This is a genomic window from Bradyrhizobium sp. GCM10028915 (assembly GCF_042666195.1).
GTDB lineage: Bacteria > Pseudomonadota > Alphaproteobacteria > Rhizobiales > Xanthobacteraceae > Bradyrhizobium > Bradyrhizobium canariense_D.
This window is the reverse complement of record NZ_JBHTFN010000008.1, coordinates 205,432-261,037: the sequence shown is the minus strand read 5'-3', so window position 1 is coordinate 261,037 and position 55,606 is coordinate 205,432. Positions and strand designations below refer to the sequence as shown.

57 protein-coding genes and 1 tRNA gene (1 of these 58 cut by a window edge) are annotated in these 55,606 nt (G+C 63.0%); 52 read left to right on the top strand and 6 right to left on the bottom strand.

From position 1 onward, the window contains the following. Positions 1–29, top strand: partial view of a hypothetical protein gene (locus tag ACFQX9_RS07200; RefSeq protein WP_377787424.1) — the 3' end only. The gene continues 283 nt to the left of window position 1, outside the view; 29 of the gene's 312 nt are visible here — the last part of the coding sequence; the start codon falls outside the window, past its left edge; it ends in the stop codon at positions 27–29. A gap of 515 nt (positions 30–544) precedes the next feature. Here ACFQX9_RS07200 and ACFQX9_RS07195 read toward each other — a convergent pair. Next, complete coding sequence (locus ACFQX9_RS07195; RefSeq protein WP_018456438.1) at positions 545–1,330, bottom strand: SDR family NAD(P)-dependent oxidoreductase; 786 nt, start codon at positions 1,328–1,330, stop codon at positions 545–547. Between the two features lie 134 nt (positions 1,331–1,464). On the opposite strand from ACFQX9_RS07195, the gene ACFQX9_RS07190 reads away from it, so the two are divergent. From ACFQX9_RS07190 to ACFQX9_RS07180, 3 genes are all read left to right on the top strand, one after another. Continuing rightward, on the top strand, positions 1,465–2,163 hold the full coding sequence (locus ACFQX9_RS07190; protein WP_018456439.1) for a histidine phosphatase family protein: 699 nt from the start codon (positions 1,465–1,467) through the stop codon (positions 2,161–2,163). A 67-nt stretch (positions 2,164–2,230) separates the two neighbouring features. After that, positions 2,231–2,998 carry an SDR family NAD(P)-dependent oxidoreductase gene (locus tag ACFQX9_RS07185; protein ID WP_377787419.1) on the top strand — a complete coding sequence of 256 codons (768 nt, stop codon included), beginning with the start codon at positions 2,231–2,233 and terminating at the stop codon, positions 2,996–2,998. 143 nt (positions 2,999–3,141) lie between these two features. After that, a complete protein-coding gene (locus ACFQX9_RS07180; RefSeq protein ID WP_377787416.1) occupies positions 3,142–4,515 on the top strand; it encodes an IS30 family transposase in 1,374 nt (457 codons plus the stop codon). A gap of 110 nt (positions 4,516–4,625) precedes the next feature. Here ACFQX9_RS07180 and ACFQX9_RS07175 read toward each other — a convergent pair whose 3' ends face one another. After that, on the bottom strand, positions 4,626–5,876 hold the full coding sequence (locus ACFQX9_RS07175; RefSeq protein ID WP_377787413.1) for a serine hydrolase domain-containing protein: 1,251 nt from the start codon (positions 5,874–5,876) through the stop codon (positions 4,626–4,628). Positions 5,877–6,038: 162 nt separating this feature from the next. Here ACFQX9_RS07175 and ACFQX9_RS07170 point away from each other — a divergent pair. The 12 genes from ACFQX9_RS07170 to ACFQX9_RS07115 all read left to right on the top strand — a co-directional run bounded on the left by ACFQX9_RS07170 (position 6,039) and on the right by ACFQX9_RS07115 (position 24,647). Continuing rightward, positions 6,039–6,114, top strand: a tRNA-Trp gene (locus ACFQX9_RS07170). A 634-nt stretch (positions 6,115–6,748) separates the two neighbouring features. Then, positions 6,749–6,940, top strand: a complete 192-nt coding sequence (gene secE, locus ACFQX9_RS07165; protein WP_007602984.1) for a preprotein translocase subunit SecE — start codon at positions 6,749–6,751, stop codon at positions 6,938–6,940. After that, positions 6,940–7,494 (top strand): transcription termination/antitermination protein NusG, encoded by a 555-nt coding sequence (gene nusG, locus ACFQX9_RS07160; protein ID WP_007602985.1) that lies wholly within the window; start codon positions 6,940–6,942, stop codon positions 7,492–7,494. The genes secE and nusG overlap by 1 nt, the downstream gene beginning before the upstream one ends. Before the next feature lie 130 nt (positions 7,495–7,624). Beyond that, on the top strand, positions 7,625–8,053 hold the full coding sequence (rplK, locus tag ACFQX9_RS07155) for a 50S ribosomal protein L11 (protein ID WP_018456444.1): 429 nt from the start codon (positions 7,625–7,627) through the stop codon (positions 8,051–8,053). A 6-nt stretch (positions 8,054–8,059) separates the two neighbouring features. Next, positions 8,060–8,752: a 50S ribosomal protein L1 gene (gene rplA, locus ACFQX9_RS07150; protein ID WP_007602988.1), complete on the top strand. Its 693-nt coding sequence runs from the start codon at positions 8,060–8,062 to the stop codon at positions 8,750–8,752. A 90-nt stretch (positions 8,753–8,842) separates the two neighbouring features. Continuing rightward, positions 8,843–9,790 carry a 2-hydroxyacid dehydrogenase gene (locus tag ACFQX9_RS07145; protein WP_085351281.1) on the top strand — a complete coding sequence of 316 codons (948 nt, stop codon included), beginning with the start codon at positions 8,843–8,845 and terminating at the stop codon, positions 9,788–9,790. 577 nt (positions 9,791–10,367) lie between these two features. Next, positions 10,368–10,886, top strand: coding sequence for a 50S ribosomal protein L10 (rplJ, locus tag ACFQX9_RS07140; RefSeq protein ID WP_026233178.1), 519 nt, complete (start codon positions 10,368–10,370; stop codon positions 10,884–10,886). Positions 10,887–10,940: 54 nt separating this feature from the next. Next, positions 10,941–11,318 carry a 50S ribosomal protein L7/L12 gene (gene rplL / locus ACFQX9_RS07135; protein ID WP_007602994.1) on the top strand — a complete coding sequence of 126 codons (378 nt, stop codon included), beginning with the start codon at positions 10,941–10,943 and terminating at the stop codon, positions 11,316–11,318. A 482-nt stretch (positions 11,319–11,800) separates the two neighbouring features. Then, positions 11,801–15,916, top strand: a complete 4,116-nt coding sequence (rpoB, locus tag ACFQX9_RS07130) for a DNA-directed RNA polymerase subunit beta (RefSeq protein ID WP_377787407.1) — start codon at positions 11,801–11,803, stop codon at positions 15,914–15,916. A 128-nt stretch (positions 15,917–16,044) separates the two neighbouring features. Next, complete coding sequence (gene rpoC, locus ACFQX9_RS07125; protein WP_026233179.1) at positions 16,045–20,241, top strand: DNA-directed RNA polymerase subunit beta'; 4,197 nt, start codon at positions 16,045–16,047, stop codon at positions 20,239–20,241. Between the two features lie 191 nt (positions 20,242–20,432). Then, a complete protein-coding gene (locus tag ACFQX9_RS07120) occupies positions 20,433–22,493 on the top strand; it encodes an FAD-dependent oxidoreductase (RefSeq protein ID WP_377787403.1) in 2,061 nt (686 codons plus the stop codon). Positions 22,494–22,625: 132 nt separating this feature from the next. Next, entirely contained in the window at positions 22,626–24,647 is a 2,022-nt protein-coding gene (locus tag ACFQX9_RS07115) for an ABC transporter ATP-binding protein (protein WP_377787400.1), read from the top strand. Here the strand turns inward: ACFQX9_RS07115 and ACFQX9_RS07110 are convergent. Continuing rightward, complete coding sequence (locus ACFQX9_RS07110; protein WP_085351283.1) at positions 24,575–25,813, bottom strand: NAD(P)/FAD-dependent oxidoreductase; 1,239 nt, start codon at positions 25,811–25,813, stop codon at positions 24,575–24,577. The genes ACFQX9_RS07115 and ACFQX9_RS07110 overlap by 73 nt on opposite strands. A 641-nt stretch (positions 25,814–26,454) precedes the next feature. Between ACFQX9_RS07110 and rpsL the strand changes: the two genes are divergently transcribed. The 33 genes from rpsL (at position 26,455) to ACFQX9_RS06945 (ending at position 46,993) form a co-directional block, all read left to right on the top strand. Further along, positions 26,455–26,826, top strand: coding sequence for a 30S ribosomal protein S12 (rpsL, locus tag ACFQX9_RS07105; protein ID WP_007603006.1), 372 nt, complete (start codon positions 26,455–26,457; stop codon positions 26,824–26,826). A 15-nt stretch (positions 26,827–26,841) separates the two neighbouring features. Beyond that, a complete protein-coding gene (gene rpsG / locus ACFQX9_RS07100) occupies positions 26,842–27,312 on the top strand; it encodes a 30S ribosomal protein S7 (protein ID WP_007603009.1) in 471 nt (156 codons plus the stop codon). A gap of 30 nt (positions 27,313–27,342) precedes the next feature. Beyond that, on the top strand, positions 27,343–29,415 hold the full coding sequence (fusA, locus tag ACFQX9_RS07095) for an elongation factor G (protein WP_026233180.1): 2,073 nt from the start codon (positions 27,343–27,345) through the stop codon (positions 29,413–29,415). A 40-nt stretch (positions 29,416–29,455) separates the two neighbouring features. Next, on the top strand, positions 29,456–30,646 hold the full coding sequence (tuf, locus tag ACFQX9_RS07090; protein WP_018456453.1) for an elongation factor Tu: 1,191 nt from the start codon (positions 29,456–29,458) through the stop codon (positions 30,644–30,646). A gap of 82 nt (positions 30,647–30,728) precedes the next feature. Further along, positions 30,729–31,037, top strand: a complete 309-nt coding sequence (gene rpsJ, locus ACFQX9_RS07085; protein ID WP_002712302.1) for a 30S ribosomal protein S10 — start codon at positions 30,729–30,731, stop codon at positions 31,035–31,037. A gap of 53 nt (positions 31,038–31,090) precedes the next feature. Then, the gene (rplC, locus tag ACFQX9_RS07080) at positions 31,091–31,804 is read left to right on the top strand and encodes a 50S ribosomal protein L3 (protein ID WP_007603016.1); all 714 of its coding nucleotides are present in this window, start codon (positions 31,091–31,093) and stop codon (positions 31,802–31,804) included. Between the two features lies 1 nt (position 31,805). Continuing rightward, entirely contained in the window at positions 31,806–32,426 is a 621-nt protein-coding gene (gene rplD, locus ACFQX9_RS07075) for a 50S ribosomal protein L4 (protein WP_007603018.1), read from the top strand. Continuing rightward, the gene (locus ACFQX9_RS07070; protein ID WP_007603019.1) at positions 32,423–32,725 is read left to right on the top strand and encodes a 50S ribosomal protein L23; all 303 of its coding nucleotides are present in this window, start codon (positions 32,423–32,425) and stop codon (positions 32,723–32,725) included. The genes rplD and ACFQX9_RS07070 overlap by 4 nt, the downstream gene beginning before the upstream one ends. Before the next feature lie 12 nt (positions 32,726–32,737). Then, positions 32,738–33,571 (top strand): 50S ribosomal protein L2, encoded by an 834-nt coding sequence (gene rplB, locus ACFQX9_RS07065; protein WP_007611609.1) that lies wholly within the window; start codon positions 32,738–32,740, stop codon positions 33,569–33,571. Positions 33,572–33,583: 12 nt separating this feature from the next. Then, entirely contained in the window at positions 33,584–33,862 is a 279-nt protein-coding gene (gene rpsS / locus ACFQX9_RS07060) for a 30S ribosomal protein S19 (RefSeq protein ID WP_007603021.1), read from the top strand. Between the two features lie 10 nt (positions 33,863–33,872). Beyond that, positions 33,873–34,259 (top strand): 50S ribosomal protein L22, encoded by a 387-nt coding sequence (gene rplV, locus ACFQX9_RS07055; RefSeq protein ID WP_007603022.1) that lies wholly within the window; start codon positions 33,873–33,875, stop codon positions 34,257–34,259. An 18-nt stretch (positions 34,260–34,277) separates the two neighbouring features. Beyond that, positions 34,278–35,003: a 30S ribosomal protein S3 gene (gene rpsC / locus ACFQX9_RS07050; protein WP_007603023.1), complete on the top strand. Its 726-nt coding sequence runs from the start codon at positions 34,278–34,280 to the stop codon at positions 35,001–35,003. 32 nt (positions 35,004–35,035) lie between these two features. After that, a complete protein-coding gene (rplP, locus tag ACFQX9_RS07045) occupies positions 35,036–35,449 on the top strand; it encodes a 50S ribosomal protein L16 (RefSeq protein ID WP_007603024.1) in 414 nt (137 codons plus the stop codon). Positions 35,450–35,454: 5 nt separating this feature from the next. Continuing rightward, positions 35,455–35,661 carry a 50S ribosomal protein L29 gene (rpmC, locus tag ACFQX9_RS07040; RefSeq protein ID WP_007603026.1) on the top strand — a complete coding sequence of 69 codons (207 nt, stop codon included), beginning with the start codon at positions 35,455–35,457 and terminating at the stop codon, positions 35,659–35,661. 13 nt (positions 35,662–35,674) lie between these two features. Further along, positions 35,675–35,923, top strand: a complete 249-nt coding sequence (gene rpsQ / locus ACFQX9_RS07035; protein WP_007603028.1) for a 30S ribosomal protein S17 — start codon at positions 35,675–35,677, stop codon at positions 35,921–35,923. Between the two features lie 83 nt (positions 35,924–36,006). Next, on the top strand, positions 36,007–36,375 hold the full coding sequence (rplN, locus tag ACFQX9_RS07030; protein ID WP_007603030.1) for a 50S ribosomal protein L14: 369 nt from the start codon (positions 36,007–36,009) through the stop codon (positions 36,373–36,375). Beyond that, the gene (gene rplX, locus ACFQX9_RS07025) at positions 36,375–36,689 is read left to right on the top strand and encodes a 50S ribosomal protein L24 (RefSeq protein WP_007603031.1); all 315 of its coding nucleotides are present in this window, start codon (positions 36,375–36,377) and stop codon (positions 36,687–36,689) included. The genes rplN and rplX overlap by 1 nt, the downstream gene beginning before the upstream one ends. After that, complete coding sequence (gene rplE, locus ACFQX9_RS07020; RefSeq protein ID WP_007603032.1) at positions 36,682–37,239, top strand: 50S ribosomal protein L5; 558 nt, start codon at positions 36,682–36,684, stop codon at positions 37,237–37,239. Before rplX ends, rplE begins: the two co-directional genes overlap by 8 nt. A gap of 46 nt (positions 37,240–37,285) precedes the next feature. Next, complete coding sequence (rpsN, locus tag ACFQX9_RS07015) at positions 37,286–37,591, top strand: 30S ribosomal protein S14 (RefSeq protein ID WP_007611604.1); 306 nt, start codon at positions 37,286–37,288, stop codon at positions 37,589–37,591. Positions 37,592–37,605: 14 nt separating this feature from the next. Then, the gene (rpsH, locus tag ACFQX9_RS07010; protein ID WP_007603034.1) at positions 37,606–38,004 is read left to right on the top strand and encodes a 30S ribosomal protein S8; all 399 of its coding nucleotides are present in this window, start codon (positions 37,606–37,608) and stop codon (positions 38,002–38,004) included. Between the two features lie 16 nt (positions 38,005–38,020). Next, entirely contained in the window at positions 38,021–38,554 is a 534-nt protein-coding gene (gene rplF / locus ACFQX9_RS07005; protein ID WP_007603035.1) for a 50S ribosomal protein L6, read from the top strand. Between the two features lie 11 nt (positions 38,555–38,565). Continuing rightward, the gene (rplR, locus tag ACFQX9_RS07000; RefSeq protein WP_007603036.1) at positions 38,566–38,928 is read left to right on the top strand and encodes a 50S ribosomal protein L18; all 363 of its coding nucleotides are present in this window, start codon (positions 38,566–38,568) and stop codon (positions 38,926–38,928) included. Between the two features lie 47 nt (positions 38,929–38,975). After that, positions 38,976–39,563, top strand: a complete 588-nt coding sequence (gene rpsE / locus ACFQX9_RS06995; RefSeq protein WP_007603037.1) for a 30S ribosomal protein S5 — start codon at positions 38,976–38,978, stop codon at positions 39,561–39,563. Positions 39,564–39,588: 25 nt separating this feature from the next. Further along, positions 39,589–39,795, top strand: a complete 207-nt coding sequence (gene rpmD, locus ACFQX9_RS06990; RefSeq protein WP_018456457.1) for a 50S ribosomal protein L30 — start codon at positions 39,589–39,591, stop codon at positions 39,793–39,795. Positions 39,796–39,867: 72 nt separating this feature from the next. Further along, complete coding sequence (gene rplO / locus ACFQX9_RS06985; RefSeq protein ID WP_027518586.1) at positions 39,868–40,353, top strand: 50S ribosomal protein L15; 486 nt, start codon at positions 39,868–39,870, stop codon at positions 40,351–40,353. A 152-nt stretch (positions 40,354–40,505) separates the two neighbouring features. Then, positions 40,506–41,837: a preprotein translocase subunit SecY gene (gene secY, locus ACFQX9_RS06980; RefSeq protein WP_007611601.1), complete on the top strand. Its 1,332-nt coding sequence runs from the start codon at positions 40,506–40,508 to the stop codon at positions 41,835–41,837. Positions 41,838–42,101: 264 nt separating this feature from the next. Continuing rightward, positions 42,102–42,995 carry an adenylate kinase gene (locus tag ACFQX9_RS06975; protein WP_204511513.1) on the top strand — a complete coding sequence of 298 codons (894 nt, stop codon included), beginning with the start codon at positions 42,102–42,104 and terminating at the stop codon, positions 42,993–42,995. Between the two features lie 186 nt (positions 42,996–43,181). After that, on the top strand, positions 43,182–43,550 hold the full coding sequence (gene rpsM / locus ACFQX9_RS06970; protein ID WP_018456460.1) for a 30S ribosomal protein S13: 369 nt from the start codon (positions 43,182–43,184) through the stop codon (positions 43,548–43,550). A gap of 122 nt (positions 43,551–43,672) precedes the next feature. Next, positions 43,673–44,062, top strand: a complete 390-nt coding sequence (gene rpsK, locus ACFQX9_RS06965) for a 30S ribosomal protein S11 (protein ID WP_007603045.1) — start codon at positions 43,673–43,675, stop codon at positions 44,060–44,062. A gap of 111 nt (positions 44,063–44,173) precedes the next feature. Further along, positions 44,174–45,205 carry a DNA-directed RNA polymerase subunit alpha gene (locus tag ACFQX9_RS06960; protein ID WP_007603046.1) on the top strand — a complete coding sequence of 344 codons (1,032 nt, stop codon included), beginning with the start codon at positions 44,174–44,176 and terminating at the stop codon, positions 45,203–45,205. A 120-nt stretch (positions 45,206–45,325) separates the two neighbouring features. Further along, on the top strand, positions 45,326–45,742 hold the full coding sequence (gene rplQ, locus ACFQX9_RS06955) for a 50S ribosomal protein L17 (protein ID WP_018456461.1): 417 nt from the start codon (positions 45,326–45,328) through the stop codon (positions 45,740–45,742). Between the two features lie 159 nt (positions 45,743–45,901). After that, complete coding sequence (locus ACFQX9_RS06950; RefSeq protein ID WP_204511512.1) at positions 45,902–46,690, top strand: SDR family NAD(P)-dependent oxidoreductase; 789 nt, start codon at positions 45,902–45,904, stop codon at positions 46,688–46,690. 9 nt (positions 46,691–46,699) lie between these two features. After that, positions 46,700–46,993, top strand: a complete 294-nt coding sequence (locus ACFQX9_RS06945) for a DUF1330 domain-containing protein (protein WP_204511511.1) — start codon at positions 46,700–46,702, stop codon at positions 46,991–46,993. A gap of 31 nt (positions 46,994–47,024) precedes the next feature. On the opposite strand, the gene ACFQX9_RS06940 is transcribed toward ACFQX9_RS06945, so the two are convergent. Then, positions 47,025–48,038, bottom strand: coding sequence for a zinc-binding alcohol dehydrogenase family protein (locus ACFQX9_RS06940; RefSeq protein ID WP_204511510.1), 1,014 nt, complete (start codon positions 48,036–48,038; stop codon positions 47,025–47,027). Positions 48,039–48,119: 81 nt separating this feature from the next. After that, positions 48,120–49,733, bottom strand: a complete 1,614-nt coding sequence (locus ACFQX9_RS06935; RefSeq protein ID WP_247377506.1) for an OprO/OprP family phosphate-selective porin — start codon at positions 49,731–49,733, stop codon at positions 48,120–48,122. 310 nt (positions 49,734–50,043) lie between these two features. Here ACFQX9_RS06935 and ACFQX9_RS06930 point away from each other — a divergent pair, with 310 nt between their 5' ends. The 3 genes from ACFQX9_RS06930 to ACFQX9_RS06920 are packed head-to-tail and all read left to right on the top strand — an operon-like array spanning position 50,044 to position 54,049. Next, positions 50,044–51,450, top strand: a complete 1,407-nt coding sequence (locus ACFQX9_RS06930; RefSeq protein ID WP_247370508.1) for a DegQ family serine endoprotease — start codon at positions 50,044–50,046, stop codon at positions 51,448–51,450. Then, positions 51,447–52,778 (top strand): replication-associated recombination protein A, encoded by a 1,332-nt coding sequence (locus ACFQX9_RS06925; protein ID WP_247370509.1) that lies wholly within the window; start codon positions 51,447–51,449, stop codon positions 52,776–52,778. Before ACFQX9_RS06930 ends, ACFQX9_RS06925 begins: the two co-directional genes overlap by 4 nt. 56 nt (positions 52,779–52,834) lie before the next feature. After that, the gene (locus tag ACFQX9_RS06920) at positions 52,835–54,049 is read left to right on the top strand and encodes an RluA family pseudouridine synthase (RefSeq protein ID WP_204511506.1); all 1,215 of its coding nucleotides are present in this window, start codon (positions 52,835–52,837) and stop codon (positions 54,047–54,049) included. Positions 54,050–54,145: 96 nt separating this feature from the next. Here ACFQX9_RS06920 and ACFQX9_RS06915 read toward each other — a convergent pair whose 3' ends face one another. After that, positions 54,146–55,468, bottom strand: coding sequence for a hypothetical protein (locus tag ACFQX9_RS06915; protein ID WP_377787373.1), 1,323 nt, complete (start codon positions 55,466–55,468; stop codon positions 54,146–54,148). Positions 55,469–55,606 lie beyond the last annotated feature (138 nt).

The window sequence follows — 55,606 nt, the reverse complement described above, 5'->3', positions numbered from 1 at the left end:
CGCCCGGTGTGCGTCAAGTCTTGTGGTGATGTGGCGGCCCGACCGGGTTCGCGCATCAGCCATCCATGAGGCGACGGGGGCAATAGTGCATCGCTCCCCGGGGAGAGCACGGCATAAGCCGTAAAACCGCTGCGCAGGGAAGGCCGGACGTTTTGGCTTCACCTGTATGCCGCTGTGCAGATTTTTTACTGCAACTTCGCACAGTGGACCGCGGGTGCCAGCCGGCGCCCGGTCTTCCCTGCGCCCTCTTTCATTCGAGGGTGAGCGACCAAGCAAAGCTCGGGCGAACAAGCCGCGAGAGGGCGAAGGTGTGTCTGCGAACGGGAATGCGAATGGAAGCGCGACGCTGCCAGCCACAGACTCCGTCATTGCGAGCACAGCGAAGCAATCCAGGCTGACGCCGCGGAAAGACTCTGGATTGCTTCGCTGTGCTCGCAATGACGATGCTGAAGCAGTTGCGCGCCAAAACTTCTGTCTCGTGCCCCGGACGCAGCGCAGCAGCGTGAGAAAGCTGCAGCGCGTCCGGGACGCGAGAGTGCGTGAACTAAACCGGCTTCCCCGTATACGGCATCGACGCCGTCAGTCCGCCGTCCACCGGGAAGGCCTGGCCATTGACGTACGACGCCTCGTCGCTGGCCAAGAACAGTCCCATCGCGGCGAGCTCGTGCGGCTGGCCGGGGCGCTTGAGCGGATTGAGCTGGCCGATCTTGTCGGCGGTGCCGCGCTCCTTGGCGCGGTCGAAGATCGGCTTGGTCATGCCGGTCTCGATCAGGCCCGGGCACACCGCGTTGATGCGCACACCGGTACCGGTGAGCGAATAGGCGGTGGTCTGCACCAGGGAGATGACGCCGGCCTTGCTCGCGGCATAGGGATGTCCGCTGGCGCCGGCCTTGAGGCCCGCGACGGACGCGGTGAGCACGATCGCGCCGGACTGCTGCTTCACCATGTGCGGCATCGCATGCTTCACCGCGAGAAACGGCCCGATCAGGTTGATGCGCAAGACTTCCTGCCATTGCTCGACGGTCTGCTCGCCGAGCGGAACGAGTCCGCCGGAGACGCCGGCATTGGCCCAGATCACGTCGAGCCGGCCGTGCGTCTTCACCGCCTTGTCGATCACGGCCATGACGTCCTTTTCGGAGCCCGCATCCGCCATCATGGCTTCCGCGACACCGCCGGCCTTCTTCACCTCGTCGACCGTCTCCTTCACCGCCTCGCTGCGATCGACCGCGATCAGCTTGGCGCCTTCCCTGGTGAACAGCAGCGCGGCCGCGCGGCCGATGCCGCTGCCGGCACCGGTGATGATGACGGATTTGCCTTGCAGACGGCCCATGCGGTTTCTCCCTTTGGTTCGCGCGCGACGCTTGCCGCGCGACGGAATTTCAAACAAGATTTCAAACGGTAAAGTGTCTTGAGACACGTTCGCTACTGACGTACAGCGACATCAGACGGGATGGAAGGGTTTCGATGGCAGGTGCAGACAAGCCCAAAGTGGTCACGACACGCTGGTGGTGGGTCCGTCACGCGCCCGTGCGCAATGACGGTGGCAACATCTACGGTCAGTCCGATCTCGCCTGCGACACCAGCGATACCTACGTCTTCAATGCTGTTGCCAAGGTGCTGCCACGCAAGGCGGTCTGGTATTCGAGCAATCTGATGCGCACCCATCAGACCGCCGAAGCGATCTGGGCGGCCGGATTCCCGAGGCCTGCATCGATGAAATGGGAGGCGGACCTCGCCGAACAGAATCTCGGTCGCTGGCAGGGCATGAACCGCGCCGAGTTCATCGCCAGCCGTCCCGTCGGCTCGAGCTGGTTTGCCGACATCAACGAGCCTGCACCCGGCGGCGAAAGCTTCATGGACCTCTACAACCGCACCCGCCGCACCATCGAGCGGATCAACAATGAGGCCGCCGGGCAGGACGTGATCGCGGTCGCACATGGCGGCACCATCAAGGCGGCGCTGGGGCTGGCGCTCGACAATCAGCCGGAGCGAGGGCTCGCGTTCGATATCGACAATTGCTCGGTGACGCGGCTCGACTATTTCGCAAGCCCCGAGCGCAATGTCTGGCGGCTGCCGATGGTGAACCAGCAGCCGTGGATCGCGGACGATGCGCATGCGGCAATGCATCAACCCGCGGGACCGGAAGTCAAGAAGCTCGCCTGAGCAATTGCCCGGTGGCGCGGAGGCGGCGTAAGCTTCAAGCAATCAAAACGTACTCTGGGAGAGAAACATGACCTTGTTCGACATGAAGGGGAAAGTCGCCGTCATCACCGGTTCGACGCGCGGCATCGGGCTTGCGATCGCCGAGCGCATGGCCGAGCACGGCGCCAAGGTGGTGATCTCCTCGCGCAAGGCCGACGTTTGCGACCAGGTCGCCAAGAGCATGAACGACAAGTTCGGCAAGGGCACGGCGGTGGCGATCGCCGCCAACATCTCGTCGAAGGAAAATCTGCAGAACCTCATCGACGAGAGCAACCGCGCCTTCGGCAAGATCGACGTGCTGGTCTGCAACGCCGCGTCGAACCCGTATTACGGTCCGCTCGCCGGCATCTCCGACGATCAGTTCAGAAAGATCCTGGACAACAACATCGTGGCCAACAACTGGCTGATCTCGATGGTGGTGCCGCAGATGATCGAGCGCAAGGATGGCTCGATCATCATCGTCTCCTCGATTGGCGGCCTGAAAGGCTCGACCATCCTCGGTGCCTACGCGATCTCGAAGGCCGCTGACATGCAGCTCGCGCGCAATTTGGCCTGCGAATACGGCCCGCACAACATCCGCGTGAACTGCATCGCGCCTGGCCTGATCAAGACCGATTTCGCGAAAGCGTTGTGGGACAATCCGGAGCATTTGAAAGCCTCGACTGCGCGTTCGCCGCTGCTGCGCATCGGGATCCCCGACGAGATCGCGGGCGCCGCGGTGTTCCTGGGCTCGAAGGCCGGCGACTTCATGACAGGCCAGACCATGGTGATCGACGGCGGCGCGACGATCAGTTGAGGCCCCAATAGGTGTCATCGCCCGCGAAGGCGGGCGATCCAGTACTCCGCGGCCTTCGTTGGAGAGCTCGCTCTCACCACATCCGCCCCGGAGTACTGGGCGGGTTCAAACGCCGTCGCAACACCAGGAGTTTGGAGGTTGCGATGAACGTTGTAAGGCGCAGATCGGCGCGGTCAGGACGAGCCCCATTGCGGTCGCCGGGACGGCCCTCTATTGCCGGGCGCGATGAACAGAATAAATTTTGGCGGGCGATTGCCGCTGGGTTAAGCAGCGAAGATGCTGCACTCGAAGCCGGATTGTCACAACCTGTCGGAAGCAGATTATTCCGAAAGGCGGGCGGCATGCCACCAGCGATGTTCAGATCTTCGGCAAAGGCTCTCTCCGGGCGGTATCTCTCGTTGAATGAGCGCGAGGAGATCGCACTTCTCAAGGTGCAGGGCGATTCCATACAGGAGATTGGACGTCGCCTGGGGCGGGCTGCTTCCACAGTCTCCCGTGAACTGCGGCGCAACGCGGCCACTCGCGGCGGCGGGTTGGGGTATCGGGCAATAACTGCCCAATGGCATGCGGATCGATCCGCCCGCCGGCCTAAGCCGACCAAGCTTGCGCTCAATGCAACCTTGCGCACTTATGTGGAGGAAAGACTTGCTGGCGGCGTCGTAGCCCCGACCGGCGCTCCCGTTCCTGGTCCCGCCGTTCCGTGGAAGGGGCGGCGGCATGGCCAGCGCAAGGATCGGCGATGGGCCAAAGCCTGGAGCCCTGAGCAGATTGCCCGACGCTTGCCGATCGACTTCCCGGACGACAAGACGATGCGCATCAGCCACGAAGCTATCTATCAAGCCCTCTTCGTTCAGGGCCGTGGCGCGCTACGCCGCGAGCTGACGGCCTGCTTGCGAACAGGGCGTGTGTTACGGATGCCCAGAGCGCGCGTACGCAGGCGAGGCAAGGGCTTTGTCTCGCCGGAGATCATGATCAGTGAGCGCCCTGCTGAAGCTGCCGATCGAGCAGTGCCGGGACATTGGGAGGGGGACCTTATCCTCGGTCTTGGCAGCTCGGCCATCGGCACGCTGGTCGAGCGCACGACGCGCTTTACGATGCTCTTGCACCTTCCACGGTTGGCGGGGCATGGCGAAGCTCCGCGCGCGAAGAACGGGCCAGCCCTTGCGGGACATGGGGCCGAAGCCGTGCGCGACGCGATCACGCGCACCATCATCACTTTGCCCGAAGAGCTGCGCCGTTCGCTAACCTGGGATCAGGGAGCCGAAATGGCTAAGCACGATCGTCTCAAGATCGATGCGGGTATCCAGGTCTACTTCTGCGACCCGCAAAGCCCATGGCAGCGCGGCACTAACGAGAACACCAACGGGCTGCTGCGGCAGTACTTCCCGAAAGGCACGGACCTGAGCATCCACAGCGCCGAGGAGATATCCGCTGTGGCAGCGGCCCTCAATGCCCGACCGCGGAAGACACTAGGCTGGAAAACGCCGGCAGAGGCGCTTGACGATCTTCTGTTATGAGTGAAAGTAACTGGTGTTGCGACGACCGTTTGAATCCCCCCTGGATGCCCCGGTCAAGCCGGGGCATGACAGCGAAAATGTGATGCAGCGCCGCGCATAGCGGCGCCGCTTCAATCCACCGCCGCGTACACCAGATCCCGCACCAGCGTCCGCGTAAAATCGCGCTGTCCCGGGCCCTGGCTCATGAATACGACGAACAGATCCTCCTTCGGATCGATCCAGAAGAACGTCCCCGCAATGCCGCTCCAGAAAAACTGGCCAACGCTGCCGGGGAAGGGCGCGATGCCGGCTTCGCGCCGCACCGCGAAGCCGAGGCCGAAACCATGGCCAGGCGACAGCAGCGTGCCATTGGTCTGCACATTCGGGCCGAGATGATCGGAGGCCATCAGCTCCAGCGTCTTGCGGCCGATGATCCTGTTGCCGTCGAGCGTGCCGCCATTGCGCAGCATCAGCGCGAAGCGAGCATAGTCCATGGTGGTGGAGACGAGGCCGCCGCCGCCGGACTCCATGATTGGCTGCTCGAGCATGTTGAACAGCGCGACCTTGTCGCCGGTCCAGGGATCGGCCGCGAACGGTTCGGCGAGCCTGTTGGCATTGGCCTCCGCTGTCGAGAAACCGGTCTCGGCCATCTGCAACGGCGCGAGAATGCGCTCGGTGAGGTACGTGCCGAGCGACTTGCCGCTGACGACCTCGATAATGCGCCCGAGGATGTCGGTCGAGCGACTGTAGTTGAACTCGTCGCCGGGATGGCAGACCAGCGGGAAGCTCGCCACCAGGGCGGCGTGCTCGGCATTGGTGATCTTGCGGCTACGCACCCGCGAGTCCTGATAGATCTTGTGCACGGGGCCGTCGCCCTGGTGCTCGTAGGTCAGGCCGGAGGTGTGGCGGAGCAGGTCCTGCACCGTCATAGGGCGCTTCGGCGGAACCAGTTCCAGCTTGCCGCCGCTGACCACGCCGACCTTCTGGTCGGCGAACTCCGGGATGAATTTCGCGATGGGGTCGGCAAGAATCAGGTGCCCATCTTCGACCAGCGTCATGATGCCGACCGACACGATTGGCTTGGTCATCGAGAAGATGCGAAAGATCGAATCTTGCGCCATCGGCGCCGCGCCCGTCGGGCTCTGCCTGCCGAGCGCCTCGAACCAGCCGACCTGGCCGTGCCGTGCCGCCAGCACGGTGACGCCCGGAATGGTTCCCTTGTCGATCTCGCGCTTGAAGGCGTCCGACATGGCCTGGAGGCGAGGGCGCGACAGCCCGAGCGTCTCGGGGCGGGATTCCGGCAGAGGCGGAGTCTTCGGTGCGATCGAGGGCCAAGGGGCGGCTGTCGCGGACGCTTGGGCAGTAGACGCTTGGGCAGTCATGGGCACTCCCGGTGCTTATTATTGTTCGGAGCGGACTGTGGCCCAGAAGGCGCGGCACAAACAAGCGAAGCCAGCGCGCTTCACCCTTGCAATCCGGTCTTGCAATCCGGCCGCCCCCTGTGCTTCAAAGCGGCCTGATCCGGGCGGCAACGCAGGGTCCGTAGGAGTGTAGCTCAATTGGTAGAGCACCGGTCTCCAAAACCGGGGGTCGCAGGTTCGAGCCCTGCCACTCCTGCCAGCGAAATCAAACACTTAGCTAGAACGTGGGCGATCAGCCATCGGCCGGATATTGCTGCCGGACGGCGTGAATCCTAGCCGCTGACCTGCCGTTTCCAGATCGCCTCTGCAAGGGCGATCTCGGCCACGGAATCTGCGCCGGAAGCCACGGCGTCCTCTGCTCCACGATATCGGCGACGAATGCCTCGGCCTGACGCCGAAACGCCCAACTCTTGCCGCGCGACAATTCAGTGGGTTGTCCTTGCTGATGGAGAACGACCTCTGCCTCCTGCTCGGCAAAGGCGGGGGCAATTCGATGGTCAGCGCGCCCAGCTCGAACGCGTTGGGCTGCGACCTTGGGACGGCGCATTGCAGGCGGCAGATAAACCCTTGATCGGCCTGATCTCTGGTCCGTCGCCCGTGGAGGCCGTTTTGCCCACGCCGGCCCTCTCTATCTTGACCTTTGGTCCCATCCGCAGTAGATACCGCGCACTCGCAGCCGGCCCGTTAGACGCGGATCTCCGGCGCGGCTTTGAAATCCCCGAACAATCGAGCCCGATTTCCGGCTCATCCTTCGACAGAGGGCTGGGCCAACGGCGGCTGTTCGGATCCCTGAAATTCATTCGCGTCTGTCGACGGACGTTGGACATCAAACGATGGCAGTCAGCCCGTTCAAGTTCTTGCAGGAAGTCCGCTCGGAGACCGCCAAGGTCACCTGGCCGACCCGCCGCGAGACCACGATCACCACCATCATGGTGTTCGTCATGGTCGCCGTGGCCTCGATCTTCTTCTTCGCCGCCGACCAGATCATCCGCGTCCTCATCACCTTCCTTCTGGGCATTCACTGATGGCAACAGCAACGGCTCAATTGTCTGACAAGCGCTGGTACATCGTCCACGCCTATTCGAACTTCGAGAAGAAGGTCGCCGAATCGATCCGCGAGCAGGCCAAGCAGCGCGGGCTTGAGGAGTTGTTCGAGCTGGTGCTGGTCCCGACCGAGAAGGTCACGGAAGTGCGCCGCGGCCGCAAGATCGACGCCGAGCGCAAGTTCTTCCCGGGCTACGTGCTGGTGAAGATGAAGCTGACCGACGAGGCGTTTCATCTGATCAAGAACACGCCGAAGGTGACCGGCTTCCTCGGCGCGGAAAACAAGCCGATGCCGATCTCGGAAGCCGAGGCCATGCGCATTCTGCACCAGGTGCAGGAGGGCGTGGAACGGCCGAAGGCGTCGGTGTCGTTCGAGATCGGCGAGAACGTGCGCGTGGCCGATGGCCCGTTTGCCTCGTTCTCGGGTGTGGTCGAGGAAATCGACGAGGCGCGCTCGCGCGTGAAGGTCGCGGTGTCGATCTTCGGCCGCGCCACGCCGGTCGAACTGGAATTCGGTCAGGTCGAGAAGGTCTGATCGGGTAGGCGTGAGGCTTCGGTCTCGCGCAACAAGAGGCCGTGGGAGGGAGAGGGCGGTTGCCAGCCGCATCCGACCCAGACCACGAACCTGAAACCGCCGGCCCAGGCCGGCCCAACAGGAGTGATACATGGCAAAGAAAGTGACCGGATACCTGAAGCTTCAGGTCCCGGCCGGTGCGGCGAATCCTTCGCCCCCGATCGGTCCCGCGCTCGGTCAGCGCGGTCTCAACATCATGGAGTTCTGCAAGGCGTTCAACGCCCAGACCCAGAAGGAAGAGAAAAACACCCCGATTCCCGTCGTGATTACGATCTACGCCGATCGTTCCTTCACGTTCGAGATGAAGACGCCGCCGATGTCCTTCTTCCTCAAGCAGGCTGCCAAGATCCAGTCCGGCTCCAAGGCGCCGGGCCGTGACAAGGCGGGTGCGGTGACCAAAGCGCAGGTGCGCGAGATCGCCGAGAAGAAGATGAAGGATCTCAATTGCGATTCCATCGAAGCGGCCATGAAGATGGTCGAGGGCTCTGCCCGCTCGATGGGTCTGGAAGTGGCAGGGTAAGCGGTCATGGCAATCGGAAAACGTTTGAACAAAGCCCGAGAAGGTATTGATCGCGAAAAGCTTTACCCGCTCGCAGACGCCATCAAGATGGTCAAGGAACGCGCGAAAGCGAAGTTCGACGAGACCATCGAGGTCGCGATCAATCTCGGCGTCGATCCGCGTCACGCCGACCAGATGGTCCGCGGCGTTGTGACCCTGCCGAACGGCACCGGCCGTACGCTCCGCGTCGGCGTGTTCGCCCGCGGCGCCAAGGCCGACGAGGCCAAGGCTGCCGGAGCCGACGTCGTCGGCGCCGAGGACCTGGTCGAGAAGGTGCAGAACGGCACGATCGATTTCGACCGCTGTATCGCAACCCCCGACATGATGCCGCTGGTCGGCCGCCTTGGTAAGGTGCTCGGCCCGCGCGGCCTGATGCCGAACCCGAAGATCGGCACCGTGACCATGGACGTCACCGGCGCCGTGAAGGGCGCCAAGGGCGGCTCGGTCGAGTTCCGCGTCGAGAAGGCCGGCATCTTGCAGGCGGGCGTCGGCAAGGCCTCGTTCACCGAGGAAAAACTGGTCGAGAACATCAAGGCCTTGGCTGACGCTGTGTCCAAGGCCAAGCCGGCCGGTTCCAAGGGCACCTACATCCAGCGCGTTGCGGTGTCCTCGTCGATGGGCCCCGGCGTGAAGGTCGAGCCGGGCACCATTCTCGGCTAAGGTTTGCAAATGACATGAGGCGAGGGGCGGAATTGGGCAACCGATTCCGCCCCTCGTCGTTTGTGACGGCGTTCACCGGAAACAAGAACAATGACTGACAAGGTCCTGATCTACTCGCGCTTTCCCAAGACGATGATGGCGCGCTTCGCCGAGCGGTTCGAGCTGCTCGACACCGGCGGCAAGCCGGCGCGGGAGATGTTTTCGGCCGACGCGCTCGGCGATATCCGTGCAGTGCTCACCGCCGGCGGCACGCCGCTGGGCGCGGAGGCGATGGACCTGTTTCCCAAGCTCGGTGCCATCGTCTGCTACGGCACCGGCTATGACGGTGTTGACCTGAAGGCCGCTGCTGCCCGCAATATTGCGGTCGGACATAGCCCGGGTGCCAATGCGGCCTCCGTCGCCGACATCGCGATGACCCTGATGCTCGCGGCGACGCGGCGAATCCTGGTGGCCGACCAGTACGTCCGAAGCGGCGATTGGGCCGCGTCAAAGCCCTCGCCGATGATGCGCCCGCAGGCCGGGATGCCGGGCCGCCGCATCGGCGTCTACGGCATGGGCGAGATCGGCCGCAAGATCGCAGCGCGCTGCGCGTCCTTCGAGAGCGAGATCGGCTATTTCAGCCGCAGCAGGTACGATCTGCCCTATCAATATTTCCCGACCTTGGAGGCGCTGGCCGACTGGTGCAGCGTGCTGATGATCGCGGTCCGGGCAGGAGCCGAGACCCAGCATGCCGTCAGCGCCGATATCCTCAGGCGCCTCGGGGCGGACGGCTATGTCGTCAACATCTCCCGCGGCTCGGTGATCGATGAGAAAGCCCTGGTGCTGGCGCTTACCGAGAAGACCATCGCCGGAGCCGGTCTCGATGTCTATGACAAGGAACCGCACGCTCCTGACGCGCTGACGGCACTGCCCAACGTCGTGTTCTCCCCCCATATTGGCGGCCACACCCTGGAATCGCACGTCGCCATGCAGAACTGCGTGCTGGCGAACCTGACCGCGTTTTTCGAGGGCAAGAAGTTGCCTTACGCGGTCAAATGAGCGGAAACCGGCCCTTTTCGGCCATGGTTAAGCGCGAGCGGCAACGGATTGGAACTGGTGTGAATTTTGCTCTTGGCAAGCAGGCCCCGAGCGGTTAAAGAACCGCTTCCGGACGTGCCGGCCTCGGCTGGCGCGTTCGTGCACGCATTCCGAAAACAAGCGATGGAGATCATTCCTTTTCAGGGCGTCCGTGAGGATTTGCTGGAAAGGGAGGGAAAACCGTCGGGTGTGGGGTGCGGGCAGAGGTCGGGCGGTTCGCCGGCTGACCTTGTCCTGTCCAAGACTGCAGGCGCCCGCGGGGAATTCCGATTTCTCAACGGCTTAATCGCATGGCCTGCATAGACGGGTGAAGACCGGATTTCACTTCGTGGCCACCTTAGGGTCGGTTGCGGAATGGGTTTGGTTCGGACCTCGACACGCCGTGGGCTCTAATGGGCTCTCGGAGGGCAGGCTTTGAATTGTCGTCTTGCCCGGCGTGTCCGATGGGTTTGGCCCTGAGGTTCAGGTTTGGGCGGGACGATGGGTGCAACCCGGCGGTCCCGCTTTCGCGATGACCGCCAACCGGAAAGAGCTTGCTGTGGAACGAGCGGCAAAAAAGGAAGCGGTCGAACAGCTCAATGGGGTCTTCAAGACCACGAGCGTCGCGGTCGTTGCCCAATATTCCGGCCTGACCGTTGCCCAGATGCAGAAGCTGCGCTCGCAGATGAAGCAGGCTGGCGCCTCGGTGAAGGTCTCGAAGAACCGTCTCGCCAAAATTGCTCTTGAAGGCACTGACGTCGTTGCCATCGGCCCCATGCTGAAGGGACCGACCGTGATCGCCACTTCGGACGATCCGGTAGCGGCGCCAAAGGTCGCCGTCGAATTCGCCAAGGCGAACGAAAAGTTCGTCATCATTGGCGGCTCGATGGGAACGACCGTCCTGAATGTCGACGGCGTGAAGGCACTTGCCTCGCTGCCGTCGCTTGACGAACTGCGCGCCAAGATCGTCGGCCTGCTTGTGGCCCCGGCGACCAAGATCGCTCAGCTCGCCAACGCGCCCGCGGGCAAGCTCGCGCGTGTCATTCAGGCTTATGCCTCAAAGAGCGAAGCGGCCTGACGCCCTTCGCAAAACTCAAACCCGAACCAGACTTACATTCAAGGAAACTGAACAATGGCTGACCTGCAGAAGATCGTTGACGACCTCTCGAGCCTCACCGTGCTCGAAGCTGCCGAACTCGCGAAGCTCCTCGAAGAGAAGTGGGGCGTTTCGGCTGCCGCGGCTGTCGCCGTGGCCGGCCCGGCTGGTGGTGGCGCTGCCGCCGCTCCGGCCGAAGAGAAGACCGAGTTCACGGTCGTTCTTGCCGCCGCCGGCGACAAGAAGATCGAGGTCATCAAGGAAGTCCGCGCCATCACCGGCCTGGGCCTGAAGGAAGCAAAGGACCTCGTCGAGGGCGCGCCGAAGCCTGTCAAGGAAGGCGTGAACAAGGACGAAGCCGAGAAGCTCAAGGCCCAGCTCGAGAAGGCTGGCGCGAAGGTCGAGCTCAAGTAAGCAGCGCTTACTGGCACGAGATCCCGGTCAGCATCATCGCAACCGGGGTCTCGGTCCGCTCTCCGAAAGGGCGGGCCGGATGCAAAAGGCGTGCGACGGAACGACCCGACGCAGGCCGAACACGAAAAAGTGTGGGGATTTGAGGGTTTGTCCCTCGAATCTGCACTAATGTCGCCCCATATCGGGTCGGCAGCACGAAAGCGCGGTGGGCAGGGATGCAGCATTCCCTGTAAGCCGTTGGGAGAGCAAGCTATTTCGGGCTTTTGCAGTCCGTGAAGAGGTTGGTTGTGACGGGCGGGCGCGCTCCTGCGCCCCGCGCGTCGTTTTGCGTTTTGAAGGTCTGAAGAACAGATTCAGGACATTCCTGCCTGAAACTGAGTCTCCGGCCCCCAAGACGGGTTCGAAAAATTCAACCCGGGGAGCGGCGGTCGCCGCGTTCCGGAGGGCGCGCCCAAATCGGGCGACGAAAATGAGAGGCCACGATGGCGCAGCAGACATTCACCGGTCGCAAACGCGTTCGCAAGTTCTTCGGACACATCAAGGAAGTGGCCGAGATGCCGAACCTCATCGAGGTTCAGAAGGCGTCCTATGACCAGTTCCTGATGGTCGACGAGCCCCAGGGCGGTCGATCGGACGAGGGCTTGCAGGCGGTGTTCCGCTCGGTGTTCCCGATCTCCGACTTCTCGGGCACCTCGATGCTGGAATTCGTCCGCTACGAGTTCGAGCCGCCGAAATACGACGTCGACGAGTGCCGCCAGCGCGGCATGACCTTCGCGGCCCCCCTCAAGGTGACGCTACGCCTCATCGTGTTCGATATCGACGAGGAAACCGGCGCGAAGTCCGTCAAGGACATCAAGGAGCAGGACGTCTACATGGGCGACATCCCGCTCATGACGATGAACGGCACCTTCATCGTCAACGGCACCGAGCGCGTCATCGTCTCGCAGATGCACCGTTCGCCGGGCGTGTTCTTCGACCACGACAAGGGCAAGACCCATTCGTCGGGCAAGCTGCTGTTCGCCGCTCGCGTGATCCCGTATCGCGGCTCCTGGCTCGACATCGAGTTCGACGCCAAGGACATCGTCTATGCGCGTATCGACCGTCGCCGCAAGCTTCCGGTGACGTCGCTGATGTTCGCGCTTGGTCTCGACGGCGAGGCGATCCTCAGCACCTTCTACAAGAAGATCCAGTACAAGCGGATCAAGGAAGGCTGGCGCGTTCCGTTCGACGCCAATCGTTTCCGCGGCTACTCGACCATTAACGACCTGATCGATGCCGATACCGGCAAGGTCGTGCTCGAAGCCGGCAAGAAGCTCACCGTGCGCGGTGCGCGTCAGATGCAGGAGAAGGGGCTGAAGGCGCTGCGCCTCTCGGATGCTGAGCTCGTCGGCAACTACATCGCCGAGGACCTCGTCAATCCCAAGACCGGCGAGATCTACGCGGAAGCCGGTGAAGAGATCACCGACAAGTCGATCAAGGTTCTCAACGAGCACGGCTACAAGGAGCTGCCGCTGCTCGACATCGACCACGTCAATGTCGGCGCCTACATCCGCAACACCCTCGCGGCCGACAAGAACATGACGCGCGAGGACGCGCTGTTCGACATCTACCGCGTGATGCGTCCCGGCGAGCCGCCGACGCTGGATTCGGCGCAGGCAATGTTCCAGTCACTGTTCTTCGACGCCGAGCGCTACGACCTCTCGGCGGTCGGTCGCGTCAAGATGAACATGCGCCTCGACCTCGATGCGCCCGACACCCAGCGCACGCTACGCAAGGAAGACATCCTCTCCGTCATCAAGACGCTGGTGGATTTGCGCGACGGCAAGGGCGAGATCGACGACATCGACCATCTCGGCAACCGCCGTGTGCGTTCGGTCGGCGAGCTCATGGAGAACCAGTACCGCATCGGCTTGCTCCGCATGGAGCGCGCGATCAAGGAGCGCATGTCTTCGGTCGACATCGACACGGTCATGCCGCAGGACCTGATCAACGCCAAGCCGGCGGCCGCCGCCGTGCGCGAGTTCTTCGGCTCCTCGCAGCTCTCGCAGTTCATGGACCAGACCAACCCGCTGTCGGAGATCACCCACAAGCGCCGCCTGTCGGCACTTGGACCGGGCGGTCTGACCCGCGAGCGCGCCGGCTTCGAGGTCCGCGACGTGCATCCGACGCATTACGGCCGCATCTGCCCGATCGAGACGCCGGAAGGTCCGAACATCGGCCTGATCAACTCGCTCGCGACCTTCGCGCGCGTGAACAAGTACGGCTTCGTCGAGACGCCTTACCGCAAGGTCAAGGACGGCCGCGTCACCGACGAGGTCGTGTACCTCTCGGCGATGGAAGAGGGCCGCTATACGGTCGCGCAGGCCAACGTGCCGCTCGATCCGAAGGGCCGCTTCACCGAAGATCTCGTGGTCTGCCGTCACGCCGGCGAAGTCTTGCCGGTGACCCCGGACAAGGTCGACTACATGGACGTGTCGCCGAAGCAGCTCGTTTCGGTCGCGGCCGCGCTGATCCCGTTCCTCGAGAACGACGACGCCAACCGCGCGCTGATGGGCTCGAACATGCAGCGCCAGGCGGTGCCGCTGGTTCGCGCCGAAGCGCCGTTCGTCGGCACCGGCATGGAAGGCGTGGTTGCGCGTGACTCGGGTGCTGCGATCGCGGCGCGCCGTTCGGGCGTGATCGACCAGATCGACGCCACCCGCGTCGTGATCCGCGCCACGGAAGATCTCGATCCGACCAAGTCGGGCGTCGATATCTACCGGCTGATGAAGTACCAGCGCTCCAACCAGTCGACCTGCATCAACCAGCGTCCGCTGGTGAAGGTCGGCGACATCGTCAAGAAGGGCGACATCATCGCCGACGGTCCGTCGACCGATCTCGGCGAGCTCGCGCTCGGCCGGAACGTGCTCGTCGCGTTCATGCCGTGGAACGGCTACAACTTCGAAGACTCGATCCTGCTCTCCGAGCGGATCGTGAAGGAAGACGTGTTTACCTCAATTCATATCGAAGAATTCGAGGTGATGGCCCGCGACACCAAGCTCGGACCCGAGGAAATCACCCGCGACATTCCGAACGTCTCGGAAGAAGCGCTGAAGAACCTCGACGAAGCCGGCATCGTGTACATCGGCGCGGAAGTACGCGCCGGCGACATCCTGGTCGGCAAGATCACGCCGAAGGGCGAAAGCCCGATGACGCCGGAAGAAAAGCTCCTGCGCGCCATCTTCGGCGAGAAGGCTTCCGACGTCCGCGACACCTCGCTGCGCGTTCCTCCGGGCGTGCAGGGCACCATCGTCGAAGTGCGCGTGTTCAACCGGCACGGCGTCGACAAGGACGAGCGTGCGCTGGCGATCGAGCGGGAAGAGATCGAGCGTCTGGCCAAGGACCGCGACGACGAGCAGGCGATCCTGGACCGCAACGTCTACAACCGTCTTGCCGAGCTGCTCGAAGGACGGCAGGGCATCGCCGGTCCGAAGGGCTTCAAGAAGGACACCAAGATCACCCGTGCGGTGCTCGAGGAGTACCCGAAGTCGCAGTGGTGGCTGTTCGCTTCGCCGAACGACAAGCTGATGGCCGAGATCGAGGCCATGCGGAAGCAGTACGACGAGTCGAAGAAGGGGCTGGAACAGCGCTTCCTCGACAAGGTCGAAAAGCTTCAGCGCGGTGACGAATTGCCGCCCGGCGTGATGAAGATGGTCAAGGTCTTCGTCGCGGTGAAGCGCAAGATCCAGCCCGGCGACAAGATGGCCGGCCGCCACGGCAACAAGGGCGTGGTGTCGAAGATCGTGCCGATCGAGGACATGCCGTTCCTCGAAGACGGTACGCATGCCGACATCGTGCTCAATCCGCTCGGCGTGCCTTCGCGCATGAACGTCGGACAGATCCTCGAGACCCATCTTGGCTGGGCCTGCGCCGGCCTCGGCAAGCGTATCGGCCAGACAGTCGATGCCTATTTGTCGAAGCAGGACATCAGGCCGCTGAAGGAAACCTTGAAGAAGGTCTACGGCGAGGACGAGACGATCAAGTCGCTCAACGACAACGAATTGATCGAGCTCGGCCACAATCTGAGCCGCGGCGTTCCGATCGCGACGCCGGTGTTCGACGGCGCCAAGGAAGCCGACATCGAGGAGATGCTGAAGCTTGCCGGTCTCGACGCTTCGGGTCAGTCGACCGTCTATGACGGCCGCACCGGCGATGCCTTCGATCGCAAGGTGACGGTGGGCTACATCTACATGCTCAAGCTGCACCATCTCGTCGACGACAAGATCCACGCGCGTTCGATCGGTCCGTACTCGCTCGTTACCCAGCAACCGCTGGGTGGCAAGGCGCAGTTCGGCGGCCAGCGCTTCGGCGAAATGGAAGTGTGGGCGCTCGAGGCTTACGGCGCGGCGTACACGCTCCAGGAGATGCTGACCGTGAAGTCGGACGACGTCGCCGGCCGTACCAAGGTGTACGAGGCGATCGTGCGTGGCGACGACACCTTCGAGGCCGGTATTCCGGAATCGTTCAACGTGCTGGTCAAGGAAATGCGCTCGCTCGGCCTCAACGTCGATCTGCACAATTCCAAGGTCGGACCGGGGACGGCGGAAGCGGCCGAGTAATACGACCCTCATGCCCGGCCTGAATGGCCGGGCATCGGCGCCCAGTCCTGGAATCGCAAGGGCAGGGTGCCCCGCATAGTGATTTTCGAATTTGCTGCCGGAGGCGACCGGCACGCGAGGAGAAGACGATGAACCAAGAAATTATGAATCTCTTTAATCCGACGACGCCGGCTCAGGTCTTCGACCAGATCCGGATCTCGATCGCGAGCCCCGAGAAGATTCTGTCCTGGTCGTACGGCGAGATCAAGAAGCCGGAAACCATCAACTACCGTACCTTCAAGCCCGAGCGCGACGGCCTGTTCTGCGCCCGCATCTTCGGGCCGATCAAGGACTACGAGTGCTTGTGCGGCAAGTACAAGCGCATGAAGTACAAGGGCATCATCTGCGAGAAGTGCTCGGTCGAGGTCACGCTGTCGCGCGTCCGGCGCGAGCGCATGGGCCATATCGAGCTCGCGGCCCCCGTCGCCCACATCTGGTTCCTGAAGTCGCTGCCCTCGCGCATCGGCCTCCTGCTCGACATGACGTTGAAGGATCTCGAGCGGATCCTCTACTTCGAATATTACGTCGTGCTCGAGCCGGGCCTCACCGCGCTGAAGGACCGTCAGCTCTTGTCGGAAGACGAGTATCTGAAGGCGCAGGACGAATACGGCCAGGATTCCTTCACCGCCATGATCGGCGCGGAAGCGATTCGCGAGCTGCTCAAGGGCATGGACCTCGAGAAGCTCGAGCTGACCTTGCGTGCGGAGATGCAGGAGACCGACTCCGACATCAAGCACAAGAAGCTCGCCAAGCGCCTGAAGATCGTGGAAGCGTTCCGCCACTCCGGCAACAAGCCGGAATGGATGATCATGACGGTGGTTCCGGTGATTCCGCCGGACCTGCGTCCGCTGGTGCCGCTGGATGGCGGCCGCTTCGCGACCTCGGACCTCAACGATCTCTACCGCCGCGTCATTAACCGCAACAACCGCCTGAAGCGGCTGATGGAGCTGCGCGCGCCGGACATCATCATCCGCAACGAGAAGCGCATGCTTCAGGAGGCCGTCGACGCGCTGTTCGACAACGGCCGCCGCGGCCGCGTCATCACCGGTGCCAACAAGCGTCCGCTGAAGTCGCTCGCCGACATGCTCAAAGGCAAGCAGGGCCGGTTCCGTCAGAACCTGCTCGGCAAGCGCGTCGACTATTCGGGCCGTTCGGTGATCGTGGTCGGTCCCGAGCTGCGCCTGCATCAGTGCGGTCTGCCGAAGAAGATGGCGCTCGAACTGTTCAAGCCGTTCATCTACTCGCGGCTTGACGCCAAGGGCCTGTCCACCACCGTGAAGCAGGCCAAGAAGCTGGTCGAGAAGGAGCGGCCCGAGGTCTGGGACATCCTGGACGAGGTCATCCGCGAGCATCCCGTGCTGCTCAACCGCGCACCGACGCTGCATCGCCTCGGCATCCAGGCGTTCGAGCCCGTGCTGATCGAGGGCAAGGCGATCCAGCTCCACCCGCTGGTCTGCGCCGCGTTCAACGCCGACTTCGACGGCGACCAGATGGCCGTGCACGTTCCGCTGTCGCTGGAAGCGCAGCTGGAAGCGCGCGTCCTGATGATGTCGACCAACAACATCCTGCATCCGGCGAACGGCCAGCCGATCATCGTGCCGTCGCAGGACATCGTGCTCGGTCTCTACTACGTCTCCATCATGCGCGAAGGCCTGCCCGGCGAGGGCAAGATCTTCGGCGAGATGGCGGAGCTCGAGCACGCGCTGCACGCGAAGGTCATCCACCTCCACACCAAGATCAAGTACCGGTGGGAAGGCATCGACGAGACCGGCAAGATCTCCAGGCGCTGGATCGAGACCACCGCCGGCCGCGTAATGCTGGGCAATTTGCTGCCGAAGAACCCGCGCGTTCCGTACGAGATCATCAACAAGCTGATGACCAAGCGCGAGATCTCCGGCGTCATCGACCAGGTCTACCGCCACTGCGGCCAGAAGGAGACGGTGATCTTCTGCGACCGCATCATGGCGCTCGGCTTCTACAACGCGTTCAAGGCCGGCATCTCGTTCGGCAAGGACGACATGGTCGTGCCGCACTCCAAGTGGAAGATCGTCGACGCTACCCGTACGCTGGCGAAGGATTTCGAGCAGCAGTACAACGACGGTCTGATTACCCATGGCGAGAAGTACAACAAGGTCGTCGACGCCTGGTCGAAGGCCACGGAAGAAATCGCCAAGGCGATGATGAAGGAGATCTCCTCGACCAAGAAGACGGCGAGTGGGGCGGATGCCGACATCAACTCGATCTACATGATGGCTCACTCCGGTGCCCGCGGTTCGCCGGCCCAGATGCGCCAGCTCGCCGGCATGCGCGGCCTGATGGCCAAGCCGTCGGGCGAGATCATCGAGACGCCGATCATCTCGAACTTCAAGGAAGGCCTCTCGGTGCTCGAGTACTTCAACTCGACCCACGGCGCCCGCAAGGGCCTCGCGGACACCGCGTTGAAGACCGCGAACTCCGGCTATCTGACCCGTCGTCTCGTCGACGTCGCGCAGGATTGCATCATCACGCAGGACGATTGCGGCACCAAGCTCGGCATCAAGATGCGCGCCATCGTCGATGCCGGCACCGTGGTCGCTTCGCTCGGCTCGCGCATCCTCGGACGCACGGCCTGCGAAGACGTGCGTGACAGCACGGGCAAGGTGATCTTCAAGCGCGGTACGCTGATGGAAGAGAGCCATCTGGATGCCATCCATCAGGGCGGCGTCCAGGAGGTGAAGATCCGCTCGGCGCTGACCTGCGAGCTCGTCAACGGCATCTGCGGCAAGTGCTACGGCCGCGATCTCGCTCGCGGCACGCCGGTCAACCACGGCGAAGCGGTCGGGGTCATCGCGGCCCAGTCGATCGGCGAGCCGGGCACCCAGCTCACCATGCGCACCTTCCACATCGGCGGTGCGGCGCAGCTGAACGAGCAATCTTTCGTCGAATCCAACTTCGACGGCAAGATCGTGATCAGGAACAAGGCCATCGCCCGCAATAGCGAAGGCCACCTGGTCGCGATGGTTCGCAACATGGTGATCGCGATCGTCGATGCCGACGGCACCGAGCGTGCGACGCACCGTATTCAGTACGGTTCGCGCCTGCACGTCGACGAGGGCGACATGGTCAAGCGTGGCCAGCGTATCGTGGAATGGGATCCCTACACCCGTCCGCTCCTCACCGAGGTCGAAGGTACTATCGGCTTCGAGGATCTGGTCGAGGGACAGTCGATCTCGGAAACGCTCGACGAGGCCACCGGTATTGCCAAGCGCGTGGTCATCGACTGGCGCTCGATGCGCGGCGGCGGGGACCTGCGTCCCGCCATCGTGATCAAGGGCAAGGACGGCAAGGTGCTCAAGCTCGCCCGTGGCGGCGATGCCCGCTACATGCTGTCGGTCGATGCCATTCTGTCGGTCGATGTCGGCGCCAAGGTCCAGGCGGGCGACATTCTCGCCCGTGTCTCGACCGAAAGCGCCAAGACGCGCGACATCACCGGCGGTCTGCCGCGGGTGGCGGAACTGTTCGAGGCTCGGCGTCCGAAGGATGCGGCGATCATCGCCGAAATCGCGGGCACCATCCGGTTTGGGCGCGACTACAAGAACAAGCGTCGCATCTCGATCGAGCCGATGGACAAGACCGAAGAGGCGCGCGAGTACCTGATCCCGAAGGGCAAGCACATCCACCTTCAGGACGGCGACGTCGTCGAAAAGGGCGACTTCATCGTGGAAGGCAATCCGGCGCCGCACGACATTTTGGCGGTCAAGGGCATCGAGGAACTCGCGGCCTATCTGGTCAACGAGATCCAGGAGGTCTATCGGCTCCAGGGCGTGCTCATCAACGATAAGCACATCGAGGTGATCGTCCGTCAGATGCTCCAGAAGGTGGAAGTCACCGACCAGGGCGACACGGACATGATCTCGGGCGAGCAGATCGACAAGATCGAGTTCGACCAGATCAACGCGAAGGCCAAGGAAGAGGGCAAGAAGATCGCCACGGGGACGCCGGTTCTGCTCGGCATCACCAAGGCGAGCCTTCAGACCCGCTCCTTCTTCTCGGCGGCCTCGTTCCAGGAGACCACCCGCGTCCTCACGGAAGCGGCGGTCAACGGCAAGGTCGATCCGCTCGAAGGCCTCAAGGAGAACGTCATCGTCGGCCGGCTGATTCCGGCAGGCACCGGCGCCTCCATGGCGAAGATCCGCGAAGTCGCTGTGAAGCGCGACAAGATGATCCTCGACGAGCGCGAGAAGCAGGCGGCGGTCGTGCCGCCGGCGCCGGAAGTGGAGCCGATGGCGCTGCCACCTGCGGAATGATCGTTCATCCGTAGGAATACCGAGGACACTGAAAAGGCCGGCGAAAGCCGGCCTTTTTGCTGCTTTGTTTCCCTGTTGCGGTGCAGGATCAACCTTTGTTCATCTTTCCTTCAGGCGCAAAAGCGCTTCTGCTAGGAGAGCTTAGACCGGTGGTCCCGTGAAGGGGGCGGGCCGGAGACCACGGAATTCTCATGCTTGATCTCGCAATCGTAGGCGGCGGCCCCGGCGGGCTGATGAGCGCTTGGTATCTGAAGCGCAAGCTTGGCGACCTCTGCCGCGTCACCATCTACGAGGCATCCGACCGGCTCGGCGGCAAGATCGTCACGCGCAAATTCGATTCCGCGCCCGCGATGTACGAGGCCGGCGTTGCCGAGATCTACGACTACTCGATGACCGGGCCGGATCCGTTGCGCGAGTTGATCCAGCATTTCGGCCTGCAGACCATTCCGATGGATGCCGAGCAGGTGCAGTTCGGCGGTGAGCTCCTCAACGACGTCGCGGGCATGCGCCGCAAATACGGTGCCAAGACCGCAGCCGCAATCGAGGCGTTCCGTAAGCGCTGCGCCGAGGCGATGACGCCGATCGAGTACTACGAGGGTGTCGGCGCGCACGACAACGAGAATCCCTGGGCCTACAAGACCGCCGAACAGGTGCTCGACGAGGAGGTCGAGGACGAGACCGCAAAGCGATTCTTCAAGGTGATGGCGCGCTCGGACCTCGCGACCGAGAGCCACAACACCAACGGGCTCAACGCGCTCAAGAACTACCTGATGGATGTCGACGGCTATATCGGCCTCTATTCCATCCAGAACGGCAACGAGCAGCTCATCGAGTGCCTCCAGTCGGAGGTCAATGCCGACATCCAGCTCAATCACCGAATCCTCACGGTCGGCAAGGCGCCGACCGGCCGCTATCAACTCAAGATGATGAACGGCAAGGGGCCGGAGACGCGCGACTTCGACCTTGTGCTGGTCTGTCTGCCGCATTCCTGGCTCGGGACCGTCGGCTGGGAAGGCGAACAGCTCCGCAAGTCGATGGTCAAGCACGTCGCGTACTTCGACCGTCCTGCGCACTATTTGCGTGTCTCGATCCTGTTCGACACGCCGTTCTGGGGCGACAAGATCGCCGGCGCCTGGTTCATGTCGGAAGCCTTTGGCGGTTGCTGCGTCTATAACGAGGGCGCCCGCCATGATGTGGGCAAGCACGGCGTGCTGAACTGGCTGATTCCGGGCTCCGATGCGCTGGCCTTTGCGAATCTCTCCGACCGGGAGCTGATCGATGCCGCGCTGAAATCGCTTCCGGCATCGCTCGGCGATGCACGCGCGCATTTCATAGAAGGCAAGATCCACCGCTGGCTGTCCTCGGTGAACGCGATTCCGGGCGGCTTGCCCGTGCGCGACGTCATGACCAACCACCGGCCCGAGCCGAAGGAACATCCCGGAATCGTGGTGGTCGGCGACTATCTGTTCGACTCGACGCTGAACGGCCTGCTCGATTCCTCGGACGCGGCGACCGACATCATCTTGACCGAGATGATGCGCTTGCGCCGCGAGCGTTCGCAGGACGACAAGCCGCTCTCGGACAAGATCGATCGTGCCTATTTTGACAATTATCGCGGCCAGGGCCCCTACAGCGAGGTGTGGCAACACTTCACGGATCCCGACTATCTCACAAAACTGATCGGCATCGTCTGGGGCAAGGCCAAAGGCACGAAGCTCTTGATCGCGGGCTCGGCCAGCGGCGAGCTTGTCGGCGCGCTACGTGATCGCGGCATCGATGCCTTCGGTATCGAGAACAACCGCACCATTCACGCCAGAACGCCGAAGGCGCTGAGGAAGTACAACAAGCTCGGTTCGATCACCGACATGCCGTTCAAGGACGGTGCGTTCGACTTCGTGTTCGAGACCAGCCTCTGCCATGTTTCCCCGAAGCAGGTGGTCCGTGCGATCAGGGAGCTGAACCGTGTGGTCAAGACCGGGCTCGTGTTCGGCTCGATCACCTCGGACATGGCGCCGGCACTGATCGACCGCTACGACCTTCTGCGCGGCGTCAAGAAGCTCGGCACCTGGTGGGAATGGTCCGAACTGTTCTTCGGCAACGGCTTCGAGCTGTCGATGCACCGCAAGGACTGCACCGACGCGCTCTGGGAGACCACGCTCGCCGCCAACAAGGGCCCGGGCCAGTGGTACGCCGACGCCGATTCCTTGCGCTATTCCTTTTTCGACAAGGTCGAGGATGAGGAAGACGACTAGCCGCCTGAAGCGGGCGCCTTCGCCAATTGTTTTGCCGAATTCATCTTGATCGCATAGAATCGATGCAGTAGCGGTTGGCGCTATTTCCTGCTTTCTCTGCGGTCATGCCGGCCGTCAGCATCGGTTGGTTTCATGGCGTCCAAGCCCCTCCCGCCCGACAAACAGAAGCTCGCCGCGGAAGAGGCGGCCGAGCTCGACGACAAGCTTGTCCCTACCGCCAAGCCGGACCTTGAAGACGACGAGGACGATGAAGACGAGGAGGATGGCGGGCTGGAGCTCGATGACGACGATGAGGACGAGGACCTCGTCGTCTTTACCGCGCGCGAGGCCGCCGGCGCGCTCGCGACCATCCTGGGTTTCGTCAAACCCTTCCTGTTCAACTACAAGCAGATGCTGTCCTTCGTGGCGTTCGGCGTCTTCGTCGAGACGCTCTTCAACGTCATCATGCCGCTCAGCCTGAAGTACCTGATCGACGACGCGCTCGGCGAGGAGGATTTTCAGGCGCTGTACAAGATCCTCGGCGTGCTTGCGGTCGCGGGCATATTCACCTCGATCGTCGCGGTCTGGTACGAGCGCTGGGATGCGCGGCTCGCGGCGTGCATCATTTCCGACGTCCGCAAACGGCTGTTCGAGCACGTCCAGGACCTGCCGGCGGCCTATTTCGGCCGCACCAAGCGCGGCGAGATCCTGTCGCGCTTCTCAGTCGACCTCGCGGCCTTCGAGGGTTCGGTCAAGACCTTCGCCAACAGCGCGGCATTGCCGTTCCTGGAGCTGATCGCGGGCATCATCCTGATGGTGTTCCTGAACTGGCAGCTCGCGGCGGTTGCGCTGCTGGTGTTCCCGATCACGCTGATCGGTCCCCGCATGCTGACGCCGAAGGCTGTCCAGGCGAATTACGAGCAGAAGCTCAATGAATCTGCGCTGCTCGGCATGGTGCAGGAGAACGTGGCAGCGCAGGCCGTGATCAAGGCGTTCAGCCTGCAACGCCGGATGTTCGGCTTCTTCAAATTCCGCAACGACGAGACGCGAAACAGGATGGCCTCGGCGGCGTTCCTGTCGACCATGGTGGAGCGGACGGTCACCATCTCGGTGCTGCTCTTGCATCTCGTCGTGCTCGCGATCGGCGCATATCTGGCGACGAAGGGGCAGATTACCATCGGCACCTTCGTCACCTTCGAGAGTGCGTTCTGGGAGGTGTCCTACAACATCGCCCATGTGATGCATTTCATCCCCGTGTCGATCTCCGCGGCAGCCGCGATCCGTCATATGCAGGAGTTGCTCGACGAGCCCACGCGCAGCGCCGATCGTGCCGGCGCGCCCGATCTGCCCCGCATCACCAACGACATCACCTTCGACCACGTGACGTTCCAGTACGAAGGCAGCCAGACGCCGGTGCTGGACAATCTCAGCCTCAAGCTCAATGTCGGCAAGCGCATTGCCATCGTCGGTCCGTCCGGCTCCGGCAAGAGCACGCTGCTGAATCTGATCCTGCGGCTCTATGTGCCGGACGAGGGGCGCGTCACCATCGACGGCGTCGACGTCCGCAAGGTGACGCTGGACTCCCTGCGCCGGAGCATGGCGGTGGTGTTCCAGGAGAATATGCTGTTCAACATGTCGATCCGGGAGAACATTCGGCTCGGCAAGGAGGGCGCGACCGATGAGGAGGTGGAGGAGGCGGCCAGGAAAGCCGAGATCCACCGTTACATCATGAGCCTGCCGCAACGATACGACACGCCGGTGGGCGAGCGCGGCGATACCTTGTCGGGCGGCCAGCGCCAGCGCATCGCGATCGCGCGCGCGGTCATCCGTAATCCTTCCGTGCTGCTGCTCGACGAAGCCACTTCGGCGCTCGACCAGACCACGGAAGCTGCGATCAACCGCACGCTGCTGAAGGTCGCCAAGGGCCGCACCATGATCTGGTCGACCCACCGCCTGACCTCGGTGGTCGAGATGGACGAGATCATCGTGATTTCAGGGGGCAGGGCGATCGAGCGCGGCTCGCATGCCGAGCTGCTCGCCAAGAACGGCACCTATCGCAAGCTGTGGAACGACCAGATCCACCAACCGCATGGCGCGCCGGCTCACGTCGACGAGGACAGCGACGAAGACGACGAGGATGAAGACGACCTCGACGAGGACGATGAGGAGGAGTGACCGAGGAAGTTCGGCTCCAGATCGAAGGCTGCTCCAAGCGGCCGCAATAGTCCCTGAACCGACCAGGCAATGAAGCGTGCCCAGCGCTGCGCCGTCCAATAAGGGCTTGTCGCAATGGAGACTGAGCGGAAATCGAAGGCCTTCGCGGCCGACCAATCGTCGCACTCCCGCTTGACCGGGTCTGCGTAGAAGGCGGCGATCTTGCTTGTATCCATCCCGTCGGAGGCCAGCCACTGCGGGATATAGACGTTGCAGAGCCGCTCGACGTCGGTGAAGACCTTGTCGCACCCGGTGCCGGCGGCCGGGCAGGAGGTCGAGAAGGCATCGCCCACCAGCACGAGACCCGGCTGGCCGCTGGCATCGTTCACATAGAGATCGACCGGACGGATTTTCAGCTCACTGGGAATGTCGAATGGTCCGGTGATGTGCTTGAGCCGTGGCAGCGCAGCGTTCAACGTCTCGGCCGGCGCGCGGCGCAGCTCACGCAGCCAGGGATCGTCGAAGCTGCGATAGACGAACAGATTGGCGCGCATCCGCGTCCCGATCGGAAAAAGCGTGAGGTAGGGGATGCGGTCGCTCGGCCGTTCCGAGAAATAGGTCAGCGCAGGGAAGTCGAACGAGTCCCGTCCCGCGGGCACCACGTCGAACCCGATCGAAATCGAATGGCAGGCACTGACGACTTTTCGGGCGATTCCCAGCTGGTGGCGCAGGCCGACATTGAGTCCGTTGGCGAGCACGACCAGCCGGGCGGAGACCATCGCGTCGTTGGAGAGAGTGACCTTCTGCCGCTCCGCACTCGTCTCGACCGAGACAGCCTTGGCGCAGATGCGCTCGACGCCGGCAGGAATTTCGTCGCGGACAGCGTTGACGAGGGAATCGTAGAGGATGTTGAACTGCCGGCTCGGCGCCTTGTCGAGAAGGCGGCCGAAGCGCGCGATCCAGTTCTCACCCACAAAGGTCGCGCGGTGCAACACCGATTCGGCGATTCCCGTCTGCAGGAATCGCCCGACCTGCACGTGACCGCTGAGTTTTTCGACCCGAAAGTCCGCCGAATAGCTCTCATGCGGATCGATCAGGATGGTCGAAATGCCGCTACGGCCGAGCATCGCGGCGGCGGTCGAGCCGGACAATCCCCCGCCGATAATGGCAATGTCGGTGTACCGCATGGCGCTAATCTCTGCCCAAGGCGGCACATTGGCGCTCCAACAGGAAAGAAAGCCTTAGCCAATGGTTATAAAAGTATATTTAGCCCGGGTATAAATAGGTTTCGGAGGTGGCGGGACGCGCTCTTCATTTCTATCTCACGAAGGCGCAGCGAGCGGCCCAAGAAGCGATTTCGGCAGGTGCGGGAAGCGCTTCTGACTGACGTTTCGCCTTGACTTGACCGACTCCCACTTATAGAACCCCCTCACTTAACGACAGGCGGTGAGCATCGCCAACGTCGGAACGGGCCACCTGTTTGATCCCCTGGGATCACCAAGACAGGCACCAACCTCGACGAATGCCGCTCAAACGCTGTCGATCATAGCTAGGCAATGCCAGTGCGATTTTAGTTCTCTTGAGCATGTTCTCTCGAGATCGAATTCGGATGCATGACCTCGGTGCGCGGGCCGCAGCTTCAAGCTGACCGGTTCAACTACTGCGGTCCTCTGTGGCGTCGAAGCGCTTTCCGCCCGTTGATGGGTGGTTGGCGCGATTTCGCTTTGTGCGGATTGTTCCGCGGAAGGCGGCCTCGTCGGGCGGGTAGCTCGAAAGAATTTGCGGACCCGGTGACGGGCCGCGGCAGAACACAAAGGGTAATGCCAGGATGCCGACGATCAACCAGCTGATCGCTCAACCGCGGGAAGTGCAGAAGTCGCGCAAGAAGGTGCCGGCGCTGCAGCAGTCGCCGCAGAAGCGCGGTGTTTGCACGCGCGTTTACACCACGACCCCGAAGAAGCCGAACTCGGCGCTTCGTAAGGTTGCCAAGGTGCGCCTGACCAACGGCTTCGAGGTGATCGGCTACATCCCCGGTGAGGGCCATAACCTCCAGGAGCACTCGGTGGTCATGATCCGCGGCGGTCGCGTCAAGGACTTGCCCGGCGTGCGCTACCACATCCTCCGCGGCGTTCTGGATACCCAGGGCGTCAAGAACCGTAAGCAGCGCCGTTCGAAGTACGGCGCCAAGCGTCCGAAGTAAGCGGGAACCAGGTCCATGTCTCGTCGCCATTCTGCCGAAAAGCGCGAAGTCCTTCCCGATCCGAAGTTCGGGAATATCATCGTCACGAAGTTCATGAATTCGGTGATGTACGCCGGAAAGAAGTCGGTCGCCGAAGGCATCGTCTACGGCGCGTTCGGCCTCATCGAAAGCAAGACCAAGCAGAACCCGCTCGGCGTGTTCGAGCAGGCACTCGAGAACGTCATGCCGACGATCGAAGTGCGCTCCCGCCGCGTCGGCGGCGCGACCTATCAGGTTCCGGTCGAAGTTCGCTCGGTGCGCCGTCAGGCGCTGGGCATTCGCTGGCTGATCTCGGCTGCGCGCGATCGCAACGAGAAGACGATGACCGAGCGGCTCTCTGCGGAGCTCCTGGATGCGTCGAACAACCGGGGTAACGCCGTCAAGAAGCGCGAAGACGTGCACCGGATGGCGGAAGCCAACCGCGCCTTCTCGCACTATCGCTGGTAACGGCGACACACGGAATCTAAGGAACACTCCATGCCCCGCGTTCATGCCATAGAGAATTACCGCAACTTCGGTATCATGGCGCATATCGATGCCGGCAAGACCACGACCACCGAGCGCATCCTCTATTACACCGGCAAGAGCCACAAAATCGGCGAAGTGCACGAAGGTGCCGCGACGATGGACTGGATGGAGCAGGAGCAGGAGCGCGGCATTACGATTACGTCGGCCGCGACCACCGCGTTCTGGGAAGGCAAGCGTCTCAACATCATCGACACTCCCGGCCACGTCGACTTCACCATCGAAGTCGAGCGCAGCCTGCGCGTGCTCGACGGCGCCGTGTGCGTGCTCGACTCGAACCAGGGCGTCGAGCCCCAGACCGAGACGGTCTGGCGCCAGGGCGACAAGTACAAAGTTCCGCGCATCGTCTTCGCCAACAAGATGGATAAGACCGGCGCTGACTTCTACAAGTGCATGCAGGACATCGTCGACCGCCTCGGCGCAAAGCCGATCGCGATCCAGCTTCCGATCGGCTCCGAGAACAACTTCAAGGGCCTGGTCGACCTCGTTCGCATGAAGGGCGTGGTCTGGGAAGAAGAGAAGCTCGACGCCAAGTTCGTGGACATCGATATTCCCGAGGACATGGTCGAGAAGGCCAAGGAATATCGCGAGAAGTTGTTGGAAGCCGCCGTCGAGCTCGACGACGAAGTTCTCGCCGCTTACCTCGACGGCAAGGAGCCCGATGAGCCGACGTTGAAGCGCTTGATCCGCAAGGCCGTGCTGACTGGCGCGTTCTTCCCGGTATTGTGCGGCTCGGCGTTCAAGAACAAGGGCGTGCAGCCTCTGCTCGACGCGGTCGTGGATTATCTGCCGTCGCCGGTTGACGTGCCCGCCATCAAGGGCGTCGATGAAGACGGCAACGAGGTCGTTCGCCTGCCGGACGACAAGGAGCCGCTGGCTCTGTTGGCCTTCAAGATCATGGACGACCCGTTCGTCGGCACCATCACCTTCTGCCGCATCTATTCCGGCACGCTGCTGTCGGGCACCGGCGTCATCAATTCGACGCGCGACCGCAAGGAGCGCATCGGCCGCATGTTGCTGATGCATGCGAACAACCGCGAAGACATCAAGGAAGCCTATGCCGGCGACATCGTCGCACTGGCTGGCCTGAAGGAAGCGCGCACCGGTGACACGCTGTGCGATCCCGACAAGGCGGTGATCCTCGAAAAGATGGAATTCCCCGAGCCCGTCATCGAGATCGCGATCGAGCCCAAGTCCAAGGCCGACCAGGAAAAGCTGGGCGTGGCGCTGGCGAAGCTCGCCGCGGAGGATCCGTCCTTCCGCGTGTCGACCGATCAGGAGTCCGGCCAGACCATCCTCAAGGGCATGGGCGAGCTCCATCTCGACATCAAGGTCGACATTCTCCGCCGCACCTACAAGGTCGATGCCAACATCGGCGCGCCGCAGGTGGCGTTCCGTGAGCGCGTCACCAAGAGGTCCGAAGTCAAGTACACCCACAAGAAGCAGACCGGCGGTACCGGACAGTTCGCGGAAGTGTCGATCATCGTGGAGCCGAACGAGCCCGGCAAGGGCTACGAGTTCGAGTCCAAGGTCGTCGGCGGTGCAGTGCCGAAGGAATACATCCCCGGCGTCGAGAAGGGCATCAACAGCGTGCTGAGTTCCGGCGTGGTCGCGGGCTTCCCCGTGGTCGACGTCAAGGTTCAGCTCGTCGACGGCAAGTATCACGACGTCGATTCGTCGGCGCTCGCCTTCGAAATCGCATCGCGTGCTGCATTCCGCGAAGCCTTGCAGAAGGGCAAGTCCGTCCTGCTCGAGCCGATCATGAAGGTCGAAGTGGTGACCCCGGAAGATTACACCGGCTCCGTCATCGGCGACCTGAATTCGCGGCGCGGTCAGATCCAGGGTCAGGACATGCGCGGCAACGCCAACGTCATCAACGCGATGGTGCCGCTCATGAACATGTTCGGTTACGTGAATAACCTGCGCTCGATGAGCCAGGGTCGCGCAACCTTCACCATGCAGTTCGACCACTACGCAGAAGCGCCGGCCAACGTGTCGGCAGAAGTCCAGAAGAAGTTTGCCTGATTGTCGTCGGTCTCGAACTGACGATTGAACGGAGAGTCAAATGGCCAAAGCAAAGTTTGAACGTAACAAGCCGCACTGCAACATCGGCACCATCGGTCACGTCGACCATGGCAAGACGTCGCTGACCGCGGCGATCACCAAGGTCCTCGCCGAAGCCGGCGGCGCGACGTTCACCGCGTACGACCAGATCGACAAGGCGCCGGAAGAGAAGGCGCGCGGCATCACGATCTCGACGGCGCACGTCGAATACGAGACCAAGAACCGCCACTACGCGCACGTCGACTGCCCCGGCCACGCCGACTACGTGAAGAACATGATCACCGGCGCCGCCCAGATGGACGGTGCGATCCTGGTCGTGTCGGCCGCCGACGGTCCGATGCCGCAGACCCGCGAGCACATCCTGCTCGCCCGCCAGGTCGGCGTTCCCGCGCTCGTCGTGTTCCTCAACAAGTGCGACATGGTCGACGATCCGGAACTGCTCGAGCTCGTCGAGCTCGAGGTCCGCGAGCTGCTCTCGAAGTACGAATTCCCGGGCGACACCATCCCGATCATCAAGGGCTCGGCGCTTGCCGCCCTCGAAGATTCCGATAAGACGCTCGGCCATGACGCCATCCTCGAGCTGATGAAGCAGGTCGACGCTTACATTCCGCAGCCGGAGCGTCCGGTCGATCTGCCGTTCCTGATGCCGGTTGAAGACGTGTTCTCGATCTCGGGCCGCGGCACCGTCGTGACCGGCCGTGTCGAGCGCGGTATCGTCAAGGTCGGCGAGGAAATCGAGATCGTCGGTCTGCGCGCCACGCAGAAGACCACGGTCACCGGTGTCGAAATGTTCCGCAAGCTGCTCGATCAAGGCCAGGCCGGCGACAACATCGGTGCGCTGCTTCGCGGTACCAAGCGCGAGGACGTCGAGCGCGGCCAGGTGCTGTGCAAGCCGGGTTCGGTCAAGCCGCACACCAAGTTCAAGGCTGAGGCCTACATCCTCACCAAGGAAGAGGGCGGCCGCCACACTCCCTTCTTCACCAACTACCGTCCGCAGTTCTACTTCCGCACCACCGACGTGACCGGTGTCGTGCATCTGCCGGAAGGCACCGAGATGGTGATGCCGGGCGACAACATCGCGATGGAAGTGCACCTGATCGTGCCGATCGCGATGGAAGAGAAGCTCCGCTTCGCGATCCGCGAAGGTGGCCGCACCGTCGGCGCCGGCGTCGTCGCCTCGATCATCGAGTAATTACGAGAATAGGGATCGGCGAATAGCGAATGTGACATTCGCTATTCGCTATTCGCCACCCCATTGAAGAAAGACCACGGCAATGAACGGCCAAAACATTCGCATCCGTCTCAAGGCGTTCGACCATCGTATCCTCGATACGTCGACCCGCGAGATCGTGAACACGGCGAAGCGCACCGGCGCGCAGGTCCGCGGACCCATTCCGCTGCCCACCCGCATCGAGAAGTTCACCGTCAACCGTTCGCCGCACGTCGACAAGAAGAGCCGCGAGCAGTTCGAGATGCGCACTCACAAGCGCCTGCTCGACATCGTCGATCCGACCCCGCAGACCGTCGATGCTTTGATGAAGCTCGACTTGGCCGCCGGTGTCGACGTCGAGATCAAGCTCTAAGATTTTTGGATCACGTTCGCCACTAGCGGACAGAAAGAACAGGAAGCACGCCGATGCGCTCCGGAGTGATCGCACAAAAGGTCGGGATGACGCGGGTCTTTACAGAGGCCGGCGAACATATCCCCGTGACCGTGCTGAAGCTCGGCAATTGCCAGGTCGTAGGCCACCGCACCGAAGAGAAAAACGGTTATGTCGCGCTCCAGCTTGGTTCTGGCAGCCGCAAGACCGTGTACATGCCCAAGGCGGAGCGCGGCCAGTTCGCGGTCGCCAAGGTCGAGCCGAAGCGGCAGGTCGAGGAATTCCGCGTCTCCGCGGATCAGATGATCCCCGTCGGTGCAGAGATCCTGGCCGACCACTTTGTCGTCGGTCAGTTCGTCGACGTCACCGGTACTTCGGTCGGTAAGGGTTTTGCCGGCGGTATGAAGCGCTGGAACTTCGGCGGTCTGCGCGCCACTCACGGCGTCTCGGTCTCGCACCGTTCGATCGGTTCGACCGGTGGCCGTCAGGACCCGGGCAAGACCTGGAAGAACAAGAAGATGCCCGGTCACATGGGCGTCGACCGCATCACCACGCTCAACCTTCGGGTCGTCCAGCTCGATGTCGAACGCGGTCTGATCCTCGTCGAAGGCGCCGTTCCCGGCTCCAAGGGCGGCTGGATCCGCGTGCGCGACGCCGTCAAGAAGCCGCTGCCTAAGGAAGCTCCGAAGCCCGGCAAGTTCAAGGTTGCTGGCGAAGCGGACGCTGCTCCGGCTGCGCAGGAGGCGTGAGATGGAATTGAAGGTCACGACCCTCGAAGGTAAGGAAGCCGGCTCGGTCCAGCTTTCCGACACCATTTTCGGCCTCGAGCCGCGCCAGGACATCATTGCACGTTGCGTGCAGTGGCAACTCAACAAGCGCCAGGCCGGTACGCACAAGGCCAAGGGCCGCGCCGAGATCTGGCGCACCGGCAAGAAGATGTACAAGCAGAAGGGTACCGGTGGTGCTCGTCACGGCTCGGCCCGGGTGCCGCAGTTCCGCGGCGGTGGCCGTGCCTTCGGTCCGGTGGTGCGTTCGCACGCCACCGACCTGCCGAAGAAGGTCCGTGCGCTCGCCCTCAAGCATGCGCTCTCGGCCAAGGCCAAGGACGGCGATCTCATCGTGATCGACAAGGCCGCGCTGGAAGCTGCCAAGACCAAGGCGCTGCTCGGTCATTTCTCCGGTCTGGGTTTGACCAACGCGCTGATCATCGACGGCGCCGAGCTCAACAACGGCTTCGCCGCTGCGGCCCGCAACATCCCGAACATGGACGTGCTGCCGATCCAGGGCATCAACGTCTATGACATCCTGCGCCGTCGGAAGCTTGTTCTGACCAAGGCCGCCATCGATGCGCTGGAGGCGCGCTTCAAATGACGAAGAACATCGAGCCTCGCCACTACGACGTGATCCTGTCGCCGGTCGTGACCGAAAAGGCCACGATCGCCTCGGAGCACAACAAGGTGCTGTTCAAGGTGGCCGCGAAGGCGACCAAGCCGCAGATCAAGGAAGCGATCGAGAAGCTGTTCGACGTCAAGGTCAAGAGTGTCAACACGCTGGTCCGCAAGGGCAAGACCAAGATCTTCCGCGGCAATCTCGGCTCGCAGTCGAACTCCAAGCGCGCGATCGTGACTCTCGAAGAGGGTCACCGGATCGACGTGACCACCGGTCTGTAAGGTCGTACGACGATGGCACTGAAGACATTCAATCCCACGACGCCGGGCCAGCGCCAGCTGGTCATGGTCGATCGTTCGGCCCTCTACAAGGGCAAGCCGGTCAAGGCGCTCACCGAAGGCAAGCACTCCTCCGGCGGCCGTAACAACACCGGTCGCATCACCGTGCGCTTCCGCGGCGGTGGTCATAAGCGAACGTTGCGTACCGTCGATTTCAAGCGCGACAAGGTCGATGCGCCCGCGACGGTCGAGCGGCTGGAGTACGATCCGAACCGCACCGCATTCATCGCGTTGGTCAAGTACGAAGACGGCACCCAGGCCTATATCCTGGCGCCGCAGCGTTTGGCCGTCGGTGATTCCGTCGTCGCCGGCAACTATGTCGACGTGAAGCCGGGCAATGTCATGCCGCTCGGCAACATGCCGGTCGGCACGATCATCCACAACATCGAGGTCAAGATCGGGAAGGGCGGCCAGCTCGCCCGTTCCGCGGGCACCTATGCCCAGCTCGTCGGTCGCGACCAGGACTACGTGATCATCCGCCTGAACTCGGGCGAACAGCGCCTGGTGCACGGCCGTTGCCGCGGCACGATCGGCGCGGTGTCGAACCCGGATCACATGAACACGTCGATCGGCAAGGCCGGCCGCAACCGTTGGCTGGGCCGCAAGCCGCACAACCGCGGCGTTTCGATGAACCCGATCGACCATCCGCACGGCGGTGGTGAAGGTCGTACCTCGGGCGGCCGCCACCCGGTGACTCCGTGGGGCAAGCCGACCAAGGGCAAGAAGACCCGCTCCAACAAGTCGACCAACAAATTCATTCTCCTAAGCCGCCACAAGCGGAAGAAGTAAGGAACGCCGGACATGGTTCGTTCAGTCTGGAAAGGCCCGTTCGTCGAGGGTTCTCTGCTCAAGAAGGCAGATGCCGCGCGCTCGTCCGGCCGTCACGACGTCATCAAGATCTGGAGCCGTCGCTCGACGATCCTGCCGCAATTCGTCGGCCTGACCTTCGGCGTCTACAACGGTCAGAAGCACGTGCCGGTGGCCGTCAACGAGGAAATGGTCGGTCACAAGTTCGGCGAGTTCTCGCCGACCCGCACCTTCCATGGCCACTCCGGGGACAAGAAAGCCAAGAAGGCTTGAGGATTAAACGATGAGCAAACCTAAGCGCGAACGGAGCCTCGCCGAGAACGAGGCCAAGGCGGTCGCCCGGATGCTGCGGGTGAGCCCGCAGAAGCTCAACCTGGTCGCCCAGCTCATTCGCGGCCGGAAGGCGGCTGCTGCGCTCGCCGACCTGCAGTTTTCGCGCAAGCGGATCGCGGTTGACGTGAAGAAGTGCCTGGAATCGGCTATTGCCAACGCCGAGAACAACCACGACCTCGACGTCGACGATCTCGTCGTGGCGCAGGCCTTCGTCGGCAACGGCCTCGTGATGAAGCGCTTTGCCGCCCGCGGCCGTGGCCGTTCGGGCCGTGTCTACAAACCATTTTCACAGCTGACGATCATCGTTCGTCAGGTCGAAGCCGCAGCAGCGGCTTAAGGGACGCAGGAGAACACGATGGGTCAAAAGATCAATCCGATCGGTCTGCGTCTCGGCATCAACCGGACCTGGGATTCCCGCTGGTACGCCGGCAAGCAGGAATACGGCAAGCTGCTGCACGAGGACGTCAAGATTCGTGAGATCCTGCACAAGGAGCTCAAGCAGGCAGCCGTTGCCCGCATCGTGATCGAGCGTCCGCACAAGAAGTGCCGCGTCACCATCCACTCGGCTCGTCCGGGCGTGGTGATCGGCAAGAAGGGCGCCGACATCGACAAGCTGCGCAAGAAGGTCGCGGACATCACGGCGTCCGACGTGGTCATCAACATCGTCGAAATCCGCAAGCCGGAGCTCGATGCGACGCTGGTGGCCGAGTCGATCGCGCAGCAGCTGGAGCGCCGCGTGGCGTTCCGCCGCGCCATGAAGCGCGCCGTGCAGTCAGCGATGCGTCTCGGTGCGGAAGGCATCCGCATCAACTGCTCGGGACGTCTGGGCGGCGCGGAAATCGCGCGCATGGAGTGGTACCGCGAAGGTCGCGTGCCGCTGCACACGCTGCGCGCAGACATCGACTACGGGGTTGCGACCGCGTTCACGACCTTCGGCACCTGCGGTGTCAAGGTCTGGATCTTCAAGGGCGAGATCCTCGAGCACGATCCGATGGCCCAGGACAAGAGAATGGCCGAAGGTGAGACTGGTGGCGGCGGCGATCGCGGCGGCCGGCAGCGCCGGGACAACGCTGCAGCCTGACGCCAGCACAGAGAATTTGAGGGCTTGAAGCCATGATGCAACCTAAGAAAACGAAGTTCCGGAAGGCGCATAAGGGCCGTATCCACGGCGTTGCGTCTTCGGGCGCGACGTTGGCGTTCGGCCAGTTCGGTCTGAAGGCGACTGAGCCTGAGCGCGTCACCGCGCGCCAGATCGAAGCCGCTCGCCGCGCGCTGACCCGCCACATGAAGCGCGCCGGCCGCGTCTGGATCCGCATATTCCCCGACGTTCCCGTGTCGAAGAAGCCTGCCGAAGTCCGCATGGGTTCCGGCAAGGGCGCGCCGGAATTGTGGGTCGCGCGCGTCAAGCCGGGCCGGGTGCTGTTCGAGATCGACGGCGTCAACACCCAGACGGCGCGTGAAGCGCTGACCCTGGCGGCAGCCAAGCTGCCGATCAAGACGCGCTTCGTCGAGCGCATTGCGGAGTAATGGCCATGGCCCAGATGAAAATCGAAGACATCCGCGCGTTGAGCCCCGATCAGCAGGACGACGCCATCCTGAACCTGAAGAAGGAGCGCTTCAACCTGCGCTTCCAGCGCGCCACCGGGCAGCTCGAGAACACCTCGCGCCTGCGCGAAGCCCGCCGTGACATCGCCCGGATCAAGACCGTCGCCGCGCAGACGCGCGCGAAGAAGAAGTAAGAGGCTTACGAAGATGCCGAAACGTACTTTGCAGGGCGTGGTCGTCAGCGACAAGCAAGCCAAGACCATCGTGGTGCGCGTCGATCGCCGCTTTACGCACCCGATCTACAAGAAGACGATCCGCCGTTCGAAGAACTACCACGCGCACGACGAGAGCAACGAGTTCAAGCCGGGCGACATGGTGTGGATCGAGGAATCGAAGCCGATTTCGAAGTTGAAGCGCTGGGTCGTGATCCGGGGCGAACACAAGAAAAGCGCCTGATCTGTTGGCTTTAGCCGACTGACTTCAGGTTAATGTTGAGCGCCGGCTGGGCTGGCGCAAAGAGAAGAGGACGAGGTGCATCAATGATTCAGATGCAGACCAACCTCGACGTGGCCGATAATTCTGGCGCACGCCGTGTCATGTGTATCAAGGTGCTCGGGGGCTCCAAGCGCCGCTACGCCACGATCGGCGACATCATCGTTGTCTCGATCAAGGAAGCTATTCCGCGCGGCAAGGTGAAGAAGGGCGACGTGATGAAGGCCGTCGTGGTGCGCGTCCGCAAGGACATTCGCCGCGCCGACGGTTCGGTCATCCGCTTCGACCGCAACGCCGCCGTTCTGATCAACAATCAGTCCGAGCCGGTCGGTACCCGTATCTTCGGGCCCGTGCCGCGCGAGCTGCGCGCCAAGAACCACATGAAGATCATCTCGCTCGCGCCGGAGGTGCTGTGATGGCTGCGAAGATCCGCAAGGGCGACAAGGTCGTCGTGCTGACCGGCCGCGACAAGGGCCGCACCGGCGAGGTGTTCGAAGTGCGTCCCGACGCCGGTACGGCGCTGGTGCGCGGCATCAACATGGTCAAGCGTCACCAGAAGCAGACGCAGGCCCAGGAGGGCGGCATCATCTCGAAAGAGTCGCCGATCCAACTGTCCAACATCGCGTATGTCGGCAAGGACGGGAAGCCGACCCGCGTCGGATTCAAGATTCTGGCGGACGGCAAGAAGGTCCGCATCGCCAAGAGCTCGGGAGCTGAGATCGATGGCTGAGGCCGCTTACACACCGCGCCTGCGCGCGGAATACGACGCGAAGATCCGGACGGAAATGACCGAGAAGTTCGGTTATGAGAACGTCATGCAGGTTCCGCGCCTGGACAAGGTCGTGCTGAACATGGGCGTTGGCGATTCCGTCAACGACCGCAAGAAGGCCGAGAACGCCGCTGCGGAATTGACCCAGATCGCCGGCCAGAAGGCGATCGTGACCTATTCGCGGATCGCGATCGCGACCTTCAAGTTGCGTGAGAACCAGCCGATCGGCTGCAAGGTCACGCTGCGCAAGGCCCGTATGTACGAGTTCATCGATCGTCTGGTGACGGTCGCGCTGCCCCGCGTCCGCGACTTCCGCGGCTTGAACCCGAAGAGCTTCGATGGCCGCGGCAACTACTCGCTCGGCCTCAAGGAACACATCATTTTCCCCGAGATCGACTTCGACAAGGTCACGGAATCCCGCGGTATGGACATCACCGTCTGCACCACGGCCAAGACCGACGACGAGGCGAGGGCCTTGTTGACCGCATTCAATTTCCCGTTCCGGCAGTGAGACGCTGACCTAAAGCCTCTCAAACGCGGATACCCAGGAGCCAAGCATGGCAAAGAAGAGTTCAATCGAGAAGAACAACCGGCGCAAGCGGATGACGAAGAACGCCGCCCCGAAGCGCGAGCGGTTGAAGGCGATCATCGCCGACAAGACGTTGCCGATGGAGGAGCGGTTCGCTGCGACCCTGAAGCTGGCGGAAATGCCGCGCAACTCGTCGGCGACCCGCATCCGTCTGCGTTGCGAGCTGTCGGGCCGTTCGCGCTCGAACTATCGCTTGACCAAACTGTCCCGCATCGCAATGCGGGACCTTGGCTCCAAGGGCATGGTCCCGGGCCTCGTGAAGTCCAGCTGGTAAGGAGGGTCGTTTAGATGTCTACGCACGATCCAATCAGCGATCTGATCACCCGCATCCGTAACGCGCAGATGCGTTCCAAGAACAAGGTCTCCACGCCTGGCTCGAAGATGCGCGAGAACGTGCTCGAGGTGCTGAAGAGCGAAGGCTACATCCGCGGTTACGCGACGCTCGAGCATTCCTCGGGCCGCAGCGAGATCGAGATCGAGCTGAAGTATTTCGACGGCGAGCCCGTTATCCGTGAGATCGAGCGTGTCTCCAAGCCCGGACGTCGCGTGTACGCCTCGGTGAAGAACCTGCCGCGGGTCAATAACGGACTCGGCATTTCGGTGTTGTCGACGCCGAAGGGAATCATGGCTGACCACAGTGCGCGTGAAGCGAACGTGGGCGGCGAAGTTCTCTTCACGGTGTTCTGAGAAGGATTTTTGATCCATGTCACGTGTTGGCAAAAGACCGGTAGCGGTGCCGTCGGGTGTGACCGCGACCGTCGACGGGCAGACCGTCAAGATGAAGGGGCCGAAGGGCCAGCTTCAGTTCGTCGTCCATAACGACGTCGAGGTGAAGCTCGACAACGGCCAGGTCAAGGTGAACCCGCGGGTCGAGACCAACCGCGCGCGGGCCCTGTACGGGACCGCTCGCGCCCAGGTCGCGAATCTGGTCGAGGGTGTCACCAAGGGTTTCGAGAAGAAGCTCGAAATCACCGGCGTCGGTTACCGCGCCGCGCTGCAGGGCAAGAACCTGCAGCTCGCGCTCGGCTACAGCCACGATGTGGTCTACGCGATCCCGGAGGGGATCACGATCACCGTGCCGAAGCCGACCGAGATCACGGTGACCGGCAGCGACATTCAGCGCGTCGGCCAGGTCGCCGCCGAGATTCGCTCCTATCGTCCGCCGGAGCCCTACAAGGGCAAGGGCGTGAAGTATGTTGGCGAATTCATCTTCCGCAAGGAAGGCAAGAAGAAGTAACGGAGCCGGTCATGTCGAAAGCCAAGGTTACGAATGCCCGGCGCAAGCGCAGTGTACGACTGAAGCTGCGCCGCTCGGGTGGCGGCCGTCCGCGCCTGTCGGTGTTCCGCTCGTCCAAGCACATCTACGCCCAGGTCATCGACGACCTGAAGGGCGAGACGCTGGCCTCTGCCTCGTCGCTCGAGAAGTCGATGCGCGATGGCGGCAAGACCGGCGCCGACATCGATGCGGCGAAGGCGGTCGGCAAGCTGCTGGCCGAGCGCGCCGCCGAGAAGGGTGTCAAGGAAGTCGTGTTCGATCGCGGCAGCTATCTCTATCACGGGCGCGTCAAGGCTCTTGCCGACGCGGCGCGTGAAAGCGGGCTGAGCTTCTAACAGAATTTGAGGATTGAGGCGTAAGCCTCTGAAGGACTGGAAAAACCATGGCAGAACGCGAACAACGTGGTGGACGCGATCAACGCGGCGGCGGACGTGAACGCAGGGAAGAGCGCGACAGCGAGTTCGTTGACAAGCTCGTCCACATCAATCGCGTCGCCAAGGTCGTCAAGGGCGGCAAGCGCTTCGGTTTCGCAGCGCTGGTCGTGATCGGCGACCAGAAGGGCCGCGCCGGCTTCGGTCACGGCAAGGCGCGCGAAGTGCCCGAGGCGATCCGCAAGGCAACCGAATCCGCCAAGCGCAACCTGACCCGCGTGTCGTTGCGCGAGGGCCGCACGCTGCATCACGACATCGCCGGCCGTCATGGCGCGGGCCGTGTTTACCTGCGCGCAGCTCCGGCCGGTACCGGCATCATCGCCGGCGGTCCGATGCGCGCCGTGTTCGAGACGCTCGGCGTCCAGGACGTGGTTGCGAAGTCGATCGGCTCGTCGAACCCGTACAACATGGTTCGCGCGACCTTCGATGCGCTGAAGCATCAGGATTCGCCGCGCTCGGTCGCTGCCCGCCGCAACATCAAGGTGTCCACCCTCCAGTCCCGCCGTATCGGTGGTGACGCCGAGGCGGTTGCCGAATAACGGAAGCTTTTCGGAGTAGACGCCTATGGCCAAGAGTGCCGTTACGACCGCAAAGACGATCAAGCTCGAGCAGACCGGCAGCGCGATCCGCCGCCATCACTCGCAGCGTTCGACGCTGATCGGGCTCAAGCTCAACAAGATCGGCCGCATCAGCGAACTGCCGGACACCCCGGCGGTCCGCGGCATGATCTTGAAAGTTCACCATCTCGTTCGCATTGTCGACGAGAAGTAAGCAAAGGCGCACGATCCCGAAGCGGGACCCGTTTTCGGTGAAGGTCATGCGCAAGAAACAAGGAGCAGGGCGATGAAGCTCAGCGATATCGCCGACAATGCCGGCTCGCGCAAGAAGCGTATGCGCGTCGGCCGCGGCATTGGTTCGGGCAAGGGCAAGCAGGCCGGCCGCGGTGGCAAGGGCCAGACCGCGCGTTCGGGCGTGCGCATCAAGGGTTTCGAAGGCGGCCAGATGCCCTTGCATCGCCGTCTGCCCAAGCGCGGCTTCAACAACATCTTCCGCGTGGAGTTCGCCGAGATCAATCTCGACCGGCTCCAGGATGCGGTCGATGCCAAGAAGATCGACGCCGGCAGCGTCGTGAACGTCGAATCCCTGGTCAAGGCCGGCGTGCTGCGCCGCGCCAAGGGTGGCCTGCGGCTGCTCGGCCGCGGCGAGTTCAAGGCCAAGCTCAACATCGAAGTGCACGGCGCCTCGAAGACCGCGATCGCGGCAGTCGAGAAGGCCGGCGGCTCGGTGAAGATCCTCGCGCCTGCCAAGGAAGAAGGCGAGGCGGCGTAACAACTGCGTCATCGGCCCGCGGCTCGCGGGCCTTTACGCACGCGGGACGATGGACTTATCGAAGCCGTAGCCCCAGATAATGTCCGGTGTCCGGTATAATGTAGCCCGGCCGCGGGCATAACGGCGCAATAAGCGGCGGGAGAAAGTCCAAGATGGCCTCTGCAGCGGAACAACTGGCAGCCAATCTCAATTTCGGTGCGTTTGCCAAGGCCGACGAACTGAAGAAGCGCATCTGGTTCACCCTGGGCGCGCTGCTCGTTTATCGGCTCGGGACCTACATCCCGTTGCCCGGCATCGATCCCAACATCTGGGAGCAGGTGTTCCGCTCCCAGGCGGGCGGCATCCTCGGCATGTTCAATATGTTCGCTGGCGGCGGCATTCACCGCATGGCGATCTTTGCGCTGAACATCATGCCGTACATCTCGGCGTCCATCATCATCCAGCTCCTGACCACCGTCTCGCCGCAGCTCGAGGCGCTGAAGAAGGAAGGCGAGTCCGGCCGCAAGCTGCTGAACCAGTACACCCGTTATCTCACGGTGATCCTGGCCGCGTTCCAGTCCTACGGCATTGCGGTGGGCCTCGAAGGCGCTGGCAACGTCGTCAGCGACCCCGGCATGTTCTTCCGCCTGTCGACGGCGATCACGCTGACCGGCGGCACCATGTTCCTGATGTGGCTGGGCGAGCAGATCACCTCGCGCGGCATCGGCAACGGCATTTCCCTGATCATTCTCTCCGGCATCGTCGCCGAGCTGCCCGCGGCGCTCGCCAACATGCTCGAGCTCGGCCGTCAGGGTGCGATGTCGACCGGCCTGATTCTGGTCGTCATCATCATGGCGGTGGCCGTGATCGCCTTCATCGTGTTCGTGGAGCGCGCCCAGCGCCGGCTCTTGATCCAGTATCCGAAGCGCCAGGTCGGCAACAAGATGTTCGAGGGGCAGTCCTCGCATCTGCCGCTCAAGCTCAACACCTCGGGCGTGATCCCGCCGATCTTCGCGTCCTCGCTGCTGCTGCTGCCGACCACGGTCGCGAACTTCAACGCGGGCAGTGGGCCGGAATGGTTCCAGTGGATCAACACCCAGCTCGGCCACGGCCGTCCGCTGTTCCTGATCATGTATCTGGCGCTGATCGTGTTCTTCGCCTTCTTCTACACCGCGATCGTGTTCAATCCGACCGAGACCGCGGACAATCTGAAGAAGCACGGCGGCTTCATTCCGGGTATCCGCCCGGGCGAGCGTACCGCGGAATATATCGACTACGTGCTGTCGCGGATTACCGTGCTCGGCGCGGTGTATCTGGCGATCGTCTGCTTGATTCCGGAAATCCTGATCTCCTACGCGTCGGTGCCGTTCTACTTTGGCGGCACTTCGCTGTTGATCGTCGTCAGCGTCACCATGGACACGGTGGCGCAGGTGCAGGGCTATCTCCTGGCGCATCAGTACGAAGGCCTGATCCGGAAGTCGAAGCTGCGCGGCCGCCGCCGTTAAGCGCGGCGTCCCTCGGGCGGCGCGATTGCGCCGCCGATTCGCCGCGCGTGCAATGCGCGCGGACGGCGAGCCGGCCATTCGGTCGCCTCGGCAGAGTCGCTCTTCCTGTCGTGCAAGCATTGATCTCAAAGGCTTCTTGGCGTCCGGCCATTTGCTCCCCTATGATATGGGTAGCGGTGCGGCGCTGATTATGATTTGCACTGTAACTGGACTTCAAAACACGGGCGCGCGACGTATCGCGCACCAATCGGGGGGCGTACGCCGATGAGAATTATACTTCTGGGGCCACCGGGATCGGGCAAGGGCACCCAGGCGCAGCTGCTGGTGCAGCGCTATGGCATCGTCCAGCTCTCGACCGGCGAGATGTTGCGTGCAGCGGTGGCGGCCGGAACGCCGGTCGGGCTCAAGGCTAAGGAGATCATGGCCAGCGGCGGTCTCGTGCCAGACGATGTCGTGGTGGGGATCATCTCCGATCGGATCGATCAGCCGGATGCCAAAAACGGTTTCATCCTTGACGGTTTCCCGCGGACCGTGCCGCAGGCCGAGGCGCTGGATGAGCTGCTCAAGCACAAGCACCTCAAGCTCGATGCCGTGATCGAGCTCCGCGTCAACGAAAGCGCGCTCCTGAATCGCGTCGAGACTCGCGTCGCCCAGATGCGCGAGCGCGGGGAAGAGGTCCGGCTCGATGACACCCCGGAGGTCCTGACCAAGCGACTCGCCAGCTACCGCAGCCAGACGGAACCGCTGATTCACTACTATTCCGAGCGGCGCAAGCTCTCGACCATCGACGGCATGATGGCCATCGATGAGGTCACCCGCGCCATCCATCGCCAGCTCCTGGCGCTCGGGGCGGTCGAGCCCAAGACGCATGGCAAGGCACATGGCAAGACGCGCGCCCGGAGTGCGACAAAGGCGGCCCCGGCCAGAAAGGCCAAGGCGGCGAAGAAATCGGCCAAAAAGTCTGCGAAAGCGGCCAAAAAGGCTGCCAAATCCGAGAAGGCGGCCAAGAAGGCTACGAAGGCGGGCAAGAGAATCGTCAAGAAAGCCGCCAAGAAGGCAGGAAAGAAGATGGCAGCCAAGAAGACCGCCAGGAAGGCTGTCAAGAAAGGTGCCAAAAAGGCCGCAAAAAAGGTCACGAAAAGGCGAGCTAAGCGCTAGCAGCGGTTGACGAAAGCCCCCTGAATCCCCTAATAAGCCCGCATCCAAGTCGGATAGTTTCAAACGATGCCGGGCCCCAGGAAGACCAGGGGTGGGCGTCGTGTTCGCGTTTGTGAACACCTGCCCGAGAAACCAAGCACTTAAAGCCCGATTCCTGACGAGGGATTGGCGACAGGAGAGAAGGCCGTGGCCCGTATTGCCGGCGTGAACATCCCGACCAACAAGCGCGTGCTGATCGCGCTCCAGTACATCCATGGCATCGGTCAGAAGATCGCCGGTGAGATTCTGGAGAAGGTGAAGATCCCGGTGGATCGTCGCGTCAATCAGCTCAGCGACGCCGAAGTGCTCCAGATCCGCGAAGTGATCGACCGCGACTATATGGTCGAGGGCGATTTGCGTCGTGAGGTCGGCATCAACATCAAGCGTCTGATGGACCTCGGCTGCTATCGCGGCCTGCGCCATCGTCGCGGTCTGCCGGTGCGTGGCCAGCGTACCCACACCAACGCGCGTACGCGCAAGGGTCCGGCCAAGGCCATCGCCGGCAAGAAGAAGTAAGTTTTCGCATCCAATCACGGCGTGTGGCGACCCGGGGATGACCCGTTCGCCACGCGCCTTTCGTTCCACAGGTGTAGCCGCTGGCATTACGGCGGCGTTGAGATCTTCAGGAAAGGTAGTCTATGGGCAAGGAAGCCACCCGCGTTCGTCGTCGTGAGCGCAAGAACATCGCCTCCGGCGTCGCGCACGTGAACTCGTCGTTCAACAACACGACCATCACCATCACCGACGCGCAGGGCAACACGATTGCCTGGTCCTCCGCCGGCACGATGGGCTTCAAGGGCTCGCGCAAGTCGACCCCGTATGCCGCACAGGTTGCCGCCGAGGACGTGTCGAAGAAGGCGCAGGAGCACGGCATGCGCACGCTGGAAGTCGAAGTCGCCGGTCCCGGTTCGGGCCGCGAATCGGCGCTCCGGGCGCTGCAGGCCGCGGGCTTCACCGTCACCTCGATCCGCGACGTGACCACGATCCCGCACAACGGTTGCCGTCCCCGTAAGCGTCGGCGCGTTTGATACCAGATTGCGGGCGCATTGGCGCCCGCGATGATTTTTTGCAAAGCCGTGGAAATGATCTGCGGCCTTTCTCCAACGCCAGTGCCTGCAACAGCAGTCTGACTGGCCTGTATGGGTGAAACAGTGACGATCCAGAAAAATTGGCAAGAACTGATTCGGCCGAACAAGCTGCAGGTACAGCCCGGCAGCGATCCGACCCGTTTCGCGACCATCGTCGCCGAACCGCTCGAGCGCGGCTTCGGCCAGACGCTCGGCAACGCGCTACGCCGCATCCTGCTGTCCTCGCTCCAGGGCGCGGCAGTGCAGTCGGTGCACATCGACGGCGTGCTGCACGAGTTCTCCTCGATCGCGGGCGTTCGTGAGGACGTCACCGACATCGTGCTCAACATCAAGGACATCTCGATCAAGATGCAGGGCGAAGGCCCCAAGCGCATGGTCGTCAAGAAGTCCGGACCGGGCGTCGTCACCGCCGGCGACATCCAGACCGTGGGCGACGTCGTCGTGCTCAATCCCGACCTGCAGATCTGCACGCTCGATGAGGGCGCCGAGATCCGTATGGAGTTCACGGTCGCAACCGGCAAGGGCTACGTTCCCGCCGAGCGCAACCGCCCCGAGGACGCACCGATCGGCCTGATCCCGGTCGACAGCCTGTACTCGCCGGTCCGCAAGGTCTCCTACAAGGTCGAGAACACCCGCGAGGGCCAGATCCTCGACTACGACAAGCTGACCATGACGATCGAGACCAACGGCGCACTGACGCCGGATGATTCCGTGGCCTACGCGGCGCGCATCCTGCAGGATCAGCTCAACGTGTTCGTCAACTTCGAAGAGCCGCGCAAGGAAGTCGCCCAGGAGATCATCCCGGACCTCGCCTTCAACCCGGCCTTCCTCAAGAAGGTGGACGAGCTCGAGCTGTCGGTGCGCTCGGCCAATTGCTTGAAGAACGACAACATCGTCTACATCGGCGACCTCGTGCAGAAGAGCGAAGCGGAAATGCTCCGCACTCCGAACTTCGGCCGCAAGTCTCTGAACGAGATCAAGGAAGTGCTGGCCCAGATGGGTCTGCACCTCGGCATGGAAGTGCCGGGCTGGCCGCCGGAGAACATCGACGAGCTCGCCAAGCGCTTCGAGGATCACTACTGATCCGAACGACAACAGGCTAAGGCGCGAATTCATCGCGCCTTAGCGGGCGAACGCAGGCAGCCCACCTGAGCAACTGGTCCGACGAACCGTCGCGACGAATGAAATTCAAGGAATAGATAAATGCGTCACGGCAAGGTTCATCGCAAGCTCAACCGCACCGCTGAGCATCGCCGCGCGATGTTCGCCAACATGTGCGCCGCGCTGATCAAGCACGAGCAGATCGTCACCACGCTGCCGAAGGCGAAGGAATTGCGTCCGATCGTCGAGAAGCTGATTACCCTCGGCAAGAAGGGCGGGCTGGCCATGCGCCGTCAGGCCATCTCGGAGATGCGTGACAAGGATCAGGTCAGGAAGCTGTTCGACACGCTCGCGCCCCGCTACAAGGATCGCCAGGGTGGCTACACCCGCATCATCAAGGCCGGCTTCCGCTACGGCGACAACGCCCCGATGGCCGTGATCGAGTTTGTCGATCGTGATGTCGATGCCAAGGGCCTGGATTCCGGTCCGGTGCAGGAAAAGGAAGCCGAGGCGGCATAAGCCGACCGGCAGAGAGTTTTCAGAAAGCGGCGCCTTCGGGCGCCGCTTTTTTATTGGCCGTCCTGTTGGTTACGTCCCGCTCCTCACGCGTCGGTGAGTGCCGATTGCTATCGTGCCGGCAGCGCCCAATATCTCCGCAAGCATCAACGGAGATCACGCATGAACATCGACCTATCCGGAAAGAACGCCCTCGTCACCGGCTCGACTGCCGGCATCGGCCACGCCATCGCCAAGGGCCTTGCCGGCTCGGGTGCGAGCGTCGTGATCAACGGACGCGGCCAGGACAAGGTCGATGCGGCCGTGCGCAAGCTGGAAGGGGCGGGCGGAAAGGTCCGCGGCATCGCCGCCGACGTCTCGACCGCGGCGGGCTGCAAGGCGCTGGCCGCGGCGCTGCCAGACGTCGACATCCTCATCAACAATGCCGGCATCTTCGAGCCGAGGGACTTTTTCGACATTCCGGACGAGGACTGGAGCCGCTTTTTCGAGGTCAACGTGATGAGCGGCGTGCGTCTCTCGCGTGCGTATATGAAAGGCATGCTCAAGCGCAACTGGGGCCGAATCGTCTTCATCTCCTCGGAGTCCGGGCTCAACATTCCCGTCGAGATGATCCACTACGGCATGAGCAAGACGGCGCAGCTCTCGGTCGCGCGGGGCCTGGCGCAGCTCACACGGGGCACCGGCGTCACCGTCAATTCCGTGCTGCCGGGCCCCACAATGTCGGAGGGCGTCGAGACGTTCGTGAAGGATCTTGCCAAGCAGAACGGCCAGTCGGTCGATGAGGCCGCGGCCAATTTCGTCAAACAACATCGCCCAAGCTCGCTGCTCCAGCGCTTCGCCAGCGTCGATGAGATCGCCAACATGGTGGTGTATGCGGCTTCGAAGGAAGCCTCGGCGACCAACGGCGCGGCGTTGCGTGCGGAGGGCGGCATCATCAATACGATTGCCTGAGGCCTGCGGATGCCGGCCTATGTGATCTCCGAGGTTGAGGTACGCGACAGAGCCGCGATGGAAGCCTATCGCGAGCTGGCCGCAGCAACCATCGCGCAATATGGCGGCCGCTATCTCGTGCGCGGCGGCGCCGCCGAATTGGTGGAGGGCGGCCCGCCGCCCAAGACCATCATCATCGTGGAGTTCCCATCGATGGCGCGGGCGCAGGAATGGTATGCCTCGGCCGAGTACGCCGAGGCGCTGAAGCTGCGGCACACGGCGCTGGAGCGTCGGCTGCTGTTTGTCGAGGGCGTGGCACCGTAGACAAGCCCGGGCATGACGGAGTGAGTGGCCGCTACCACCCCTCCAGCACGATCTTGCCGCGCGACTTGCCACTCTCGAGCAGTGCATGCGCGCGCTTGAGGTTGGCCGCGTTGATGGTGCCGAAGGTCTGGTCGAGCGTCGTGCGCAAGACGCCCTTGTCGATGAGGTCGGCGACGTCGTTGAGCAGATGATGCTGCGCGATCATGTCGGCGGTTTGAAAGGAGGAGCGCGTGAACATCGATTCCCAATGCACCGAGATGGCCTTGCCCTTGAACGCGCTCACAGTGAATTCCGGGGGATCGTCGATCAGGCCGAATCTGCCCTGCGGCGCCATGAACTCGGCGATGCTCTTGTAGTGCTGGTCGGTGAATGTGAGGCTCGCCACCAGCGCGACGGGCGGCAGCTTGAGCTTCTCGACCTGCTCTTTCATCGGTTGGCCGTGGTCGATCACCGCATGCGCGCCGAGACCGAGGCACCATTTTTGCGACTCCGGCCGCGTCGCGGTCGCGAGCACCGTCAGCCCGGTGAGGCGGCGGGCGAGCTGGATCAGGATCGAGCCAACGCCGCCAGCGCCGCCCGTGATCAAGAGCGTGCGCGGATCGACACTCTTGCCGGGCACCGCACCGAGCCGATCGAACAGCAATTCCCAGGCGGTGATGGAGGTGAGCGGGAGGGCGGCGGCCTGCGCGAACGACAGGCTCTTCGGCTTGTTGCCAACGATGCGCTCGTCGACGAGGTGGAATTCAGAATTGGTACCCTGGCGCAGGATCGAGCCGGCGTAAAATACCTCGTCGCCTGGCTTGAACAGCGTGACGTCGGGACCGACGGTGTCGACAACGCCGGCCGCGTCATAGCCCAGAATCTTGGTCTCGCCCTCGGGCGGGGCTGCGCGCTTGCGCACCTTGTAATCGACCGGATTGGCCGAGATCGCCTTCACAGCCACGCGGATATCACGGCCCTTGGGTTCGGGCTTGGCGGTCTCGAAATCGAACAGCGCGTCCTGATCCTCGATCGGAAGCGACTTCCTGTAGCCGACGGCCTTCATGGCTTGTCTCCTTCAGATAGTGTTGCAGATGCCGGGTCCCGGGTTCGCGTTTTCGCGCGCCCCCGGGATGACAAGCGAGACCTAGAACGCGAACTGCGTCCGCATCGCGACCGCATCGAACTTCGAACCGACATCAGCGGTCGAGATCGGCGTGGCCTGCCTCGATACCGTGCCATGCAGATAGTCCAGCATGAAACGGACGTTGCCGTTGACATACCAGTTCAGCGCTGCCGTGTAGACGGTCTGCCGGCCGCCTGCGATGCCGGTTGCGGTCCCGAGTTGATCGTTGAGGTCGATCGTGGAGAAGCGTCCCGCGACCTCCCACGCGCCCCAGCCGCCGCCCTCGAGGGAGAACGGGTGTGCCGGCTTGACGCCGCCATAGGCCGCATTGGCCGCATTATAGCTGCGACCCTCGCCCGTCAGCACGTAGCCGGCTTGCGCATAGCCGCCCTGGAATTTGAGGCTTGGCGCACCCAGCGGCGGCAGGCCGGTATTGGCGCTGCGATCGATGTTGTACCAGAAATACTCGCCTTGAAGGATCAGCGGTCCATAGGTGGCGGCCGCTTCGACGCTGTAGACCTGCGCGCCGGAGGCATTGGCGATTGCGCCGGTCGTAGCCAGCGCCGTGGGATCGATGCGCAGTTCCGGACGATCGTTCAGCGTCACCGTCTGTGCACCCGTCACCAGATTGCGCGTCGGCTGGATCAGCCATTCGGCATTGCCGCCGAGATGGACCGAGTAGTCTTTGCCGCTGACGACTTGGCCGGCGACACGCGCGACCGCGCCGTATTGTTCCGTGGTGCCGTTCGGCGCAACGCTCGACGCTGAGTGGATCGCACCGGTGGCGGGACCGGTGACATAGGCGCCAGCCCAGAACACGTCGTTGTACCAGCGCGTGCCGACCGCCGAACGGAAGTCGCCCGCAGCGATGCTCGTGGCGACGATCCCCGCCGAGGCGCGTTCCATGAACATGATGTCGTTGGAGCTCGTGGCCTCATCGAGGGTGTAGGGCAGGTCCATGATGCCGCCTTCGATGGCCATCTTGCCGCCGAACGGTTTCAGGCCGGTATAGCTGAGATAGGCGTTCTCGATGCCGGAGACGCCGCCGCCGGGCAGCGAACCCGGAGCTGCGCCGCCAAACCCGTCGGAGGAGCCGCCGAAGTCGTAGACCAGCGCGAAATTCCAGTCGTGGAAGAACTTGCCGGCGACACCGATGCGGGCGCGGCGGACGTTCTCGCCGCTGTCGAGCTTTTGCGGCACGGTCGCCGCCGTGTTGGGCCGATAGTCGTAGCCGCCGACATCCCAATGCACGCGGCTTGTGATCCCGACGCAGTTAGCCCCATCGGCAGTGCAGATGGTCGGTCGGTTGTTCGGCATTGTCACGACGACGCCGGATGCGGGCGCCGGTCCCTTGAGCGGGATCGCCGCGTTGGCGTTGGCGACGGCGGCCTTCGCTTCGGAACGCGCTTCGGCTTTCGCCTCCGCCTTCGCCTCAAGCCTGGCCTTGGCTGTGGCCGCGGTATTCGCGGCGGTCTGGCTCTGGAGCTTGTCGAGCTTCTGCTCCAGCATCTTCAGCTGCTGCTTCAGGAGCGCGATCTCCTGGTCGCTGCTGCTCGCCGATTGGGCCTGGGCCTGCGAGGCTGCCAGTGCGGCGGCGAGACCCATCGCCGTGGCTGCAATTCTTGTCCTGCTCACGTCATGACTCCATCGTTTGACGAACTTCCCCAAGTCGCTGGCGGAGAGCCTAGGTTTGATCGATGACTACCCCGCGACGCTGCGGCCGGTTGCGCGGTTCCCACTGGTGTAAATTCGCCGCAACCGAATCCGCCTTGCACCACCATGCAAGATGACGCACATCATGCCAATCCACAGCCCCGGCAAATTGCTATTTCGCACGCACAGCTTGCAGGCCGGACACGCCAAAGGTGGGTCGAATATGCCGCCGGCGCCCTTCTAATGGGGGGCGAACGCGCCTATATTCCGGCGTCTTTTCCAAGAGGTAGGAATGTTTCGATCGACCTGGACCGCCGTCGTCACGGCACTGTGCATAGCTTTTTCGGCCAACTTCAATCCGGCCGCCGCGCAGGACCGCCGTGTGCCGTCCTCGCCCGCCGAACTGCGGCTGTCCTATGCGCCGATCGTGCAGCGGGTGCAGCCGGCGGTTGTCAACGTCTACGCCGCCAAGGTGGTGCAGAACCGCAACCCGCTGCTCGACGACCCCATCTTCCGCCGCTTCTTCGGCGTGCCCGGCCAGCAGCAGGAGCAGGTGCAGCGCTCGCTCGGTTCGGGCGTGATCGTCGATGCGTCGGGGCTCGTTGTCACCAACGTCCACGTCATCGAAGGCGCCGACCAGGTCAAGGTGTCGCTGTCGGACAAGCGTGAGTTCGAGGCCGAGATCGTGTTGAAGGACTCTCGCAGCGATCTCGCGGTGCTGCGTCTGAAGGACACCAAGGAGAAGTTTCCGGCTCTCGAATTTACCAATTCGGACGAGCTGATGGTAGGCGACGTCGTGTTGGCGATCGGCAATCCCTTCGGCGTCGGCCAGACCGTGACTCACGGCATCATCTCGGCCTTGGCGCGCACGCAGGTCGGTATCACCGACTACCAGTTCTTCATCCAGACCGACGCGGCGATCAATCCTGGCAATTCCGGCGGCGCGTTGGTCGACATGAACGGCAGGCTCGCGGGCATCAACACCGCGATCTATTCGCGCTCCGGCGGCTCGCAGGGCATCGGCTTCGCGATCCCCGCCAACATGGTGCGCGTCGTCGTCGCCTCCGCCAAGGGCGGCGGCAAGGCGGTGAAGCGGCCCTGGCTCGGGGCGAAGTTGCAGGCGGTGACGCCGGAGATCGCCGAGAGTCTCGGCCTGCGTTCGCCCACCGGTGCGCTGGTCGCAAGCGTTGTCCCGAACGGGCCGGCGGCCAAGGCCGGGCTGAAATCCTCCGACCTGATCGTCTCGATCGACGGCCAGACCGTGGATGATCCCAACGCTTTCGACTATCGCTTCGCCACACGGCCGCTCGGCGGCACCGCGCAGATCGACGTGCAGCGCGGCGGCAAGCCGGTCAAGCTGACGGTGGCGCTGGACGCCGCGCCCGATGCCGGCCGCAACGAGCTCGTCATCACCGCGCGCTCGCCGCTCCAGGGCGCGAAGGTCTCGACCATCACCCCGGCGCTCGCCGACGAGCTGCATCTGGACGCCGATACCGAAGGCGTGGTGGTCACCGATCTCGGCGGCGACAGTGCGGCCGCGAATGTCGGCTTCCAGAAGGGCGACGTCATCCTGGCGGTCAACAACCAAAAGATCAGCAAGACCAGCGATCTCGAAAAGGCGGCGGCCGAGCGCCAGCGCATCTGGCGCATCACGCTGGTGCGCGGCGGCCAGCAGATCAACGTCACGCTGGGCGGATGAGTCCGAAGCGACCACAGGAGACGCCAACTCTCTTCGCCGCGGCGGGGCTCGATCACGAGGCTCCACATCCGCTGCCGGATCGGCTGCGGCCGCGCGCGCTCTCGGAGGTCGTCGGCCAGGATCACATCCTGGGTCCCGACGGCGCGCTCACGCGCATGCTGGAGACGCGCACGCTGGGCTCGCTGGTGTTCTGGGGCCCGCCCGGCACCGGCAAGACCACGGTGGCGCGGCTGCTCGCGGACGCCACCGATCTGCATTTCGAGCAGATCTCCGCGGTGTTCTCCGGCGTTGCCGATTTGAAGAAGGCCTTTGAGGCCGCGCGTGCACGCCGCGAGATGGGCAAGGGCACGCTGCTGTTCGTCGACGAGGTGCATCGCTTCAACCGCGCCCAGCAGGATTCGTTTCTGCCGGTCATGGAAGACGGCACGGTGGTGATGGTCGGCGCCACCACCGAAAACCCCTCCTTCGAACTCAACGCGGCGCTTTTGTCACGGGCGCGCGTGCTGGTGTTTCGCTCGCTCGACGCGGCCGCGATCGAAAAGCTGTTTGCGCATGCCGAGGAGGTCGAGGGCCGCAAGCTGCCGCTCGACGAGGAAGCGCGCGCCGTGCTGGTGCGCATGGCCGATGGCGACGGCCGCGCATCGCTGACGCTCGTCGAGGAAGTCTGGCGCGCCGCGCGCAAGGACGAGATTTTCGACGCCGCGCAGTTGCAGGAGATATTGCAGCGTCGCGCGCCCATCTACGACAAGTCGGCCGACGGCCATTACAATTTGATCTCGGCGCTGCATAAGTCGGTGCGCGGCTCCGATCCCGATGCTGCGCTGTATTATCTCGCGCGCATGCTCGATGCCGGCGAGGACCCGCTGTTTCTGGCCCGCCGCGTCGTGCGCATGGCGGTCGAGGATATCGGGCTTGCCGATCCGCAGGCGCTGGTCATCGCCAACGCGGCCAAGGACGCCTTCGACTTCCTCGGTCATCCCGAGGGCGAGCTCGCGATCGCGCAGGCGGTGGTCTATCTCGCCACCGCGCCAAAATCGAACGCTGTCTACACCGCCTTCGGCAAGGCGATGCAGGTCGCAAAGCAGGCCGGCTCGCTGCTGCCGCCGAAGCACATCCTCAACTCGCCGACCAAGCTGATGAAGTCGGAAGGGTACGGCGCATCTTACGAATACGACCACGACACGCCCGACGCCTTCTCCGGCCAGGATTATTTCCCGGAAGCCCTGGGCCGCCAGACCTTCTACGACCCGCCCGAGCGGGGGTTCGAGCGGGAGATCCGCAAGCGGCTGGATTATTGGGCGAAGTTGCGGAAGGAGCGGGGTGGCTGAAGCCAAAATCGCCATTTCGCCGTGACGCGAGGCTGCATTTGAGCTACGCAGGCACCATGAGCCGCCGCATCAAAAGAACCGATCCAAAGCCCCGTTCGCGCGATGAGCGCAAGGAGGCGCGCCCGTTCAAGGCGCGCAGCGCGAAGCCTGCTGGGCTGCGGCCGGGCGGCAAGCCCGGTGCGAAGCCGCCGCGCTTTGCGAGCGAGCGCGTCGAGCGGCGCGCGCCCAAAGCCGAACCGGAAAAGGCTGCACCGGCAAAGCCCGTCGAGGTATTGCTGCCGACCAAGGTGCAGACCGTCAAGGTGACGGCCGACGAGAACAACATGCGCGTCGATCGCTTCCTTGAAGCGCACTTTCCCGGCCTGTCGTTCTCCCACATCCAGCGCGTCGTTCGCAAAGGCGAGCTGCGCGTCGACGGCAAGCGCGTCGACAGCAAGGACCGCCTGGAGGAGGGCCAGAGCGTCCGCATTCCGCCGCTGAAGCTCGACACGCCGAAGGCACCCAACCCGCAGTCGGAGGCGGCGCAAAAGACGCTCGCCGCGCTGAAGGAGATGACGATCTACGAGGACGACGACGTTCTCGTGCTGAACAAGCCGGCCGGACTTGCCGTGCAGGGCGGCTCGGGCATGACGCGACACATCGACCAGATGCTGGAGGTGATGCGCGATTCCAAGGGCCAGAAGCCGCGCCTCGTGCACCGCATCGACAGGGAGACGTCGGGCTGCCTCCTGGTCGCCAAGACCCGCTTTGCCGCCTCGCATCTGACCGGCGCCTTCCGTTCGCGGTCGGCGCGAAAAACCTATTGGGCGCTCGTGCCGGGGCTCCCGAAGCCGAAGCAGGGCCGCATCTCGACCTTCCTTGCCAAGGAGGAGAGCGAGGACGACACCATCATGCGCATCGCCCAGCATGGCGACGAGGGCGCAAGTCACGCGGTGACATACTATGCGGTGGTCGAAACCGCCGGTAACAAGCTGACCTGGGTGTCGCTGAAGCCGGTGACGGGGCGCACCCACCAGTTGCGCGCCCACATGGAGCATATCGGCCACCCCATCGTCGGCGATCCCAAATATTTCAACATCGAGAACTGGCAACTGCCGGGCGGCCTGCAAAACCGGCTGCACCTATTGGCGCGCCGCATCGTCATCCCGCATCCCCGCGGCGGCTTCATTGATGCCACCGCGCCGCTGCCGCAGCACATGCAGCAGTCATGGAACCTGCTCGGGCTCGATGCGAGCCGGTTTGATCCGATCGAGAACGCGCCGGAAGAGTAATTAAGTGCGGCGCGCAGGTTGGCTGGCTACGTCATTCCTACCGCTTGCGAAACCGGTCAAACGCCACTGCGGGATCCCGACGACGAAATACCAGCGCTACGGTTGCGGCTCCGAAATTCGTACCAGGTAGCCCAAGAACAGGAAAAGCAGCCCGTCTCGCGCCAAATCGCCATGAGCAAAGCTTAGCATTGCCACGAAAAGGAAGCCCATAAAGGCAAATCTGGCCTCGGCTCGTTCCAAGCGGGCGGTCATGGCAAGCGCTCCAAGCGCTATAAATCCAAGCAGCACGCCAGCCACCCATCCGAACTCAATGACAACCTGGGCTAGGCTGAGGTGGGTTTCCATGCCCAGGCATGTCATCTGGGTGAAGCTCGAAAGGCCGTGACCAAAGATCCCCGCACGAGGTATGGCGCTGGCCACGTCGCTGATGAGCTTCTTTCGTGTCAGGACAGAATTATATTGTTTTAGGTCGCCGCACGGCGCTGGGCCCGCCTCAGCCTGAGGAACGACCTCAGCCTGAGGACTGACCTCGCCCCGAGGACCGACGTCGCCCCGAGGACCGAGCTCGCCCGGAGCGCCCACCTGAGCAGGAGGGCCCACCTGAGCGGGAGAGCCCACCTCAGCAGGAGGAGAAGCCGATATGGCGACGGCGAGACGCTCGGCGGTAGCGACGCGAGTGTAATACCCGGCGGCCCAGGAGGTCGAAACCACCAAGATGGCGACGAGTGCCTTAGTTCGGGTGCGGCGAGAGATAGCAGCTTCGCAGGCTAACGTGCACAGCAGCGCCACAAACGAAAAACGCAGGAGTGACGCCGCCAAGATGGCAAATACCACGCCGGCACATATGTAGCCGATAACCAACCATAAGCGATTGAGGTGTGAGGCGACGAGACCAGCCAGCAGAAGAGCAAAGCAAACGGAAATCTGGGCCGGAGCGGCATCAAAAGTGCCGAAGACCAATGGTTTCCCGTGGAGATCGCTCCATTGATCTCGGAGCGCCACGACGATGCATACCAGGCCAAGGAACCCGACCAGACCGAGCACCGCGAAAAATGGTCGCCCGGTCGTTCCAGACAACCGAGCTGCGGGATAAGCCGCCAAGGTGAGGATAAATAGGATTTCCTCCTTCAGAGGCCCTGGGCCGTTGACGACGGTAGAAATGCCAAGCCAAAGCACGAACAGGAGGAAGACGGAATCCCAGATCGTATTCCGGAAGTGGCCCACGGCGACAAGACCGACCAGCGGGCAAATTAGCACTGCGGCGCTTGACCACGATCCGAGCCCGATCCCATGCAAGAGGATCATGATGGCGCCGGAACACACCAAAATGCCCAACAGAACGGACGTGACGGGCTGTTTATTTCCCGACCATTCCTCTATCGGCTGCAATAGCCATTTGCTCGATGTCTCCTGGTCCATCCTCTAGCAAATCATCCAAAGCTGACTCGTTCTTGCCCATGATAGGTGGGAGCTACCAAAACTAGCCTGATCTGACGTCGGCTGTGGCGGCCATCGGCGAAGCTCACCGGTATTGATTGTCCACCAGCTCTTTTCCAA

Coding starts and splice junctions, on each gene's coding strand:
- rpsK (WP_007603045.1), top strand. CDS start 43,673: ATGGGCAAGGAAGCCACCCGCGTTCGTCGTCGTGAGCGCAAGAACATC.
- rplE (WP_007603032.1), top strand. CDS start 36,682: ATGGCTGAGGCCGCTTACACACCGCGCCTGCGCGCGGAATACGACGCG.
- ACFQX9_RS06945 (WP_204511511.1), top strand. CDS start 46,700: ATGCCGGCCTATGTGATCTCCGAGGTTGAGGTACGCGACAGAGCCGCG.
- rplL (WP_007602994.1), top strand. CDS start 10,941: ATGGCTGACCTGCAGAAGATCGTTGACGACCTCTCGAGCCTCACCGTG.
- ACFQX9_RS06925 (WP_247370509.1), top strand. CDS start 51,447: ATGAGTCCGAAGCGACCACAGGAGACGCCAACTCTCTTCGCCGCGGCG.
- rplA (WP_007602988.1), top strand. CDS start 8,060: ATGGCAATCGGAAAACGTTTGAACAAAGCCCGAGAAGGTATTGATCGC.
- rpmD (WP_018456457.1), top strand. CDS start 39,589: ATGGCCAAGAGTGCCGTTACGACCGCAAAGACGATCAAGCTCGAGCAG.
- rpsG (WP_007603009.1), top strand. CDS start 26,842: ATGTCTCGTCGCCATTCTGCCGAAAAGCGCGAAGTCCTTCCCGATCCG.
- ACFQX9_RS07110 (WP_085351283.1), bottom strand. CDS start 25,813: ATGCGGTACACCGACATTGCCATTATCGGCGGGGGATTGTCCGGCTCG.
- rplK (WP_018456444.1), top strand. CDS start 7,625: ATGGCAAAGAAAGTGACCGGATACCTGAAGCTTCAGGTCCCGGCCGGT.
- ACFQX9_RS06920 (WP_204511506.1), top strand. CDS start 52,835: ATGAGCCGCCGCATCAAAAGAACCGATCCAAAGCCCCGTTCGCGCGAT.
- secY (WP_007611601.1), top strand. CDS start 40,506: ATGGCCTCTGCAGCGGAACAACTGGCAGCCAATCTCAATTTCGGTGCG.
- rplO (WP_027518586.1), top strand. CDS start 39,868: ATGAAGCTCAGCGATATCGCCGACAATGCCGGCTCGCGCAAGAAGCGT.
- ACFQX9_RS06915 (WP_377787373.1), bottom strand. CDS start 55,468: ATGGACCAGGAGACATCGAGCAAATGGCTATTGCAGCCGATAGAGGAA.
- ACFQX9_RS07195 (WP_018456438.1), bottom strand. CDS start 1,330: ATGGGCCGTCTGCAAGGCAAATCCGTCATCATCACCGGTGCCGGCAGC.
- rpsQ (WP_007603028.1), top strand. CDS start 35,675: ATGCCGAAACGTACTTTGCAGGGCGTGGTCGTCAGCGACAAGCAAGCC.
- rplD (WP_007603018.1), top strand. CDS start 31,806: ATGGAATTGAAGGTCACGACCCTCGAAGGTAAGGAAGCCGGCTCGGTC.
- ACFQX9_RS07145 (WP_085351281.1), top strand. CDS start 8,843: ATGACTGACAAGGTCCTGATCTACTCGCGCTTTCCCAAGACGATGATG.
- rplN (WP_007603030.1), top strand. CDS start 36,007: ATGATTCAGATGCAGACCAACCTCGACGTGGCCGATAATTCTGGCGCA.
- rpsH (WP_007603034.1), top strand. CDS start 37,606: ATGTCTACGCACGATCCAATCAGCGATCTGATCACCCGCATCCGTAAC.
- ACFQX9_RS07185 (WP_377787419.1), top strand. CDS start 2,231: ATGACCTTGTTCGACATGAAGGGGAAAGTCGCCGTCATCACCGGTTCG.
- ACFQX9_RS06950 (WP_204511512.1), top strand. CDS start 45,902: ATGAACATCGACCTATCCGGAAAGAACGCCCTCGTCACCGGCTCGACT.
- rplX (WP_007603031.1), top strand. CDS start 36,375: ATGGCTGCGAAGATCCGCAAGGGCGACAAGGTCGTCGTGCTGACCGGC.
- rplQ (WP_018456461.1), top strand. CDS start 45,326: ATGCGTCACGGCAAGGTTCATCGCAAGCTCAACCGCACCGCTGAGCAT.
- rpsS (WP_007603021.1), top strand. CDS start 33,584: ATGGTTCGTTCAGTCTGGAAAGGCCCGTTCGTCGAGGGTTCTCTGCTC.
- ACFQX9_RS07180 (WP_377787416.1), top strand. CDS start 3,142: ATGAACGTTGTAAGGCGCAGATCGGCGCGGTCAGGACGAGCCCCATTG.
- ACFQX9_RS06940 (WP_204511510.1), bottom strand. CDS start 48,038: ATGAAGGCCGTCGGCTACAGGAAGTCGCTTCCGATCGAGGATCAGGAC.
- rpoB (WP_377787407.1), top strand. CDS start 11,801: ATGGCGCAGCAGACATTCACCGGTCGCAAACGCGTTCGCAAGTTCTTC.
- rpsN (WP_007611604.1), top strand. CDS start 37,286: ATGGCAAAGAAGAGTTCAATCGAGAAGAACAACCGGCGCAAGCGGATG.
- ACFQX9_RS07115 (WP_377787400.1), top strand. CDS start 22,626: ATGGCGTCCAAGCCCCTCCCGCCCGACAAACAGAAGCTCGCCGCGGAA.
- tuf (WP_018456453.1), top strand. CDS start 29,456: ATGGCCAAAGCAAAGTTTGAACGTAACAAGCCGCACTGCAACATCGGC.
- ACFQX9_RS06960 (WP_007603046.1), top strand. CDS start 44,174: ATGGGTGAAACAGTGACGATCCAGAAAAATTGGCAAGAACTGATTCGG.
- ACFQX9_RS07120 (WP_377787403.1), top strand. CDS start 20,433: ATGCTTGATCTCGCAATCGTAGGCGGCGGCCCCGGCGGGCTGATGAGC.
- rpmC (WP_007603026.1), top strand. CDS start 35,455: ATGGCCCAGATGAAAATCGAAGACATCCGCGCGTTGAGCCCCGATCAG.
- rplV (WP_007603022.1), top strand. CDS start 33,873: ATGAGCAAACCTAAGCGCGAACGGAGCCTCGCCGAGAACGAGGCCAAG.
- rplF (WP_007603035.1), top strand. CDS start 38,021: ATGTCACGTGTTGGCAAAAGACCGGTAGCGGTGCCGTCGGGTGTGACC.
- rplC (WP_007603016.1), top strand. CDS start 31,091: ATGCGCTCCGGAGTGATCGCACAAAAGGTCGGGATGACGCGGGTCTTT.
- secE (WP_007602984.1), top strand. CDS start 6,749: ATGGCAGTCAGCCCGTTCAAGTTCTTGCAGGAAGTCCGCTCGGAGACC.
- nusG (WP_007602985.1), top strand. CDS start 6,940: ATGGCAACAGCAACGGCTCAATTGTCTGACAAGCGCTGGTACATCGTC.
- rplB (WP_007611609.1), top strand. CDS start 32,738: ATGGCACTGAAGACATTCAATCCCACGACGCCGGGCCAGCGCCAGCTG.
- rpsE (WP_007603037.1), top strand. CDS start 38,976: ATGGCAGAACGCGAACAACGTGGTGGACGCGATCAACGCGGCGGCGGA.
- ACFQX9_RS06975 (WP_204511513.1), top strand. CDS start 42,102: ATGAGAATTATACTTCTGGGGCCACCGGGATCGGGCAAGGGCACCCAG.
- rplP (WP_007603024.1), top strand. CDS start 35,036: ATGATGCAACCTAAGAAAACGAAGTTCCGGAAGGCGCATAAGGGCCGT.
- ACFQX9_RS07070 (WP_007603019.1), top strand. CDS start 32,423: ATGACGAAGAACATCGAGCCTCGCCACTACGACGTGATCCTGTCGCCG.
- fusA (WP_026233180.1), top strand. CDS start 27,343: ATGCCCCGCGTTCATGCCATAGAGAATTACCGCAACTTCGGTATCATG.
- rpoC (WP_026233179.1), top strand. CDS start 16,045: ATGAACCAAGAAATTATGAATCTCTTTAATCCGACGACGCCGGCTCAG.
- rpsC (WP_007603023.1), top strand. CDS start 34,278: ATGGGTCAAAAGATCAATCCGATCGGTCTGCGTCTCGGCATCAACCGG.
- rplR (WP_007603036.1), top strand. CDS start 38,566: ATGTCGAAAGCCAAGGTTACGAATGCCCGGCGCAAGCGCAGTGTACGA.
- rpsL (WP_007603006.1), top strand. CDS start 26,455: ATGCCGACGATCAACCAGCTGATCGCTCAACCGCGGGAAGTGCAGAAG.
- ACFQX9_RS06930 (WP_247370508.1), top strand. CDS start 50,044: ATGTTTCGATCGACCTGGACCGCCGTCGTCACGGCACTGTGCATAGCT.
- ACFQX9_RS07190 (WP_018456439.1), top strand. CDS start 1,465: ATGGCAGGTGCAGACAAGCCCAAAGTGGTCACGACACGCTGGTGGTGG.
- ACFQX9_RS07175 (WP_377787413.1), bottom strand. CDS start 5,876: ATGACTGCCCAAGCGTCTACTGCCCAAGCGTCCGCGACAGCCGCCCCT.
- rpsJ (WP_002712302.1), top strand. CDS start 30,729: ATGAACGGCCAAAACATTCGCATCCGTCTCAAGGCGTTCGACCATCGT.